This is a genomic window from Bacteroides sp. (assembly GCF_030151085.1).
Classification (GTDB): Bacteria; Bacteroidota; Bacteroidia; order Bacteroidales; family Bacteroidaceae; genus Bacteroides.
This window is the reverse complement of the sequence record NZ_JASLER010000031.1, coordinates 1-57671: the sequence shown is the minus strand read 5'-3', so window position 1 is coordinate 57671 and position 57671 is coordinate 1. Positions and strand designations below refer to the sequence as shown.

Here is a 57671-nt window from a genome sequence, read left to right as displayed (position 1 = left end):
CTCAGGGTGGCACACTCTTCGTTGAGGGGCTTACCGCCTTCTTTGATGAGGAACTGCATAATACTATGAATACAGGTTTTACTTTTGAGAAGCTCTTTGGTTGTAATATTTCCGAATTCATCCTTCAAGACAATCTCTTTACTATTACTATAGGAGAATATGTATTACCTACTCATTTGTGGCAAGGTAAGATATGCGGTGAAACGTTGCCGGTACATACGCATTCCTTTGGTAGGGGAAAAGTAGTGTGGTGTCCGTCAAATATTGCTTTAGGGGCATGGGTGTCAGATAATTATAAACCATTGTCCGATTATCTGTATGAATTGCTTCCCAAGTCAGCCGATGCCATTGCTTTCAGCAGTTATCAGTCTGATGTATTATTACGTACGTTGAAATCGGGAAATGCGACGCTGCTGGTTTGTATTAATAAGTCTACTGAAATACGCAAGATAGTATTGTCTGGTCCACAGTGTTTACTATCTGCCCGTTGTTTACCTATCTATGCTTCGGCTGGTTGCTCTGCTGAGGGAGGAGTACTTACGATGACTCCTGAAGGGGTGCTGGTGCTAAAATGGTGATATGTTTTTATCGTGCGTAAGACTATATGATGAGTATCTTTTTGAGCATCTTCGATTTATTCTAATTAAATACATACATGGATGAAACATTTTAGTATTTTATTGATTTTTCTCTCTTTTACTTTTTTATTTCGAGCCTATGGGCAACGGATAGGAGAATGGGGAAGTACATCTCAAGGACTTCCCATCTATCAATATCAGGGAGGTTTACCTTTCCAAGCTCTCGACAATGAAGGTAATGATTCTCGCTTGCCCGAAGACCCTTATTTCTTATTAGGTAATTATCGCTTGGGGCTGTTTACTCATGTCAGCGGAATTTTTCAGTTTATTACAGCACAGAGAGTATGGGCACGTATAAACTTTAGTGAGAAACAGCCTAACTATGGAAGTAATGAAGCCTATGTCTCGCTAATGCGAGAAGGGATAAGTAAACAAATAGATCTGGTAGGTGTCAGTTCTATTGCATCCGATCCGCAACGAACAAAACGCTTTTTTGGCGTGGGAGGTGCTCGCTACGAATATGACTTGGGTGATGGAGTGTCGTGTACCCGTATAATCTCCGTTAAACCATCGGAGAAGATTAATGAGGGTACTCCTTCTTTTCTTATTTCAGTAACTTTGAACAATAAAGGAAAGAAGCCGTTGGAGGCAGAGTATGCCGAGAGTATGCCTGTGAACTATGTGAGTATGAATATGCAGCTTGATTCACCTCAGCAGCGTGCTATGCACTATCCGGTACAAATTTCTACCGGACCAGATGGACGGAGTGCTGTGGCGCACATAGAGGCTTGTGCTAACCGTTTTTTGATATTACCTTCCAAATATCAGCGCTATATGTATGACATAAATCCTCCATCCGTGTTTATGCATGCTAATGGTGAAAAGGACATTGATACATTTGTAACTAAATATGAAGACAACGGATTGAAATCAGTATTCCGCTTATCGTTGGCTCCCGGTGAGAGTCGTACTTTACAAATAGTAATAGGTTTGTTTGATGAGGGAAAACATAACTCCGTATCTCATCAAGTAGAATGTTTTTTGCAGGGAGCTGATAAAGCTGCTTATATAGGCGCTTTTGCTTCCTTATGGAAAAAGCATTTACCCGACCTTTCACATGAAAGAGATGAAGTACTTCGACGTGAGATGTTATGGAATGCTCATGCGATAGAAGCTTCTGCTAAATATAGTGAATATTATGGTGAAACATTCATTCCACAAGGGTCGGTCTATTCATATCATTTTGGAGATAATATAGCCAATCGTGATCATTTGCAGGCTTCTTTGGGAGCATGTTATTACAATCCTCAACTGGCAAAATCGTGTATTCGCTATGTGATGAAACATTCTGAGAGTGATGGAGAGATTAAAAGAGGAAACTCTGGCTTCGGTTATACCCCAGCCTCTATTTATAAGGAGAGCGATGAACAACTTTATATGTTCAATGCCGTATCTGAGTACCTTCGCATAACAGGAGATTATGCTTTCCTGGATGAAGAAGTACAACTCTATCCTGCCGAATGCGGGGTGAAGGAGAAAGTGCTTTCTTTATTGCAAAAACACTTTATTTATCTTAGAGATGAAGTACGTACGGGACCTACCGGACTGGTGCGTCTGCTCAATTCAGATTGGGCGGATAGTTTCCTGCATCGTTATTCGCCTAATAAATATGAATGGTCGGCGGAGTCGCATCTTAATACTGCAATGGCTTTAGCTGTATTTCCCAAATTAACAGACTGCCTTTATAAATCAGTAAGAGAAGATGTGCTGGTATTTGCCAAAGCTGTGGAGGAATATCGCATTCAACTGGAAACTGCTTATATGCAAGATTTAGGTTCTCGTTCTTTTTCAGCACGAGCCTATCTTACTCCTGAGCTTCGCTTTGGTACGGATAATGTGTGCATAGAACCACAAGCTTATCTGCTGCAAATTCCGACTTTATCGACAGAACGCAAACAGGCCATTTATTCTTATGTGAAGCAACGTATATCAGACAGTGAAAAAATAGGGATACGTAATCGTGAACGACCGCTTTGGGATCCTAAGGGTGGCGAAGATTGCGGTATCTGGTATTCGTTGGAATATCCCTTCTTATTGGGAGTTGCTACTTTTGATAAGGCAGAGGCAAGAAAATTGCTTCATAAGTTCTCCTTTAATAACTTTGCTAAGCATTATCCTCAATATTGGATAGGGCAATGGACAGCTCCCGACGAGATAAACTCTACCACGTATCGTGAGGGACTTTATTCTTTTTGGATCTCCATTTCAAACTACCGATACGGTTTGCAAGGTTATTGTTCGCATCCACATACTTGGCCTATATACTGTTACTACAAATTGAATGAATCTTTCTGAAGTAGTTCTTTCCTCTTTTAGGGGAACTGGGGGATTCATTTCTGACGGGTTTTGAAAAAAATGATATTCTGTTTAGCTCATGTTTTTCCCGTTATGGGCTAAACGGGGATACTTTTTGCTTTATTTATCTTTACATAAAACAGAGGTAACCTCAGTCGTTATCTTTGGTACTCTCTGTCGTTATGAGAGGCTGCCTCTGTCGTTATGTGAGGCTACCTCTGTCGTTACGTGAGACTACCTCAATAAAAATCCCTGATATACAACATATTACAAATGACAATTCTTGGTTTCGGCAAAAAATATTTCCTGACAAATGGAGACTGTTACTATTTGTTGTTTAGCGCATGTCTTGACGGTTGTACCCCTCGGTCCCCTAAAGGGGAAGGGGGATACTACAAGTTGCATTATTCTAAAGATAAGTATATTAGGTCTGAAACTATTCCCCTCCCCCTAAAGGGGGAGGGGGGGGTATTTAGCTCATTTCTTATCAGTTATGAATTAATTTTTCGACGCAGATGACGCAGATTTTTTCTCTTTCATGTTATAGCGCAGCCATTAAATCTGCGTCATCTGCGTCGAAAAATAAGATATGCGTCTTTAGCTCATTTCCGACGGGGTTGAATGAATCTTTCAGGCACGGATTGTGCGGAATTTTAAGGTTTTAGAGTTATAACTATCAGAAAGAACAGTAATAAAGATGTATCCTTGAGAAAACAAATAAACACCTTCGTTGTTAGGTTTAAAAAAAAACGTCTCTCATAAACAAAGTTACAATACTGAACGCAAAGATAGTTGATGATATGGGATGTCTCATAGCCCCCAAGGGAAAAGGCATCCGCTATTATCTGTACTACTGCTTCAGAATAAAAATATAAAAGCTGCTTGTTAGCAAAGGAAGAGCACAAGACTCAGATATGTAATCGTAAAAAAGGCGAATCTCACGATCCACCTTTTCCTGATTTAACCATTAAACAATTGTACAATTCGGTTAATGCCTTTACTATTACCAAATGTTACGAACGACACACAGGACGAGGGTAACGACAACTGTTTTGAGTTGAATATCTTAGTTTTTCTTAATCTAAAATGATTTTCCTAATTAAAAAGGAGTTGTACTGAATACTATCGAAACATTACTGCCTGTACTTGGAACAGAAAAAGACACACCTCCTGAAAGGTATTTCTTTATTCCATCAATATCTATGTAAACATAACTTCCATTAGTTCCTATAGTCTTAACAGTATATGTAGCAGATTTAATATAAAAATAGTGTGCACCACCTGTATGAGCTGTATAATTGTATATAGAGTACTCCTTTCCATCTGAATCAACTAAAGTACCACTACCATTAGCTCCAATTCCATAAACTTTCATCGTAGCATAACCATTTTTTGTAGGAGGAGTATTATCATCAGTACCCGTTGCTTGAATAATACTTGGAGTTTGATCAGTATTAGTTAAGCCGACATACCCAGTACTACCAGCAACAGTAAAAATAGAACCTATTTGTAATGGTCCCCAATTAGAAGTTATGGTACTGCATTCCATCCCAACAACGCTATAGGTTCCATAAGCAACAAAATAACAATAAGGAGCACTTCCTGGCTCATGTGCTCTTAACACATATTGGATTCCTTTCTCATCACGAATGGTAATACTTCCCGTTATAGGTGTTGTTGCCTGCATAACACACACAATACGCCCATATCCCACACGAATATCAGGAGCATTGTCATCCATTATATAGGGACCTAAGACATCCGCTTTTGCCGATATTGCATTCACAAGCAAGAATATAAGCAAAGAAATTGAAAATAGATAAATTTGTTTCATAATTCCAAATTTTAAATTTGCATATAAGGTGTAAAGCCAAACGCTTTACACCTCATGCATAAATTTATTGAGCTTCAAAAACCCACCACCAACCATTTCCAGACCACTCAGCATTCGTCTTATCTTCACACCAACCTAATACTAATCGATCTTCAGTTAGTGAGACGAGTTGATATTTTGTAATCATAGTCCCAGCAGGTAGATAACAATCATTAAAAACTTTACCACACAAAACTCCGCAAGTAGAAGTAAATGTGCCATACCAACTGTTAAAGCAAGCATCCCCCGTAGTAAAATTAATTATTCCAGACTTACCATTGCTAAACTCTATCTTTTTCCCCATTAAAGAGAATTTCATAGTTGCATTGCCTCCTTCTGTTGCCATTTGTCCTTCAACATCTGCTGGAGATAATTTCCACCATTCTGGTCCTTGCTGGTCTGCACGCCATCCACCATTTCCAAGACAATCTGTTTCGGCCCATTTCCAAACCTTTTCACCGGAACCAAACAATAGACCATACGTCGGATTTATCGGATAATGTATTTTATCCACATTTATAAGAAATTCCTTTTCCACAATAGAACCGTCTGCACATAGTCCCTTCAAAGTGACCGTATTTTCTCCTGATAAAAACAAAAACATTTCACCACTTGCTCCTGCTTTCGTATCAACCCCATTAGTCCATTGGCAACTAATAGGACTTTTACATTCAAAAGAAACCTTATTTACATTCTGACCGTCTACCTGTTCCACGGTTACAGTAGCCTGAATTTGGTCTGCCGTAATGCTGCCGGTCATTTCTTCTCTGTCTTCGATAGGATCGCAAGCTGCAAATGACAAAGAAGCTACCAACAACGAGAATATCATTATCTTTTTCATTGTTCTTCAATTTTAAATATTAGAAATTCCAACCACTAAAGTTTGCACTGGCATCATCCCAACCAGGGTTCTGTTCCAGCAGTCCAGCTGACAAGTCAACCTGAGCTTTCGGTATAGGGAAGAAACCGTTAGTAGCCTGATAACGTTCTTTATATTTGCCGTTTGTCATCTTGGTTTCTACTCCCTTATTCCAGATTGTTACGCCATTCTTCTTATTCAGCATTTCTTCTGCAATGCCCCAACGACGAATATCAGCCCAACGACGACCTTCAAAACAAAGCTCATGGCGACGTTCACGTTGCAACAATTCAAGACTGTAGCCGGGGATAGGGTTCAATCCTGCACGCGCACGTACTCTATTAATACCTGCAACATCTTCTTTCAATTCGGATTGCATTAGTAAAACATCCGCAAAACGCATCGTAATCAAATCTTGGAAATGTGCTCCTTGCATCTCATCACCATTATTAGCTTTATCAAAAGTATCATAAGCCACCCAGAACAAAGATTTATTCCATGCAGCAACTTTACCGGACTCCATAGGTTCTTTAGCCAGAATCGGAAGCATCTTCTTATTCCATAAGCCACATTCTTCCATTTGCTTATCTCCACCAAACACGTAGTTAGGCAACTCATCGTTTACATTCAAGATAGAAGCACTCATACGGATATCGTTCGGTTCAGTAGTTTTCCATTCATCCCAGATAGTAGAGGCCACAGGACCTTGACCCCAACCTTGACCGAAGGGGAATGTGCTTTCACCACCATTATCAGCGCGAAGACCAAAGTATAGGATAAATTGATTAGCAAAACCCATTTGACCATCCGATTCCCAACCAGCATAGTTACAGAACTTCAAGGCAAATACAGTCTCTTCATTACCATTCTCAGCCCACTTCAATGCCTTGCCATCCTTATCCTTTGCATCTTTGGTATAGCTATAGTCATCGACTGTAAATTCATTGGTATAAGGCCACAAGTTACGGTAATCACCTAACAGGTTATGTCCCGAATTGCTCACACAGTCATCAATCCACGTTATTACTTCTGCTTTGGAAATACTTCCCGCACCTTCCGCTGTAGCCAAAGGAAGAGAATCTTTTTTATAGAAACCTGTGTAGAATAAATAGACACGTGCCATTAAAGCTTCTGCTGCCCATTTTGTTGCATGTCCGGCTTCAACATATTCATTGTACTTTTTACCGGACATCAACTCTATAGCATTTTTCAAGTCGGAAGCGATTTGTGCGTAAACTTCATCTACCGGAGTTCTAGCAATGTTTGTCTCTTGTGCAGTAGAAGTAATCAAAGGCACTGCTCCAAACATTTCAACCAATTCATTATAGAAATAAGCACGTAGATAATAAGCTTCTCCCAAAAATTGACCGTGAGCCTCTTTATCAGAGAAGGCAGCTTCCTGTGCTATCAGACCTTCGATAGCACAGTTTGCACGGAAAATTCCACTATAACGAACTTTCCAAAATGAGTCAAACTGAACGTCCGTAGCTTTCATCAAGTGACCGTCGGCCAATGATTCAAAGTCATTTTCACCACCACCACCAAACCGGTCGTCACATGCCACTTCTGACACATAGAAATAGTTGGCCGTAGGAGTAGCCATGCCCTGATTCAGAGTAGCATACACTGCTGTAAGTTGTTTCTCTGCGTCCGCTGGTGAAGCAGGGAAGTTTCCTGTATTTGATTCTGTAAAATTCTCGGTATCCAAAAGATCTTCACAACCAGTCAGAGCGACGGCTGAAAGTGCGATAGCCGCTATGTATATATATTTTTTCATATTGCTATAATATTAGAATTTAATGTTAGCACCAAACAATACCGTTCTCGGCTGAGGATAAGAGCCCAAGTCAATACCTGATACCCAAGAGTTTGCCGTACCATTCGTTTCATATCCATAACCAACTTCCGGATCCAAACCACTGTAACCAGTGAAAGTGTATAAATTCTGAACTTGCACATAAAGACGAACTTGTTGTAGAGGCATCTTTGGGAATAACTTCTTGAAATCATAACCCAAAGTAATATTTTGAATTCTCAAGTAATCAGCATCTTCAATGTAGATGTCAGATATTTCTTTAAAATTAGAGTTCGAACCGTCGGTCAAACGAGGATAGCGATTGGAGGTTCCCTCACCGTGCCAACGTGCAAATACGTCTGTAGTATAGTTATTGTATCTTGAATCGGCGAAACGACGATAAGACTTTGCTATTTGCTGACCAAACGCTCCATTAGCAGTCACAGAGAAGTCAAATCCCTTGTATGCCAAATTGAGACCAAAGCCAAGGCGGAAGTCAGGATTCGGGTCACCAATCATCGTTTTATCTTTTTCATTAATAACACCGTCATGATTGCGATCAGTAAACATCAAGTCACCCGGTTGAGGATTAGCTTGCATCGTTCCGTCACCTTTAGCCTTCCAAGCATCAATTTCAGCTTGATTCTGAAATACACCGGAAGTTTGGTAACCATAGAAGTAACCGATAGGATAACCTACTTGTGCACGATACATTTCGTTAGTACCTTGTGACAACACATTGGCTGAACCATGAATAATACCTTCAGCATTAGCAATACGAGTAACTTCGTTCTTATTATGTGAGAAGTTTACATTTACACCATAACGGAAATCCTTACCAATATTATCATTCCAGTTCAAAGCTATTTCAAAACCTTGGTTTTCAACGTCACCACCATTGATAACAGGAGCACCAGTACCGGCAGTTGCTACAATAGGTGCTTGGATCAGCCAGTCCTTTGTAGTCTTTTTGTACCAGTCGAATGCAAAGCCCAAACGGCTGTTAAGGAAACGTGCATCTAAACCGATATTCAACTGTTCGGAAGTTTCCCAGCTAACATCCGGGTTAGGCAAATTCTTAGCATAGCCACCTGTGGCTTTGGAATCAGTTGTTCCTAATGAAGTTGAACCAAAGTTATAAACATTATATTTATCGAATGCTACAGAAGAAACATACTGGAAATTACTGATAGACTGGTTACCATTCTGTCCCCAACTGGCACGGATTTTCAAAAAGTCCATCCAGCTTTTAGTAGATTCCATCCAGTTCTCATTACTTACAACCCAACCAGCAGAAACTGACGGGAAATATCCCCAACGATTACCACGAGCAAAATTAGAAGAACCATCAGCACGAATAATGGCCGTTGCCATATATTTCTCGTTATAGTTCCAGTTTACACGACCAAAAAATGAAGCCATTGCCCAGTCTCCCCAAGGTGCACCTTTAAAAGAAGAAGAGTTTACATTGGCAGTATTAGTGATCCAGGCATGATCGAACTGACCGTTCAACGTAGGTAATTGCGAACCCTCATTAACGGAATTCTTCACTTCCAAAGTTTCACCTACAGCAGTCTTCTCGAAAGACTGACCGATTAGTGCATCAATAGCATGTCCACCCAATTTAGGCAATACATAAGAAATCACATTTTCCATTGAGATGTTATGTCCCAAACTCGCATTCTGAGTAACAGAATAAGAACTATTAGCCGCTGTGGTACTTGCATTATATGGAGTAGTAAATGCACGATAGCTGCTAGAACTCATACGATAGCTGAATTGTCCACGATACTTCAGTCCCTTGATAGGCTGGATTTCTAAGTATGCAGTAGCATTCAAATTGTAATTACGATTCAAATTCTGACCACGGTTAGATATTAAGTCAATAATCGGATTACCAATAGAACCTTGCAAATTCCAGCCGTCAGCTGTTTTATCAGCTTGATCGTAAAGGTTACCTTCTGCATCATACATTGGCAGCAACGGACATGCACTCAAAGCCAAATAAACGTCATTCCAATATTGATTACCTTGCCCTACACCATTCTTGGTACTGTAAGAAAAGTTCAGATTCTCACCTATTTTAATAATATCAAAATCTTTGCCTTTCAACAATACATGGTCTGAATTGATACGTGCAGTATAGCGATCATAACTTGAAGCAAATGGTTTACCAAGAATACCATCTTGATTAGTATATGAAAATCCCATTGAAAACTTAGACATTTCATTACCACCTATTAAGTTGATAGCATGGTTCTGAGTAACGGCGTCCTTTTCACGGATAGCATCAAACCAATCAGTTCCTTTCCAGCCATCCTGTACCATACCATATACTCTTGCACCGAGAAGAGATTCCCAATTATTCATAGCCTGTCCCTCGTTGAACACGACTTCATCTTGCATAGCCATATACTCTTTTGCTGTCAGCAAATCCGGCATTTTATAAACATTCTGCCAACCCACATAACCGTCATAGGAGATTTCAAGTTTACCCATCCTTCCCTGCTTAGTAGTAACCAAGATTACACCATTAGCAGCACGAGATCCATAAATAGCGGCCGAAGCAGCATCTTTCAATACGTCCACACTCTCAATATCGGCCGGATTCAAAGAATTAATATCACCGCCTGCAACACCGTCTATAACATAAAGAGGAGCGGAATCACCAATTGTTCCTAAACCACGGATATTTACCTTAAAACCTTCACCTGGCTGACCGTTATTCGAAGTTATGCTAACACCTGGAGTCTGACTTTGTAACGCACCTAAAGCACTTGTAGTATTTAGTTTTGCGATGTCCTCGCCTTTAACCTGCACCGTCGCACCTGTTACCAATTTCTTCTTCTGAACACCATAACCTACAACTATTACTTCATCCAACATTTCAGTGTCTTCCTTCAGTTGGATATTGATAATAGATTGAGAACCGACCTTAATCTCCTGTGGTGTATAACCAATAAAGGAAACTACAATTGTAGCACCCGGCTGTACGTTCAAAGTAAAATTACCGTTAATGTCGGTAATGACACCATTCGTCGTACCTTTCTCCAATACATTAGCACCAATAACTGGTCCCATTGCATCTGTTACAGTACCTGTGATTTTTTTTGTTTGCTGCACAGCCTCAATTGCATCGACCGATGCTGCGAAAAGTTGTGGGGTATAGCCCAAGCTGAAAGCTGAACATACGCCCATAAGCAGCGCTGTTTTTCTGAAATTCAAATTCATACTTGTATTTTTCTTAGATTAATGGATGAATATTGCCAAGTAGCAATATCCGTTTTTTGCGTAAGGTTAAACTATCCTTTGGAAATAAATAGACCTTATTAAAAAGATGATTAGCACAACATAAAATCAATAACCTTTCCCATAGGCATTTCTCATTTTTATAAATGGTTAAACATTTAGTAGGTATTACCAATATTTCGACGTCAATACAAAACCTAAAAATTGTTATCTTTGCAAATGTAAGCCTTCAGTCTGAAAAGAAAAGATACTATTTTATCATATAATGATACTCGGATTAAAACTTGTAAGAAAAATATAGTAATATATAAATAAGCACAAAAAAGGGGTGCTTATTAGTAAAAAGCACCCCTTTAATCAATAAAGAAAGATTTTATTAAACGTTTATTTCAGAGAAGGTAATTGATCCCGAGTGACAACGAAATCCTGTTTCATCGCATCAATCCACCACTTATCATCTGCATGTTCATGGCCAATCAGTGTAGTCGCATTATATTGATACCATGGCATAAAGAAAGCCCAACGTGATCCTGACTCCCATTGACTAGAAATAGTAGCCACATTACCACATTCACTTAGTACAACCAACTTCTTTGAATAAACTTCAGCTATTGATTTATATTGTACAGCATTATCAAAACCTGACTTCTGATTATAAATATCACGACCTATAATGTCTACGTAAGCATCTCCGGGATAGAAATCTGCATCCTTCAATTGACTAGTCCAAACCCATATCAGATTATTAATTCCTTTCTCTTTAAAGAAGTCGAACATATAAATCCATAGTTTCTTATAGACTTCGGCACCATCATATCCCCACCAGAACCATGCTGTACCATGCCAAGGCTCATAAATATTTCCTGCAGCTTCATGTAAAGGACGCCAAATAACTGGTATATTTTTCTCTTGGAGCAATTTAAGATAACCTGCTATTTTTTCTAAATCCGCCTTAATTATTCTATTCTCCCACGTTCCTTTCAAAATTGCATTCTTAGGACGGAAAGTCGTTTTTTCCGGTTCATAAGTCACATCATCCGCAGCAGCACCATCATAAGCCGGAACCATCCAATGCCAACCGGCACCTACTAGTCCTCCTTGATTATGCCAGTCCTCAACAATTGTTGTATTACCATAATCAATCCAACTATTAGGCGCAGAAGCATATAAATGAATATAGTCAAAGAATGTAATGGCTGGATATTTTCCAGTAGTCTTATGTACCAACTCCGCTTCCGCAATATTCCAGTTTACATTGGCCATTGAACCGGATAAGGTCTTAGCTCCATAAACACTCACTAGATATTCGTATACTTTCTTGGCTTGTGGCAAAGGATTAGAGGTACAAAGTTCTGGTGCTACCGGTTTAACATCTGGTACATTTATGGTAGAAAAAGAAATTGTCACCTGAGGCGCTTCGACGTTAGTAGGCCCTAAAACAACTCCCTTGGAAACTATCAACTTATAATTTTCGCCTCTTTCCAATCCCGACAAACGGACTGTTACATTTTTCAGTTTGGCTGATACACTTTCTACCGTTGCACCTGAAACCGTAACCCCGCTGCCAGAAGGGGTTGTTACATTTTGGTCATAAGTCAATACCACATTCAAATCTCCGTCAGGAATATCCGTATCTCCATTGGCAGGTGTACTCGAAACCAATTGAGGAGCACCCAACTGCGGTTCATCAGAACCCTTTCCATTGTCGTCACCGCCACAAGCAAAAATAGATGAAACCCAAAACAAACCAGCCAGTAATCTACCTATGTTGCGGATGCCAATATTCATATTGTTATTCATACAATTCGTTTAAAGAGTTTTTAATAAGAACAAAACCTCCTTTCTATCTACATATAGCTTTTATGCTGAAAGAAAGGAGGCTTTCAAAGTGAGAATATTAAATCTATTTAATAGAGACTTTCTTCAATATATAGCCATCACCTTGCAGAATAAGACCGTTTTCACTCTTTAACCGCGAAATATCTTCAGCAGTCGGTGTGAATTCATAAGTTTGATCATTAGCACTTCCTACGATATCAACTTGACCTACAGACAAGCCCGGCCACCCGTCACCAGCTGTTTTAAAATTAATACAGCCCCATTCAAGAGTGGGCGTTGTTGAAGCAAATGTAACAACAATCTTCTGACCTTGCTCGAAAGTACTCCAATCATATTTGTCCCAGCTCAACCCTTCAAATCCGGCCCATCCAGAGCCATTGAAAGAGCCGGACCAAATGACTGTTTCAAGAACTGAAAGCGTTACCTTGGTCACTGTAAAATTGGCTCCACAGAGTACCAAACCACCATTATTAACAAGCTGGTCAATCATAGCCTCCGTAAGAGTGATACGAACGATATTCTCTCCCGCTTCAAGATCATACGGGTCACTTGTACCCGGAAGAGCGGCCCAATTGCCATTGCCGACACGAAGTTGAGCCCAGTCCACACCTCCATTCATTGTGGCATAAATAGACATCACCTGACCTGATTTTACAGTTGACCAAACGTCTTTGCCACCATCCCAAGAGAGATCTCCCATCGATCCACTCCAATTGCCAATGACCACAGACCCTTGCCAAATAGGATACTCTGCACCTTCGTGATGCATGGCAATCTTTTCCGACTCTATCTTATAGTTCGCATGCTGAATCAGCGTCACCTTACCATCACCCATATCCTTGGGTACTATAAAAGTAATTTGAGTAGCACTTTGAGTAAATCCACTTTGCTTCAAAATGACGCCACCTGGTAATTCGATTGAAGCTATACGGTCAAGATTCTTACCGGTAATAGTTACAACATCCCCTTCCTTCAATTCTTCAGTAGGAGAAATGGTGGTATATTCGGCCATAGGTAACGTATAAGCAACAGTTTCAACAACCAAACCAGAATATTGAACCAAAGAAATGACACCAGGAATAGTCATTGCAGGTACCGTAGTTGTCAATTGAGTACCTTCAGTGTTTACAGTAAAGTCGACACCTTCGGTTATCAATGGGAAATTAACTGTTTCCACTAAATCAAGATCTGTTCCTGAGATGATAATTGTACCATCAAAATCAAGTGAAACGGCAGAAAGTTTGGTAACCACAGCTTGACGAATTTCAAGAGGTTCGGGCCACGCAACTTCTTGCGGAGTCTCTGCACCATTGCTAAATACAATTTCACCACTCTGCGCTTCACGCGGCACAGCCACCTGAATTTCCGTACGTGTATTCTTCAAGAAATTTTCAGCTTCCACGATCACGTGGTCATTGAAAGTCACTGAAGCAATGTTCCACACAAACTCTCCGGAAATAGTAATCACATCACCGGCACGCAAATTCTTGATAGGAGTGACTGCTTCCACAACAGCTGTTTCTTCAAATGTAATATTCGATACAGACACTATTGTATCATTGCCAGCCACCAAACGCAACTTCCCGGGAACAGTCATATCAGGAACAACCACTTCTATCTCTTCATTGTTGATAAGACGAAATTCTGCCTCTTCAAAAGTTGTTGATTCTTCTATCAGCGAATTTCCTTGTGGAAAAAGAATTTTATCTACCCGATTCAGATGTGTACCGGTAATACGCATAGCATCCAGACGTTTAAGTGGGCACGGACCAAAACCCAACAAATTCACACCACTCTTGTTATATGGATTCGTATCTAGTTCGTCATTATCACACCCCGTCAGTACAGAAGTACCTACAAGTATTAAGCTCAACATTAAAAGAGCTGATAATTTATGATATAGTTTCATATTCATCATTTATTTTATTGTTCTTACTCATTAATTGGGAACTGCACGAATGTTATCAATCTTAATAATAGGGTCACATTCTGTACCTGCAACACCACCACCCCATACAAAAATAGTCAAACCAGTAAAGTTCTTTTCTGTAAGCGGCATTTTGGCAGCTTCTCCATTCTGGTCAAAAACAAAAGATGTAGCAATAGGCAAAGTCACAGTAACCCACTCATCAGCTGTATCATAACTGCCCGTTATACTCCAAGGGCGATAAAGTGCACGCGGATAACCAGTAGCATTATTGAAAAATGTATTATTAGCTGTCTGCATAGTAACCTGATCATCTCCTGAAAAAATAACCTGCATTGCTCCCGCCATCCACGGATTACTTGACGGAATACAAATTTCAAACTTAAGTGCCATATTCTCAAAATCAGTAAAACTAACCAAATCACTCAGATGACTATCTGTTCCAGTAAAGCCTTGTGGGGTATTCCAGTCACCGGGCCAATATTCAAACGCAAAGTTTCCATCAGCCCATCCACCATCAGCTGTCATCGTCGCACCACCTAACTCCATGTAACTGCCAACCAATGAGAATTTATCTTTCTTTATGTCACGCGCATGCCAACCATGATTAGTCAGTCCTGTTCCACCTTCTCCAGCACCCCAATCGTCAAACAACATACCACGAGAGTCCAGATAGTGGAATTTAGATTTCGCAGTACCATACACAGTTGTTACTTCCACACTACCCTCAGCCAAATTTTCCGGTACAATAAACGAAAGGGCATTTTTAGTAAGACTTTTAATGTTTATATTAGTATCTCCAATTTTGAGAACCAATGGAACATTAGGATCATCCACAAAATAATCACCACGTATCTCCGCAACCTCACCGGCTTTAGCCCATTCACACTTCATAGAATTAATAGTAGGACCGGGAACTAACACCCTAAAGTCATAGTCTACTGTATCCTTATCACCGGTCACCATGAATATTTTGTCATAAACTATACTCGGAATATTTCCTGGTACATCCACAAGAAGGGTATTCTCTGTCATATAACTTGTATTCAAGATAGCTTTTTGATCATTAAAATACAATTCCTTTATACTTTTCAGATTATTTCCAACCAAGCAAATCGAAGCATCCATGTATGCACCACTAATTAAAGAATCGGCAGCGGCAGCAGATGGCATACGTACATACTTTATAGTCGGTTTTCCACTTGCCAATTCAAACTTATCAGGTTCATCTTCACAGGAGGCCATGCTTAGTCCCCAAACAGCTAAAGCCAATAATATGAACCAATTTATATATATTTTACTCTTCATTGTTTTTTCGTATTAAGATTAGTAACTAAATTCGCTACGAACATCTACGTTTATTGCCGGTTCAAGCAAATGCGGATTAAAGACCACATCTTCTGTAGGGAATGGCAATGTAAAGCTATCAATCGTAACATTAGGAGCTTCCGTATCAGAGTTGTAACGTACTTCCTTCGGATCATATGACCATTGTCCGGATTCATAATAAGGTTTATAGAGAGCATCCAATCCATAGTATTCATTACGCCGTTGTGCTTTCAATTCGCTAATTGCACGTTCCGGATTATAATAAGATAGGCGTACATAATCATACCAACGGTCTCCTTCTAAGGCAAGCTCCAACCGGCGTTCTTTCCAAATATCATCAAAAGTAAGAGTAGTCAATGGCGATGCAGCCAACTTCCCACGGCTACGAACAGCATTAAATGCAGCCAATGCACCTACATCGGTGGTAGAAGACGCATTACCTAAAACAGCTTCCGCATAAATCAGATAGACATCTGACAAACGAAGGATATGCGTACTCACGCCACTGGCCATACGGTCGGCCGACACTCCCAATCCCGTAATATGATCGTTGGCATTGCCATATAAATGCTTCACGCAATTAGCGCCTGAATTAGACTGGTATGTTCCACCAGGGCCACCTGCACCGTAGTTATCTTTATCGTAAATAAACTTCAAATAATCGAAGCCACCCTTGTCTTTCCAAAAATATTCATATTTATCACCAACCATCATCATTGTTGCCTTACGACGAACATCCACGTCCGAACGATTCTCCGGACTAACCAATGCATCTACGCCAAAAGCTGTTTGTAAATCTACAGATGGACCAACATAGCCACCCCAGCAATCACCAAACTCATCAAAACCGACCATAGCAATATCGCTTTGAAGGGTATTCTGAGAAGTCCACTGACTTGAAACTGTCCAATGCCATGCCATTAAAGACTCTTCACTCTTATTGTTCTCCAACCGGAAAATATCTGAATAGACCTCCATTAAATGACGACCGGAATGATCAATCACATCTTTAGCTAATTCGGCTGCTTTATCCAAATCAGCTTGATTACGAGTTCCATTCTGATTCAAACCCGAACGAGTTAAATATACCTTAGCCATTAATGCTTCTGCTGCATAATAATCAATACGTCCTGGATCACTATGCATAGGAAGCAATTCTAGTGCTTTCTCCAATGTCAACAAAATATACTCATATACATTCTCACGCTTCACTTTATACTTTTCGTTATAAGTACCGGCAGTCAATTCCGCATTGTTGTCATGAATAATAGGAACTTCACCAAAAGTACGAACTAGGAAAAAGTAAGCCATAGCTTTCCATGCCAAGCATTCGCCCATACACTGATTCCTCACTGCATCAGAAGCTTTAGCAGACTTCAAATTGGTATAAACAGTATTGGCATGACCATTCACAGCCCAAAGAGAATAAGCCATGTTTATCAAATCCTGATCTGTACCATTCACAGAGAAGTTCAAATAGGGGCTGGATCCCCAATACATATTTCCGGAGAATACCTCACCTATTTTTAGGAAACCACGTTGAAAGTCATACCATGGAGAGTTATACATGTAGTTCACTCCTTGAACACACTGTTCGTCATTTTGATAAAACGTACCTACATTATAGTTATCTTCAGTAGGACGATCAAGAAAGTCTTCGCAAGAAATCAACCCCATACACAGAATGGAAGCTGCTGCCCAATATTTTATATTACTTATTTTCATATTTCTACAGTTTATAGTTTAGAATGAAATATTCAAGCCGAAAGAATATACTGTCGGAGAAGGATAGCGACCATTATCCAAGCCATAAGTATAACCTTGTGAATCCGCTGTACTAGCGCCAATTTCAGGATCATAACCATCGTAACCTGTAATGGTCAACAAATTTTGAATATTGGCATAGACACGTAAATTCTCCAAGCCCCACTTATTAATTATCTTTTTCGGTAAAGTATAGCCCAAAGTTATATTTTTTAAACGTACATACGATCCATCTTCAATATAACGATCACTGATACGATCATTATCATTCGGATCATTCAATGTCACACGTGGTAAAGCAGCGTTAGGATTAGCCACTTGAGAATTGGCAATATCATAATACCACCCTGTTCCAGCAGCGGCAGCAATATCTGCATTTATCGGTGTAATCACAGCATGGTCATTCACTTTTGCCAGTTGATTAGTCCAAGCTGAATTCATGTGCGTAAGATTGATACTCATATAGTTCATTACTTTATTGCCAACCGATCCATTAATAAAGACACTTAAATCAAAGTTTTTATAACGGAACGTATTAGTCCAACCAAATGTAAATTTCGGCATTGGCGAACCAATATTTGTGCGGTCATTTTCGTCAATAATGCCGTCACCATTGAGGTCTTTATACTTCAAGTCACCTACCCAAACCGTATTACCACGATTGAATTTGCTGGCATCAGCTTGCAATACATTACCATCCGCATCACGCATAATTTTACCGTCACTATCTTTAAGGAATGGATAAGCAGCGGTCTTCGGTGAGTTTTGAATATCCTCAAGATTTTGATATACACCGTCAGTCACATAACCATAGAAATTATAAAGAGAGGATCCAACTTCTGAAAGACTCACTACATCACTCCACTGACCGTAACCAATGATAGCTGCACTTGTAGTCCCGGAAAGTGCTTTCAGCTTATTCTTATTGAAAGATATCTGTAAGTCACTATCCCATTCAAATCTGCCCACAATAGGATGTGTATTCAAAGTCACTTCAATACCGGTATTTTCAATACTTCCATAGTTACCCTTCGGAGCAGCCAAGGCTGACGAACCATTACCCTGTGTTCCCATGTAAGAAGGCAATTGAAGCGGCATCAACATATCATTTGAAGTCTTCTTATACCAATCTAAAGTCAAATTGATACGATCCTGAATAAAGCCCAAGTCTATACCAACATTCCACTGTTCTTGAGATTCCCACTTGATAGATGTATTGGCAATATTAGCAGGACGATAACCTATGCCCAAACCTGAAGGCATACGAGTGATAGCAGAACCCCACGCATAGCCACCGATATTAGAGTTACCTGTTTGTCCCCAACCGATACGCAATTTACCATTGCTGATAACACTTCGCAATGACTCAAAGAATTTTTCATTAGAGAAACGCCAGGATACAGCTGCGGAGTGGAAGCCTGCCCAACGATTATCAGGACCGAAATTGGAAGAGCCATCATAACGATAAGTATAAGTAGCCAAATAACGGTCGCCATAATTATAGTTTAAACGAGTGAAGAAAGAGGCCATAGATCCACTACCAAAACCAGCATTAATCTGCGGAGTACCGGTACCTAATGCAGGATTATGCACTACATTTGAAGGTAGTGCCGTGTTATACACACTATTGTAATCGTAGCTATTTTCCCAACACTCCTGACCAATCATACCTGTAAATGAATGCTGTCCAATGCTACCTGAATAAGTTACATAATTCTTCAACTGCCAAAACAAAGAACTATTTTTTTGAATACGACTATCATTAGAGGTACGCTTCCAACCTCCAAGATCAACAGTAGGACGCCAAGTCTCACCTCTGGAAGCACTGATGTCATAACCTAACTCTGCATGCCAAACCAAATTTTTAATCGGAGTGACTTCAAAGAATATATTACCAGTCAATTTTTGACGCTTCAACAAGATTTCATCCAACATAGCCATAGCTACAGGATTCGGATTTGTCCAACCTTCACGTACTACTGTGGCATAACTTCCATCTACATTATAAATGGGTATGTCAGGAAGAGTAGTCAATGAATAATTAATAATACCCTCAGAACTATCAGCTAGTTTCAAATTTTCATTCGTTGAAGAATAAGTAGCACTCAAGCCTAACTTCAACCATTTCTTCAACTGTGCATCCAAATTGGCACGGAAACTGTAACGATCAAAGTTCGATCCAATGATTGTACCATCCTGATCCATATAAGATCCTGAAACATAGTATTGAATTTTCTCCGTACCACCTTGAGCCGAAATCTGATGTTGATGTTGAAGAGCCGTTTGGAAAACAGCATCTTGCCAATTCGTACCAGCACCCAATATAGAAGGATCAGAGTAATTTGTGTTTTCTTTTACATAACCTTGATTTACTATGTCATTATAATAATTCGCAAAATCACGTAAATTCAACAAATCAAGACGTTTGGTTTGCCTCTGGGCAGCCACCATACCATCGTATGAGAATTTAGCCTCACCCGCTTTACCACGTTTAGTCGTGATCAATACAACACCATTTGCACCTTGAGCACCATAGATAGCAGTTGCGGAAGCATCCTTCAAAATTTCCATGCTGACAATATCTGCAGGATTGATGGTAGATAACGGAGATATTGTAGAAACTTTACCGTTGCCTAAACGATCGCCTAGACCAAAATCGGCACCACTGTTACCTTGTCCTTGCACTATGACACCATCGACAACATACAGTGGTTCGGCATTAGCATTGATAGTAGCCTGCCCACGTACACGAATAGAAGAAGAAGAGCCCGGGGCACCGGAAGTTGTAACTGCCGTTACACCTGCAGCACGTCCCTGCAATGATTGGTCAAGATTGGTAATAATAGAACCTTTTATTTTATCTTCGCCCATGGAAACCGAAGCACCTGAAAGGTCACTCTTTTTCATCGTACCGTAACCCACTACCACCACTTCATCCAACATCTCGGCATCTTCCTTCAATGTTATATCCAGTTTAGTTTGGTTAGTAATTTTCATTTCCTGGCTTACATAACCTATAAAAGAAACAATAATAGTAGCACCAGGCTTTACGTTTAGCGTAAAATTACCATTTACATCGGTAATTATACCATTAGTTGTACCCTTTTCTAGCACATTAGCACCAATAATAGGGCCTAAAGCATCATTTACAGTACCTGTGATTTTTCTTGTCTGCTGCACAGATTCAATTGCATCGACCGATGCAGCCAAAAGTTGCGGAGTATATCCCAAGCTAAAAGCCGAACATACGCCCACAAGCAGCGCTGTTTTTCTGAAATTCAAATTCATACTTGTATTTTTCTTAGATTAATGGATTGGCATTACCAAGTGGCAACTACCGTTTTACTCATAAGGTTAAACTATCTTTCGGAAGCAAATAGACCTTATTAAAAAAGGAGGATAGTACTTTGAGAATAGGTTTTTTCTTTCTCATAGGCATTTTTCATTTCATTTAATGGTTAAACATTTATAGTATTCTTACAATCTAAATTCCCTTGGAATACACAAAAATAGGATAATAAAATAGCTTATATAGACACTATTTTATCATATAATGATACTTGCTTAAAACTTAAGCAAAAGCTCATTAAAATTTAGCTATATTCAATAATTATTTAAATATAAGACAGAGGAAGGCTTATTTTTTCATCAATTCTTCCTGTACTATTTGTCCCCATTCTTTTAAATCCTCAGCCTTCCAATTACCTTCGGAAGAACCGGATGGTTTAATCATAGAACAGGTTTCATTTTTGTCTGATATAGACCAAGCTACCCAACTAATAGAATTTTGTTGCATCCAATCCAACCAGGCATTCCATTCTTCGTTATTCACAGCTCCATCTCCAGAAGCTTCCATACCGGCACATTCTGAAACAAACAAAGGTAATCCCTTGCTTAGAGCATAATCACCCCGGTCACGCAAAAATTGTTTGTGAGTATTGGCATAGAAATGCAGAGTATACATTATATTATTATAGCCGGTAATAGGAGAATCGGCAGCCAAATGTATATCTTGATCCCAATGAGGAGTACCCACTAGGATAATGGCATTCGGTTCTATAGCTCGTATCGTTTTGATGATTTCTATCGAATAGTCTTTTACAGCATCCCAGCTATCATCTACGGGCTCATTGAAAATCTCATAAATCACATTGGGCACATTTTTATAACGAGTTGCCATTTGAGTAAAGAATTGTTTTGCCTCTTCCAAACGGATATGATGGCTATGCCAGTCGATAATTACATAAATATCATTAGCAATGGCAGCGTCGGCTACAGACTGTACACAAGCCAAAGCTTTCTCGGGATTCTGAATGTAACCATCATCAGGGTCCACTCCTATGGCAGCACGCACCACAGAAGCGCCCCATGAGTTAGCAAAGTAATCTACAGTAGAGGCATTATAGAAACGAGGCCACCAATTATGCCAGCCATAACTAATACCTTTCAATACTACCGTCTCTCCCTGTTCGTTCACCAAGGTAGTACCCTTTACTGACAAATTTCCATTTTTCTTCGCAGAGATTGTTGATGCTTCACAACATAACGTAATACAAAACAAAATAAGCAAGCCGATCATTTTTGTGGTTCTCATAATATACCTCCTATTATTTTAGTTTTTCATTTTCTGCTTTAATGATTTCTATAGTAGAGTCAGTAGCAAAGACTGAATTCAAGCCTTGTTGTTCCTGTGCTGGGTCTCCGGTGTAATCATCTCCTTTTTCCCAGAACACGTGTCCGGGAGTCTGCTTGGCAAAGCCACCCCATGCCCAGAAGTTGCATCCGGCAAATAGGCCACCCTGCTCACGGCCCTGACGGATTAAGTCGAACACATAACTATAGTATGCATCACGTGCGGTGGTCGATGTTTCTTTAGCAAACTGAAAACCATCGCGTGGGAAACCGAATTCTTCCAACACAATCGGTTTATGATATTTCTTGGCTATCACCATGTGGTCGTCAATATACTTCTTTGTTTTTTCTTTGGCTTGCGGCAGAAGTTCCGTCAAGCTATCAGCTTTCACCCATCCCCAGTTATAGGGCCAGATATGGATATTCAGATAATCGTAATTAGGGTCGGCATGTATCTTTTCATAGAGGGCGATATCTCCTTCGCATCCTGCCATACCTTCACTGCCGGAAGACACCAGATGATTGGAATCTAGCGACTTGATAAGGGCAGCTACATCTGCCATCCACCGAGCAAAAGGTTCTTTATTTTCATTGGAGAAAGCGCGGGGTTCATTGCCTACTTGCCAAGACATAATAGTGGGATCTTCCACATACTTTATCTGATTATACCTATTTGTTCTTGTAACAATATTCTTGACATGATTGGCAAACAATGCCTTCGCGCTGTCCGATTGTTGATACTGCTGTACATATTCCATATAGGCAGGCCATCCATCTATGGCAGGTACCTTTGCATCGCCATGTCCCGACCACTGCAAATAGACAGAATAGCCACCGCTCCATTCCCATGAATTATTCAAGTAGAGCACAGCTGTCATATCGCGTTTGTGCAATTCGTTCATGAAATAATCTAATCCTGCTAAAATAGTATCATTATAAACACCGGCAGCCGTTTGCAAAGAAGGCTCTACCCGGCTTTTTACCCCGTTTTTGCCATCTGCGCCCACTAATACACGCAGATTGCTGACGCCAATACTTTTCAAGAAATCCAATTCCTTGTGCAACCGTTCACGATTACCGCCTTCGCCTTCCGAACCAAGGATGGCACCGTACCAAAAATTGGTACCTACATAATAATAAGGTTTTCCGTCGCGAATGAATTGACCATCGGCATTGACCTCAATAAACGAGTGTTCTATCAGCTTCGGAGTACATGCTCCTAAAATGAAAGACAAGAGAATTATCAAAAAGAAAAGTTGTTTCTTCATACTATTTATTTTAAGCGATAATGCAAAGATACGGAGCTATTTGCGAAACAAATGATACTATCTTATCAAGAGATAATGAAGGACGTGCTTATTCCTTAATTTACTATAGCTCACGTATCCAAATATTGCGAAAGCTGATTGGTTCACTAGGATCTCCATGACTTTGCAGAATAATCGGGCCATCTCCATGCGCTCTTTCTTGCGGAAAGCCAATCCATTCTGTTGTACCAAGGATTACCGTATTGTTTTGCAGAACAATGCCATTCTGAATGACTGTTACAGTAGGTTTTGTGCGATAGCTGCCATCTTTTTTGAAAGTTGGAGCGGTATAAATGATGTCATAAACGTTCCACTCACCTGGTTTGCGCATAACATTCGCCAAAGGGCGACTTTGTTTATAGATACTTCCCGCCATACCATTGGTATAGGTAGAATTATTATAGCTATCCAATATTTGCAACTCATACATGCCTTGCAGGAAAATACCACTGTTACCACGCGCTTGTCCTGCACCTGTTATATTAGTTGGCACCTGCCATTCAATATGTAACTGAAAGTCATTAAACTTCTGCTTGGTCCGAATATCACCTTCTTCCTTATTAACGGTAAAGACACCATTGTGTACGTTCCATTTTGCCGTTTCGCCTTTCATGTTTTCCCAAGCGGAGAGATCTTTGCCATCGAATAGTACAATAGCATCAGAAGGTGCGGTAAAGCCACCATCCATCAAAATGACACCCGGAGTAACTACAGGCGGAACAGGTTCATAGAATTCAGACATTTCAGGTGTAATACCAGCATACCCTGAGGGGCCTTGATGCTTTTGTACCTCATTGCTTTTATTCGATGAGGACAGATTAGCATCCTGCCCCTGCATATAACCAAAACAAAATAATGTCAAGACTGTAATACCTAGTTTTTTCATGATTATTCTTATCTATTTTATAATTCAACACATTATTCATTAATGCCCAATTGTTTCTTCAACCATTCTAGCCATTCATCCCATTGCTCCTGATACCAATAGTGCCCTGTTTCCAGATAAGGATACAATTCTTTCGGAGCACTAATTGCATTATATGTCGCATACATGGATGTAGGCGGACAAACTTCATCGTTATACCCCCAACTGAACCAACCGGGTACAGTCAGACAACGAGCAAAGTTCGCCGTATCATAGTAGCGAACTGTTTCAAGTTCTTTCTCATTGGGAGCACCATAATAATAGAAATAATGAGGCCAACCACAAGCACGTTTCTTGAAATATGCTTCATGATCGCACAAAGCCGGATGAACAGCTGCAAAAAAAGTGACGCGCGGATCGAGAGCCGCCGTTATTACAGAAAGCGCCCCTCCTTGGCTGGAGCCTGTAACACCTAATGCTTTACCATTATATTGAGGCAACGAACAGATAAAGTCTACCGCACGCAACGCACCTACAATAACACGATTATAATAGAACGCATCCTTATTATCACGGCAGAAGGTCCAATAATTGCCCAACGCTCCGCTCGCCAGAGCATCGTAAACAGATTGTTGCATAGTAACAGGAATACCATGAATGCCGACTTCCAGCGTAATCACCTTTCCCGGAGCCGTATAAGTATCTCCCGAATAAGGGCGAACACCCGCACCGGGCACCCGAAGCAATGCCGGATATTTGCCTTCAGCCTTTGGTACACTAAGAATGCCATAGAAACGACCGCCCCAACCTTTTGTCTGGAAGCTAACTTGATATACATTATCCTTATCTGTACAACATTCGGGAAGCAACGTCATTATAGGATTTAGCGGAGTAGTTCGTGCATTCTCCAATGTTTTAGCCCAATACTCACGAAAATCAGTAGGAAGTTCTGTAACCGGTTGTAATTGTTCGGGAGCATAAGCAGTAGTTGCCAAACCTTCGTAAGTACGTCCATCTACCTGTGCTTTAACTTTACAACGCAAAAAGCCGGGTGTCTTCATCACACCTTGCACCTTCAGGCTACCATCTTTTAAGACGATTCCTTTCTTTATATCAACAGGATACATTTCCGGCCCTAACTCATAATCAATAGTTACACCCGGCAGCAGATTCTGCGCCTTCCACACCTGAATAGTAAACGTAGATTTTTCATTCAGGCCATATACCCAATCGGCATGATCGGGAGATACTACTACGCGGATTTCATTACCACGTACCTGTGCTGATGCAGTGAGTACATACAGCAAAACAACCAATAGAAGGGTTACATTTTTCATAGTACAAAAACAGATTATTTATCATTTGCAAATGTAAGAGGCTTGTGCGAAGAAAACCGATACTATATTATCATATCACAATCTTCTTCTTTCTATAATTCTCACGGAATTCTTTAGGAGAACATTCCTTCTTGCGCTTGAACATCCGGTTGAAATTAGATAGATTATTAAATCCACAATCGTAGCATATTTCGGCAATGGTACGAGTAGAATCTACCAAGAGACGAGTGGCAAATCCCAAACGGATATCAATAATGTAATCAGAAAGCGTCTTCCCCGTTCGTAAGCGGAAGAATCTGCTGAAAGACACAGGCGTCATACCCACCATATCCGCTAAAGCTGTCAGACGGATATCTTCCTGATAATGCTCTGCAATATATTTTTGCACTTTCTGCACACGGCGACTATCTGAGAAAGTTTCTATCTTCGCAAAAGACGAAGTAGACAACACACGAACGTCATCGTACAAAGAAAGCTCATAGAGAATACGCATGAAATTCATCACCGCATAGAAACCCTCCTTCTCAGAAGCAAGCTTATCCAGCCAATTATATACTTTCATAATAGCTTGCATCGGAAAACAAAGCCCACACTGAGCACGTTCCAGCATTTGGCGAATGCTATCGAATTGGTTTTTGTTGACTAAACTTCCTAAGAATAAGTCAGGCGAAAATTGGATAGTGATCTCCCGGATATCTTTAGACGTACATTCATGTTGTTCCCATACGTGTTCCAGTTCCTTACCCGTTATCAATACCAGATCATAATTACCGATTATTTCAGAAGAATCACCCACTACACGCCGTACTCCGGAAGAATGTTCAGTAAAGTTCAACTCATATTCTGAATGGCAGTGAATAGGATAAGTAAACTCAGTCTTGTGCCGATCGGCAATATAGAAACAATCACGATCGGATAAAGGGGTAATCTCCCTCATTATGTATTTGTTGTTCTCCATGGTATTGGGTTAAGATAGTATCATATTGCAAATATAGTCATTCTTTTTAATCCCGATACGGCACCATTTGTTTCTTTTAAGGGTAACGATTGTCATTTATATCATTCTTCAACAGAAAAGAAGTTATTCCCTAAAGAATAGATCACTTCTTCCCACCGGCAGAAGCACTTCTTGATAATATGCACAAGATGGCATCTCATGTTACACAAGATGGTATCTTGTGCAGCATAGGATGCCATCTTGTGCATGCTTACTTACCAACCTTCAGATAATAGGTAGTAGCAGGCAGGTTGTCAGCCTCTATTGTTAGAGTTGCTTCACCCACTTGTCCATTGCTTTGCAACAAGACTTGGGCTAGACCATTGAAAGCTTTCACCTGATAAGTACGAGCATTGGCATCCGTAGGACGTTCCGTAGCTTGATAAGCCGGATCACCATTGCCTACACCAAGAATACGAACAGGGCCAGAAACGGTTAGCGTTAAATCATTGCAAGCGGTAGGCACAAAACGTTTCTTCTTATCTTGCAGTTCTACACGCACAACAGCTACATCACGATTATCCGCCAGAATGCTTGAACGATCTCCGGTAAGGGAAATACGGGCAGGGGCACCAGTGGTTTCTACGATCTGTGTAAGAGTGCGCTTTCCATTCTTATAGCCAACAGCTTTCACTACGCCGGGTTGATAAACGGTTTCCCAGGCGAGATGCCCGTTACGAGACATCGGTTTACGTCCCAAGTTCTTGCCATTGACGGTGAGTTCCACTTCATCACAATTACTATATACCCAAAGACTGATGCTATCTCTTTCGTGCCCTTGCAGGTTCCAATGAGGAAGGATGTGAAGAACAGGTTCGTTCGTCCACCAAGACTTCAGGTAGTAAGCCTCATCTTTAGGAAAACCACAATAATCCAGAATACCGAACTGTGAACCTGTAGCGGGGAACTTCATCGGATTGGGTTCACCACGATAATCGAAACCTGTCCAATAGAAAATCCCGGCAAGGTAAGGACGTTCGTCGTAGAATTTCCATCCACGTTCTATACAGTTCAGCAAGCTATCCGCACCATTCGGTTTACGGTTATGGGCTACCATGTGGCCTTGGTTAATAGCATCAAAATAAACGCCACGAGTTCCACAACCGGTAGTTTCTTCCGAACCCAGGGCACAGCGTTGCGGATAATCTTTGCGATGTTGCTCTACGGGATTTTGAACAATGTAATTATAACCTGCCACATCTGCCGGAATCAAAATAGCTGGTCCGCTGCTCGAAGCGACTGTCATCAGGCGGGTAGGGTCATTACGGTGGCAATATTCGCGCATGGTAGCGGCAATACGAGTACCACTTTCTTTCCATTCTATCCCCCATTCTTCGTTGCCAACGCTCCAAAGAATAATGGAAGGATGATTGCGATCACGCTTTATCATGCGATTCAGCAAGTCGATGTGTTCACGATTAACTCCTGTGAGACGATTCTCTTCGATGACAAGAATGCCAAGACTATCGCAAGCGTCCAGCATTTCGGGAGTCATGGGATTATGTGAGGAACGGTAGGCATTGCAACCGAATGATTTCAACTGCTTCAGGCGATATACTTGTAAGGCATCAGGGATACCTGCACCTACTCCGGGATGATCTTGATGCATATTGACACCTTTCAGTTTCAAAGGTTGCCCATTCAGGATGAAGCCTTTGTCGGCATCAAAACGGATGTGACGAATTCCAATCGGAGTTGCCACAACATCCACCTGCTTACCGTTCTGCCAAACACTAGTCTCCATTTTATAAAGGTAAGGGGCTTCCGGACTCCAAAGATGCGGATTGAGCACCTTGGTATAGACCTTTACGGTACGCGATTCCTGAGGGAGCAGGTCTACAGGCTCTGCCTTATCCTCCATTTGCACTTGTCCGGAGGCATCCATCAAACGGCACCAGACTTCACTGGAAACAGGTTCATTCCCTGAGTTTTTCATCTCGACTTCGGTTACCAGCAACACCTTCTCAAAAGGTTCTTCCAAACGAGAAGAGACAAAGACGCCGAACGGCGCCACATGCAACGGCGCAGTCTTGTTCAGCCAAACGTGACGGTAAATACCGGCTCCTTCGTAGAACCAGCCTTCTTCAAGAGTAGCGTCCGCACGTACGGTTATCAGGTTCTCGCCACCATAGTTCAGATATTCGGAGATGTCATAGACTTGTGTAGCATAACCGCTAGGCTCATGCCCCAAGTAGAAGCCATTCACCCAAATACGGGCATCGCGAAAGATTCCGTCGAACTGAAGAGACAAGTGTTTGCCTAAATCTTCACTGGGAACGGTGAAAGTCTTTCGATACCATCCTACGCTGGTTTCAGGATACTGATAGCCTACGGTCTTATAACCATGACTATGACTTGCCTTGCCTTCGAAAGGTAAATCCACTACCCAATCGTGGGGCAGATTCACTTTTTTCCAATCAGAAGCATCAAACTTCATGGAGTAAGGTCCGGCATTATGGATAGAGGCGGCTTTAGTCAGATAATTGAAGTATTCCGTCCCACAACCAAAGTCTTTTTCAGGTGAAGAAGCATTGCCAAAGGCAAACTGCCAGTCTTCATCAAACAAGATACGTTCCCGAACAGATTGTCCTTGAGAAGGAAGCAGCACTACTAAAAGTGCTGCACAGATTAGGATTAATCTTTTCATTTTACTGCAAAAGTTTCTTTCAGCAAATCCTTGTCATCCGAGGAGGCACCTACCATGACGATGAATTCACCCGGTTCCACAATCTTCTTCATCTTAATATCGTAGAAGGCCAGCTTGTCAGGTGTAATCTTAAAGTTTACAACCTTGCTTTCACCTGCTTTTAAAGCTACGCGTGCAAAGTCTTTCAACTCCTTTACCGGTCGGGTAACGCAACTGAACTTATCACGGATATAAAGCTGTACAATCTCCACACCGTCACGTTCGCCTGTATTCGTCACCTTTACACTGACGTCTACCGTTCCATCTTTATTAATTTCTTTCTGAGCCAGCTTCAAGTCTTCATACTTATAAGTCGTATAAGACAGACCATATCCGAACGGATAAAGCGGTGTACTAGGCTTGCCCGCTACATACGGATGGAAGTATTGTGAAGGTTTGTGGTTATAAATCATCTGGAGCTGACCTACACTATGAGGAATGGTAATAGCAAGTTTTGCTGACGGATTTACTTTACCATATAATATCTCCGCTACTGCTTGCCCACCTTGCATGCCCGGTGCCCATGCTTCTACAATTGCCGGTAAATTCTCGGCAGCCCAACGTACACTTAACGGACGACCATTAACAAGCACCAGAATAGTCGGTTTGCCACTGGCAGCTACTTTCTCAATCAATTCTTGTTGCAAACCTACAAGGTCAAGGTCGCTACGGTCTGTATCTTCACCGTCAGTACGATCGTCCCAACGGAAACGCATCATATATTCACCGGCTACCACAATATTCAAATCCGCATTCTTGGCACGAGCGGCAGCTTCAGCTACCTGCTTGGGGTCCATATTACGCGGGTCCCAACCTTGGTCTACAAAATCAAATTGAGTATCGGGAGCCACCATCTTCAAGCCTTCGAGTATAGTGGTTACGTTCTCTTCTTTTTCGGGAGCGCTCCAGTCACCGAGGATATTCTGGTCGTCGGCATTGATACCGGTTACCATTACCTTTTTATATTTAGAAGCATCCAACGGCAGTACACCTGTATTCTTAAGCAGAACAATACCATTGCGTGCAGCTTCGAGAGCCGTTGCACGATGTTCGTCACAAAGACGTATCTTCATGGTTTCAGCCTCATCAGCGTATGGTTTCTCAAACAAGCCAAGACGGAACTTAATATCCAAAATGCGACGTACGGATTCATCAATACGTGATTCCGGAATACGGCCTTCTTTCACCAGCTCCACTACCATCTCGTTCCAATGAATACCGTGCATGTGCATATCCATACCGGACATGATGGATTGATAATAGGCTTCCTTCAAGTTCTCCGCCGTAGCGTGCAGGTCATGAATATGTTCAATATCCATCCAGTCGCTTACTACGAAACCGGGGAAATTCCATTCTCCACGAAGAATGTCCGTCATCAACCATTCGTTGCTATGGCAGGGGATTCCGTTCAGTTCGTTGTGTGCAGTCATCAAGGACATGGCACCCGCTTTCACACCAGCTTCAAAAGGTGGGAAGAAAACTTCACGCAAAGTTCGTTCCGATAAATCTGTTGGAGAACCATTTGTTCCGTTGATTGGTTCGCTACCACCTACAAAGTGCTTGATACACGCTAACACATCTTCACCGCTATTCAAGTTGCCTTGATAACCTTTAACGGATTGCACACCTAGCAATGTTACCAAATAGGGGTCTTCACCGTATGTTTCGCCTACACGTCCCCAACGGGCGTCGCGGGCAACTTCCACATTCGGATTAAATGTCCAATGCATGTTCATAGCACGCATTTCTTTGGCTGTTTCGCGAGCTATTCTATAAGCCATCAAGGTATCGAAAGAGCAAGCAAGATTGATATTAGTAGGATACACCGTATTGTCCGGTGCATTGGCATTGCCATGAATGGCGTCAATACCGAAGATGATAGGAATTTGCAGACGACTCTTCATTGCGAGAGATTGCAGTTCGTTTGCTTCTTTAAGAGTAAGCACATGCAGGAAAGAACCGATCAGACCTTGTTCGGTCCATGCTGCCACATCTTTCTCCGTAACTCCGGGATAGAAGGCATTCGCCGTATTATTCTTCAGCTGGTCGGCAGTCATCACGGCACTGTTTGCCTTGATATGTTCCAAACCGACAAATTGATTCATCTGACCGACTTTTTCTTCCAAAGTCATTCTTCCGAGGAGGTCTTCCACCCTACTTTCTACGGGAGCTGTAGGATCTTTATACACTTCTTTCTGGCTTCCGCCACAAGATGATAAGCAGGTTGCTAATGCCATAACGATTAGTTTGTTTTTCATTGAATTGCAATATATTTAGATACATTCTTCGAGAATTCTTCATTCTTCGTTTTTCATTTATAAGATTCTCTTTTGCAAAGATAGTGGCTTCGGCATAGATTCGGTAGTACTATCTTATCCAATTGTAGCATCATTTGTTTCCAGCTATGGCATTGGTTGTTATCTATCAGTTTTGGATAAATAAAAAGAAGTCATTTCTAAAGAATTTGCGTATTTTTGTATCGTATGAAAAATCCTATTTATTCTCCCGTGCCCGATCGATATGATAGTGGCATGAAGTATCGCCGATGCGGAAAAAGTGGTATACTGCTACCCGAAGTGTCTTTAGGCTTATGGCACAACTTCGGTGACGTAAACACCTTCGCCAATTCTCAGGCAATGGCGCACTATGCATTCGACAGAGGCATCACGCATTTTGATCTTGCCAACAATTACGGTCCTTCCTACGGTTCAGCCGAAGAAACTTTCGGTGAGATTATGAAGAAATCCTTTATGCCTTACCGTGACGAGTTATTCATCTCCACCAAAGCAGGACACGACATGTGGCCCGGACCTTACGGTGAATGGGGCTCTCGCAAATACCTGATGAACAGTCTTAATCAAAGTCTGAAACGGATGAACCTGGATTATGTGGATATCTTCTACTCCCACCGTTATGATCCTGACACTCCGCTTGAAGAGACTCTTCAAACTTTGGTCGACATTGTGCGCCAAGGAAAGGCGCTCTATGTAGGTATTTCCAAGTATCCCAAAGAAGCAGCAGAATTTGCTTATAAATATCTGGAAGAAAGAGATGTGCATTGCCTTCTTTACCAAGGCAGATACAACATCTTCAACCGCGAACCGGAAGAAGAAGGTATCTTGCAACAGGCAAAAGAAAACGGAACGGGATTTATCGCTTTCTCTCCCCTCGCCCAAGGATTGCTGACCAACCGTTATCTGAATGGCATCCCCGAAGACTCGCGTATGGCTAAAGGAGTGTTTTTAAAGAAAGAAGTTCTGACCGAAGACGTTTTAAAGAGAATCAAGGTTCTCAATGAGATAGCAGTTCAACGCAGACAAACGCTCGCCGAAATGGCACTGGCTTGGTTATTAAAAGATGATTTAGTAACGTCAGTCATTATCGGAGCCAGTTCTGTAGCACAATTGGAAGATAATCTGAAAGCGATTAAGAATACAACATTCTCTACTGAAGAAATAGAAAAGATTAAATAGTATACAATGAAAAACATTATTATTCAAACAATTTGTTTATTATTTGTGTGTTTGGGCTCAGTCCGCGCACAGCAGTATCAACTAGCCTCTCCGGATGGCAAACTAATTATTACTGTAGATGCAGGAGCAACACTTAGTTGGCAGATACAACAGGATGGCACGACAGTTCTGCAACCTTCTACCATAGCTATGTACGGGGTAGATGTGAAAAACACAAAGAAAGAGATAACTTTCGGTGAAAATGTAAAGGTTACAAAGGCTGAACGTAAGTCCGTTGAATCTTCCTTCCCCACTCCTATTTATAAGAAAGCAAGTGTAAAAGATGTCTATAATCAACTTACATTGAAATGCCGTGGCGGCTATAACGTGCAGTTCCGTGCTTACGATGATGGTGCCGCTTACCGCTTCGTTTCTGAGCAAAGTAAACCATTCATTGTAAAAAATGAAAAGGCGGATTTCAACTTTGATAGCGATTATCGGACATTGGTTCCCTATGTAAACGACAACCGTAACGGTGAACGTTATTGCTACTCATTTGAGTCATACTATGACGATGCACCCTTATCAAAAATGTATTCGGACTCGCTCGCTATCACTCCGCTTATGATAGATTTAGGAAAAGGCAAGAAGGCAGTCATTATGGAAGCAGGTGTGGAAGATTATCCCGGAATGTTCCTCACTATCAATTCACAAACCCGTCAAGGCTTACAAGCAGCTTTTGCGCCCTATCCATTGGAAGAAGTCATTGGGGGGCACAATCGTCTGAATTTGGTTCCAACCAAACGCGCTGACTATATAGCTCGCATACCGAACCAGCTCAACGGTGATTTAGGTAAAACCCAACTTCTTGCAAGCGGTGAACTTCAAACTACATCCGAAATAAATAGCGCCCGTCGTTCCTTCCCTTGGCGCATTGTCCTCGTTACTACCAACGATACACAACTTGCCGACAATGACATGACACAGCGCCTCGCCCCTGCCTGCCGCATCAAAGACACTTCCTGGATAAAACCGGGAAAGGTAGCTTGGGACTGGTGGAACACCTGCAACATAACAGGAGTAGACTTCAAGGCAGGCATGAACACGCCGACTTATAAAGCATATATCGACTTTGCCGCTGCAAACGGATTGGAATATATCATTATAGACGAAGGTTGGAGTGGTAAAGAATCAATGTTGGAAGAATTGAATCCGGACATCAACCTGGAAGAAATAGTAGCTTATGGTAAGCAAAAAGGAGTTGGGGTCATCCTTTGGGCAAGCTGGCGTAACTCGGCAAAAGACACGGAAGCTGTGTTCAATCATTATGCAACCATGGGTATCAAAGGCTTTAAGATAGACTTCTTTGACCGCGACGACCAACCTCTGGCCACTTCCGTAGAGCAGATTGCCGCCTGTGCCGCCAAACACCAATTGTTACTCGACTTACATGGGCTGAAACCGTATGGTATCCAACGTGCCTATCCCAACATTCTGAATTTTGAAGGTGTGAAAGGATTGGAGAACGCCAAATGGGAACCTATTGTAAACGGTGTCCCTCTTCACGATTTTCCGCGTTATGATGTTACCGCCCCCTACCTACGTATGCTTGCAGGTCCGATGGACTATACTCCGGGAGCCATGATGAACGCAACCCGGGAAACGTTCCGTGGAATCAACGATCATCCCATGAGTCAAGGTACAAGAGTACATCAGATGGCTATGTACACCGTCTTCGAAGCTCCTTTGCAAATGCTCGCAGACAGCCCCAGCAAGTACATGAAAGAACAGGAATGCACTGATTTCATTGCTAAAGTACCCACTACTTTCGATGAAACCATAGCCCTGAATGGTGAGATCGGTGAATACATCACATTGGCACGCCGCAAAGGTGACACCTGGCACATCGCCTCCATGACCAACTGGACTCCACGCAATTGTACCATCGACCTTTCTTTCCTCGGAGAGGGCGATTATACTGCCGAAATCTTCTCCGACGGCATCAATGCCAACCGGGATGCAATGGATTATAAGAAAGAAATGCGAACAGTTAGTTCAAGCAATAAATTAAACGTTCAAATGTCACCGGGCGGTGGCTGGACGGCTCGAATTAACAAAAAAAATAAATAAATATCAATGAAGAGCCATTAGTGATTTGTTTGTAGCCGAATATGCCGTCAGACCGCATGGAAACTCAAACAAATCACTAATCACTCATAACTAATCACTTCCCTCCTTCCTCTTACTTCTGTTTTTTAACATACTTCTTTGTGAACCTTTTATATCCTATCTTGTTTTTTCTCACAAAAGCCTAAGGTACCATAGGGCAGGAATTATATTTTAACCTAAACAATTATAGAAGTATGAAGAAATTTATTCCCCTATTATTAGCGGTCTTCGCCTTCGCAGCTTGCGAAAAAGACCCTGACACGGATAAGCTGGACAATAATTATCTGGTTTATACCAACTATGACAAGAAGGCGGATTTCAAAGCCTTCGAGACTTACTACTTGCCGGATAGCATTCTCGTGATTGGCGATAGCAAAGACGCCGAATATTGGAAAGACGAAAGCGCTCAGGAAATTCTGAAAGCATACGTGACTAATATGAATAACCGCGGCTTTGTACGCACTGAAAATCGCGAAGAGGCTGACCTCGGTCTGCAAGTAAGCTACGTTAGAAGTACTTATTATTTCACCGACTACGGTCGTCCCGAATGGTGGTGGAATTATCCAGGTTACTGGGATGCTCCTTACTGGGGTAACTGGGGTGGATGGTACTATCCATACGCTGTGAACTACTCTTACAGCACAGGTTCATTCATTACCGAATTGCTAAATTTGGAAGCACCACAAGGTCAAAGTCAAAAACTACCTGTTCTGTGGACCAGCTACATGAGCGGATTATTGAGCGGTTCGACTGCTGTTAACACCAAACTTGCCGTGCAAGGTGTCAACCAGTCTTTCACCCAATCAACTTATCTGACTAGCAAGTAAAAGCGGTAATATAGTATTAGTTAAAGGCAATTTCTCTTCCGGACTGAGAAACTGTCACTAAACCTAAAAACAAGAACAAAGTATGAAAACAATAAAATACCTTTCACTGAGAGTAGTAGCGGTTGTCGCTCTTGCTCTCGTCTTTGCCCTACCGGCAAAGGCACAGATGACCGATAATGGTTATGCCAATATCGACTGGCAATACAATTTCCCCCTTAGCAATAACTTCGCCGATAAATCAAGCGGTTGGGGTATGAACTTCGAAGGTGGATATTTCCTATCAGATAACTTTGCACTGGGAGCTTTCTTAGCATACCACAGCAATCATGAATATTTCGGACGCCAGACTCTCCCCGTAGGTGAGGGTGGTAGTTTGAATACTGACCAGCAGCATACTGTATTCCAGTTGCCTTTCGGTTTAGCTTCACGCTACGTTTGGAATCGTGGTAGTTCATTCCAACCGTATTTCGGTGTTAAAGTCGGTGCACAATATGCACAGTTGAAATCTACTTTCAACGTATTTGAAGCACATGACAATACTTGGGGCTTCTATGTATCTCCTGAATTAGGTTTCAATGTGTATCCTTGGGCTTATGGACCGGGCTTGCATTTTGCAGCATACTATAGCTACGGTACAAATAAAGGCAGTGTCTTCACATACAGTGCAGATGGCTTAAGCAATTTCGGCCTTCGTGTTGGTATTGCATTCTAAAAGACTATCCTAAAGCTTAACAGATAGAATTTAATTGTTTCAAAGCATGAAAGAAGGGAGCTTCTCTGCGTGAGCAGAGGGCTCCTTTTAGTGATTAGTGATTAGTGATTTATACATCGTCTCTTGAATCTTCGAACGAATATCCAAACGCAGAAGTTTATTGTTCCATACATCCGGATAGATACGGTTGCTCAGGAAGACATAAACCAAGCCATTCTCCGGATCCACCCACGCACAAGTTCCGGTGAAGCCGGTATGCCCATAAACAGAAGCAGGGGCAGATGCAGCACAGGGACTATTATGTGGATTGCGGGTATCCGGTTTATCAAATCCCAAGCCACGACGACTGATTTTGGAAACGGTTGTAGTAAATAGTCTGCATGTTTCTTTACTCAGATAGCGTTTTCCGTCCAGTTCACCACCATTCAATAGCATCTGATAGATACGCGCTACTTCCCCGGCAGTAGAGAATAAACCGGCATTACCGGAAACACCTCCCTGAAAAGCAGCCGATTCATCGTGAACAAAACCTTGCAGAACTGTCTTACGTAAAAAGAGATCGATAGACGAAGGCACTATTTCTTCTTTTTTCAAGAAACGCAACGGCAAATATCCCGTACGCTCCAATCCCATAGGAGTGTAATATTCTTTAGCAAGAAACTCATCCATCGGCATTCCGGCACGTGCTTCGACCAATTGCTGTAGCAGGATAAAGCCCACACAACTATATCGATAACGCTTATCTTTCAGCGGTGCATCTGCAATCTTTTGCAAATATTCTTTTTTGAATGAGTTGTTTAGCCATAAGCTATCTGTTACCTGCAATGTATATTCTGCCGAACGTTTTTTGGACGTCAATCCTTTACGGAAGTGGAAATTCGGGTTAGCCCACGTCTGAGTACCAATACGCACCGGATGAGTTTTATCGTACTTTCCTTTAAATAAAGGTCCCGCATAACTCTTATTATCAATAGCATCCTGATAAAACAATAGAGTCGAAGGTAATCCGGACTCATGCATCAGTAATTCACGCACCGTTATATTCTTCTTGTCCGTATTTTGCAGGAACGGTAAATAATCCGATACACGGTCGGTAAGGTTGAGACGTCCTTTATCATATAGTTTCATTACAGCCAGTAAGGTTGCGGTTGTTTTGGTCAATGAAGCCAAGTCATATACGGATTTAGCAGTTACATCACCAAATGATTTATTATACATTTCCATGCCATCCTTCAATACTACGACCTGACAACTGGGATAGGCACCTTCACGAATACCATTTTCGGCTATCGTATCAATTTTGGCCAGTATACGGGAGTTCATTCCATGCTCTTCCGGTACAAAATGAGGTATAGTCTGTGTGCCCAAGGTCATTCCGGTACCTGTAGCAAACAAACCGCCGATGCTGGCAGAAAGGCGTCCGTCTACCTCAGCTTCACCATATAACATATCAGCAACTTGTTTCTGCACATCATCATCGGAAGAATGTGCCAAGATCATAGCCCCGGCAGCCGAAATGCCTCTATGTATTTGCAACGTATGTTTTCCGGCAATAAAGCACAAATATACCACGGGTACGTCCGGAGCAAACTTTGCAAAAAAAGCTTGATACGAAGCAAGTCGCTGTTCGGTAACACATACTAAGATACGTTTGTAATGTGCCAAAGTATCCCGCAACTGTTCACATTGTGATTCAGGCAGATTTGCACCTAAATTAAACTCCACAGGACGAGTATACTGAGACAGTTCTTTCAAAAAGGGTTGAATTTCTTTTGAGTCGCCCACATTCAGTACTGCCACCTCTTTAATAGCGGGATCTAAAGGGAGCACTTTGGATTCATTTCCTAATACGGTAATGGCAGCCAAATTCAAACGCCGTATCAAATTACGGGTTTCAGGCGTATTAATGCGGGTACCCAAACCGGAAAGGCGTATAGTAGGCTTCTTTTTCAAGCCAAGTGCATATTTATAAGTTAATACCTTCCGGCACTTCTCATTAATATCTTCTTCGCTCAACTCACCACGTTTCACGGCATCCATAACGGCTTCGACTTCTTCCTTTATACGACGGGGAACAAGCAATAAATCATTTCCGGCCTTTAATGCCTGCAAGCAAACCGAAGAATTATTTGCTACTCCCTTCATGGCAAGTGCATCGGTAAAAATAAGTCCTTCGAATTTCAGCTCACGCGTCAGCAGGTCATAAACTACATTTCGGGATAGAGAAGAAGGTAATCCGCCATGTTCTTCAAAAACCGGAACCTCGAGATGCCCTACCATAATACCTCCCAGTCCTGCATGAATCGCTTTCCTGAAAGGATATAGCTCCACACTATCCAAACGTTCGCGAGAGAAAGGTAAAGTAGGCAATGCTTTATGCGAATCCACATCCGTATCACCATGTCCGGGGAAGTGTTTGCTGACCGAAAGTACTCCTCCATCTTCCAAGCCCTTGGCATAGGCTATCACTTTATTTGCCACATTCACAGGACTCTCACCAAACGAACGGGTATTGATAACTGGATTCTGAGGATTGATATTCACATCGGCAACCGGTGCAAAGTTTACCTGTACTCCTAACTCACGACATTGACGAGCCACTTCCCGTCCATATTCATAAATTAAACTATCATTCTGAATACAGCCAAGTACCATGTTACGAGGAAAGACCGGTGTTCCACGCAACCGCATGGACAGCCCCCATTCGCCATCAAAAGTGATCATCAAAGGTACTTCTGCCATTCGTTGGGCATCATTGGTCAATGTAGCCTGATTCTGCATCAAACCACCGGAAAAGAGCAGCCCACCTACTTTATAGTCTTGTACAACCTTACGCAGCAATTCCTTATTAGCTTTAGTTATTTGAGGAGCAATGGTATAGATAAAGAGTTGCCCGATACGTTCTTTCATTGACAATCGCTGCATAACAGAATCCACCCATTGCCGGCACCGGATATCATCTTGCAATCCGCTCACCAACGACGGCTCAACTGCCGGAGCAGGAGCAGGCGGAACAAGAGCATGCTTTGCATCTAAAGCCAGATGACCACTACAAACTACAAAAATCAACACAAGCAGGAACAATCGTCTCATCTTTCTCTTCATTTCATCCATTTAAAATAACCAGACTATTTCAGACTCTTAAAAATCAGTTCTTGTATATCCGTCCGTATCTTCATGTCTCCCAGCTTTGTATTCCAGACATTCGGATTCAGGGCGTTACTCAAGAATACATATACTGTTTTACTTGTCGGATCTACCCAAGCACAAGTTCCGGTAAATCCGCTATGCCCATATACACTTTCTGGAGCGGAAGCCGAACAAGGACTACGGAGTATAATTGATACATCCGGTTTATCAAAGCCTAAACCACGACGACTGATAACAGACTTCTCCGTTGTAAACAAACGGCAAGTGGCTTCGCTGAGATAACGTTTGCCATTCCATATACCACCGTTCAGCAACATTTGATAAATCCTGGCCACCTCTTCAGCAGTAGAGAACAATCCGGCATTACCGGAAAGACCGCCCATACAGGAAGCAGTCTCGTCGTGCACATATCCACAGAGGTCCTGGCGGCGCAGATAGTCATTCTCTGCCGTCGGCATAATCTCAGCTTTCGTAAACTTACGTAAAGGCAAAAACATCGTTCTTTGCAGCCCCATCGGTGCATAAAATTCCTTGGCAAGATACAAGTCCATCGGAAGCTTCACAATGGATTCCACGATCTGTTGCAAAAGTACAAAGCCGAGGTCGCTATAGACATAACGCTTGCTATCAAGCTCCGATTTAGCGATGGATTGGAGAAGCGTATTCTTGAAACTCTTGTTCAGCCATAAGCCGTCAGCCATTTGCAGGGTATATACCGAAGATTGTTTTTCGGAAGTCAGCCCTTTCTTGAATTTGAAGTCGGAGCAGAAATAACTATGCTCGCTTACTTGCGTATGGTGCCACTTATCCACCCAGCTTTGCGAATAGGGTCCTTGTACGGAGTTCGGATCAATAATATCCAGATAAACACGCATATAAGGTTGCAAACCCGATTCATGAAGTAGCAAATCACGAATAGAAATATTCTTCTTATTGCCTGCACGCAATAAAGGAAGATATTTGGAAGCCTTGTCATCCAGCTTCAACTTTCCTTCATCATACAGTTTCATGACAGCCAGCAAAGTCGCAGTAGTCGTAGTCAATGAAGATAAATCAAACATATCGGTGGAACGTACCGCCGTAGTATCTTTTGCAGAATGGGTTCCAAAACCTTTGTCATATACCGTCTGCCCATCTTTCAGAACCAATATACGGCAGCCCGGATATGCACCGGCAGCCAATCCTTTTTGAGCTACAGCATCCACACTTTGCAAGATATATGATTTCATGCCATAATCTTCCGGTATAGCCGCTCCCGACTTCATGCCCGGTTCTATCGTGCAACCGGTTCCGGCAGGAAAGAGTTTACCTATGCTCATGGAAATCTTTCCATGAGCGGGTGCTTTCGCAAAAAGAACGTCGGCCACATATTGTTGCAAGTCAACCTCATTAGAATGGGCTAACACAACTGCACTCGACTTTGCCAATGCCGGCGTCAATGGTTGTAAAGTCCGATAGGAAGTAAAGAAGGTATAAACCAAGGGAGCTTGCAAATCAAGATTAGCCAAGAATGCAACGTCTCTATCACTTACATAATTGGAACCGGTAATGCTGATAATTACACGACGGTAAGTAGCGAGTTTACGTTTCACATCTTCCCGCGTAGCGTCATCGGCATTCCAAGGCAGATAGAAACAACTGACATCCGCTTGCTTTTTCACTGCCTCCACAAAGGCAGCATCCTGGTCTTTCTCGCCTACACTAAGCAATGCAATACCGCCATCTACAGGAGCCAAAGGAAGAATGCCAAAATAATTATTCAACACCGTGACTGCCGAGCGACGCAATTTTGCAGCTAAATCCTGTGCTTCATCCGTATTAATACGGAAGCTCATACCGCTTACTTGTAGTTTAGGCTGAGGAGTTCTTAACCCCAACATATATTTATATGTCAACACTCTGCGGCATCTGGCATCCAGTTCATCTTTACTTATTGCGCCGGAATGTATAGCATTGATCAATTCTGCCACGGCATTCTTTGTGTTGAACTGTACCAATAACATATCATTTCCCGCCAAGAAAGCTTTAGTCGTAACTTGAGGTACTTCCGACACACCTTTCATATCCAAAGCATCGGTAAATATCAGTCCTTTAAAACCAAGTTCCTCTTTCAGCAAATCGGTTACCACCTTTTTTGAAAGAGAAGAAGCCGTAACGCCATCCGGTTCCAATACCGGCACCTGCAAATGTCCTACCATCACCCCACCAAGTCCGGCACGTACCATCTCTTTAAAAGGATATAGTTCAATACTATCCAAACGGGCACGATTGTAATACAATGAAGGTAACTCTTTATGTGAGTCTGAATCCGTATCTCCGTGTCCGGGGAAATGTTTGCAAACGGATAAAACGCCTCCGCTTTCCAATCCATTGCTGTATGCTATTACTTTTTCCGCCACCTTCTTAGGATCTTCACCAAAAGAGCGTACATGAATAACCGGATTCAATGGATTCGTATTTACGTCCGCATCCGGTGCAAAATTAACATGTACCCCCAGTTCACGAAATTGGCGTGCCACTTCCCGTCCATATTCTTCAATCAAAGTATTGTCCTGAATACATCCTAAAGCTGCATTGCGAGGATAATTCGGGGCATCTTTCAAGCGCATGGCAAGTCCCCATTCACCATCGAAAGTAATCATGAGGGGAGTTTTAGCGCTCTTTTGTGCTAGATTTGTCAGAATAGCCTGTTCTTCTGCCGTTCCTTCTGAAAACAGCAAACCACCCACTTTATATTTTTTCACCAACTCACGAATCTGCTTTTTATTCTTTCCATCTGCTTTCGCCGGAATGGTAGCCACAATCAACTGCCCCACCTTATCCTGAAGGCTTAACTTGGAGAAAACAGAATCTACCCATTGCCGGCAACGTGTATCCGACGCAGAAGGTATAAACGGAGAAGTCTGTGCTTGAAGCGGAGCTATTCCTAAAAGAATTCCCACTATCCACAGCAGGAGAACATATTTTTTCATGTACATATCTGATGATTGAATAATTACTGTTTCTTTGTTAACGTCAAGACTTGTTCCCCTACAAATATTCCACTCTTACCTGTATGGAAAACAGGAACGTTTTTACCGTCAGCATTCAAATAATTAGCAGGTTTCTCCATAAACGTATGGGAGTGTCCGCCCAGAATGACATCTATATTATTCGTTTTGCTAACCAAATCTTCATCGGAATCACCATTGGAACTACGGATTCCCAAATGCGACAGACAAATAACAACGTCACATCCTTTTTCTATCTTCAGAATATCCGCCATTTCCTGAGCAACCTTGATCGGATCATTATAAACAATTCCCTCACATTTATCCGCTTGAACCAAACCTTCCATCTTCGGACTTAATCCGAATACTCCGATCTTTACTCCCGCACGTTCCAAGATAATGTATGGCTTCACCAAACCTTCGAGTACCGTTCCCGTTACATCATAATTGGCACAAACCACAGGGAAGTTAGCCATACGGAACAAACGAGCCATATTATCCAATCCAAAGTCGAACTCATGATTACCTATCGTCATTGCATCATATTTCATGAGGTTCATCATTTTGACTTCAACCTCTCCTTTAGAAAAGTTATAATAAGGTGTACCTTGTGAGATATCTCCACAATCGAAAAGTAACATATCGGTATGCTCACTACGATACTGTTTGATGAAAGATGTCCGGCGTACCGTACCACCCATTCCGGCATACGTATCAGCGACTTCCTTACCTATTGGTTCTATGCGGCTGTGAGTATCACTCGTCTGTAATATAAACAACTGTTTATCTTGTTGTGCTGATGCAGAAAATATGAAAAGCAGTAAAACTGCCAAAAAGTATATACGTTTCATTTTTATTCCGGATTATCAATTTTCAACTGTTACTCGTCCCTCAATGCGGGATGTAATCTTTTTGCCTGCTGCCGTCTGCTGTTCCACATACTTCATGAACAAACCACGTAAGACAAGTGCATCAGGACATTCTCTCTTTTCGGCTTGTGGAAAAGCAGTCATTCCATCGTTACCATCCGCCAGATAATCAATCGTTGCGACCGTATAGAGTTGATCGTCTACTACCGGTTTGCCACCAATAGTACCTTCCAGCAACTTTCCATCTTTGTTTATCTTCAGTTGGATGCCACTTACTCCTTCACCCAGTCTAGCTGCAACATTCTCGAATAAAATTTTCAATACAGAGCCTTTCATCGTGAGCACACATAGCGAATTTTCAAATGGCAATATCTCATAAATCTGTTCTACCGTAATAGGCCCTTCCGTCAACATACTACGAATACCACCGACATTCATCAATCCCACATCAGCCGGTTTACCTATCACCTCAACTGCCGACTCACGCAATACGTCCGCCACCAAATTAGCCAACGGGCTCTCTGGCCTGAACCGATCCATTGACATCTCAGCCGTCCCCACCACATGATACATTATACTATCCATTTGTGCTTTATAAGGTGCAAGCAAGGTAACTGCCTCTGCATCCGGTTTTGCATCCCAAGTGGAGTCTATTGGTATCCTCTCACCCGTAACATTCGTTACTTCATAAACAGAATGACAAGATGTCAACAAAAGCAGTAGTGTAAGTGCTGCCGACGAGAAGAGTTTTAAATAAGGTCTATTCATGTTTTATTGTTTTTTATTGCTACAAATATACTTTTTCTTTTTTGCTCTCAAAAGAAGGGGAGTACTTTTCTTTTGCCTTGATGCAAAAGAAAAGATACCAAAAGAAAACATCAAGGCTGCACTTTCGGAGCTACTCCGGTAGTATCAGAAGAGGACGGGGCGAAAACTTGCGCTTCGCGCTTCGGACAAACGCCCCTTAAACCTCTTCTGATACTACCTGCGCTTGACGCTCCTACAGTGAGGCCGGGAAACCATGCGGCGGGGAAGTGCTATATACTTGATTAAATGAAGAACTAAAAATGAAAGTAATACTATTAGTCAGAGTATCTACAAAGACACCAGATTTTGACGAACAAGAAAGAGTAATCTTTGAAATAGCGATAAAGGGATTCTATTTGTAATTGTGTAATCTGACACAGATAAGTGCATCACGTGACGCACTTATCTGCGTTGCCCTTCGCACTTATCTGCGTCAGTTCTTTCAGTCTCCACGGTATATCTAGTACCTTGAATGACACCTTTGGCATGTATTTTCCCAACTTTCTTATATGTAGTATTATATAGTATATATATATTAAATATATACTTTTCGCATACGTATAAAAAGTTATAAAAGAAGGTGACAAAGGTGTCATTCGAATGAATTAATTCAACTACTGATTCGCATATGTAATGAGGCATCAACCCCTGTATTTATGAACCAAAACATCCACCTCCATCTCAACGCAAAACAAAAAGATACCATAAAGCAAATCAATCCTGCGCCTCCACCGCGCAGCTTCGGGCATAGGCGTAGGTGCGTCAGCGGAGGCACTGTCAGGCGCAGGTAAGGGGCGTTTGTCTGAGCGAAGCGAGTTTTCGCCCCGTCTGCGAATGGCAGTGTCGGAGTAGCACCGTAACCGAAGCCCTTGATCTTTTCTTTTTGGTATCTTTTGCTTTTGCATCAAGGCAAAAGAAAAAGTACTCATGCATCAAGGCAAAAGAAAAAGTACACAATCTCTTGTAGATGTGGCAAATAATTCGTTACTTTGCACCGCTTTCGCGCAATCGCTGTCAGGAGACACAGAGAGAAGCCTGGTATGTTGCGTTGTAACGATCAAACAATTTAAGTAATAAAACAATGGATTTAATTAAAATTGCAGAAGAAGCATTTGCTACCGGTAAACAACACCCGAGCTTCAAAGCAGGTGACACTGTTACTGTAGCATATCGTATCATCGAAGGTAACAAAGAACGTGTACAGTTGTACCGTGGTGTTGTTATCAAGATTGCCGGACATGGTGAAAAGAAACGTTTTACAGTTCGTAAGATGTCTGGTACTGTTGGTGTTGAACGTATTTTCCCGATTGAATCACCGGCTATCGATAGCATCGAAGTGAACAAAGTGGGTAAAGTTCGTCGCGCTAAATTGTACTACCTGCGTAAACTTACCGGTAAGAAAGCTAGAATTAAAGAAAAAAGAGTTAACGGTTAATCTGTTAGATTCTGATTTCGAAATAAAAAAGGGAAACTTCATGGAAGTTTCCCTTTTTTATTTCTTTCAGTAATCAGCTTACTTAATCTCTTTCAACTCCCATCCCAATGCGCTGGCTCCCAATACAGCAGCGTCAGAGTCTTTCAATTCAGATACCAACAATTTGCATTTGCCTTTGTATATCTGTAGGATATTGTCATCAATAGCTTTCTGAATAGGCTTCATGATATAGTCACCTGATTTAGCCAAACCGCCAAACAGTACTATAGCTTCTGGACTTGAGAAAGCGATGAAGTCAGTCAAAGCTTCGCCCAGGATGGTACCTGTAAATTCGAAGATATCTTGTGCCAACTTGTCACCTTTAACGGCTGCATCATATACATCTTTAGAAGTTATGTTTTCAGCAGGAATAGAACGTAGCAAACTAGGTTCTGTACGTGCAGCGAGGAATTCGCGTGCAGAGCGTGCCACACCTGTAGCCGAGCAATAAGTCTCCAAGCATCCGTGACGTCCACATCCGCAGAGGCGACCATTTTCACGACGAATGATAGTATGACCTAACTCACCGGCAAAGCCATCATGTCCGTATACCATCTGACCGTTGATAACGATACCACTACCTACACCTGTACCAAGAGTAATCATGATAAAGTCTTTCATACCACGGGCAGCGCCATATGTCATCTCACCGATAGCAGCAGCATTCGCATCATTGGTCAATGCAGTAGGAATGCCTAAGCGTTCTTCAAACATGGCAGCCAATGGAATAACGCCTTTCCAGGGAAGATTCGGAGCAAATTCAATAGTACCGCTATAATAGTTTCCGTTAGGAGCACCAATACCGATACCTTTTATCTTATCGACACCACCGTTAGCTATAATCAATGGAAGAAGGTTCTTGCAAACTTCATTCACATAATCATCAGCCTTTTCGTATGCTCCGGTCTTGATAGAACTGCTTGCTACAATAGTTCCGCGTGCGTCTACGATACCAAAGACGGTATTTGTACCGCCTATGTCAATGCCCACTACATAGGGCTTTTCCATGTTTGAATTCATGATATTACGTTTGTTTAAAGGGTTAGTTAATAACATTAATGGTTACAAATTACACAAAGAAAAACGACACTGCAAAATCTTTTTTTAAAAAACTTTGCTTCATTTGCAACTTTTCGTAACATTGCTGCGTCTAATAAGGAAAAATAATAAGAGAAAAGCAATAAACAGGGAGAAATCGTGATACAGCTAAAAGACATTAACAAGACCTACAACAACGGAGCACCGCTACATGTGCTCAAAGGCATCAATTTAGATATCCAGAAGGGAGAGTTTGTTTCCATTATGGGTGCATCCGGTTCGGGCAAGTCCACTTTACTTAATATATTAGGTATTCTGGATAATTATGATACCGGCGAGTATTATCTGAACGGTACACTCATTAAGAACCTGAGTGAAACAAAAGCAGCCGAATATCGTAACCGTATGATCGGTTTCATATTCCAGTCCTTCAACTTGATTTCATTCAAGAATGCAGTGGAGAATGTAGCCCTTCCTCTCTTCTACCAAGGAGTAAGTCGCCGCAAGCGTAATGCCCTGGCATTGGAATACCTCGACAAGTTGGGATTGAAAGAATGGGCACATCACATGCCGAACGAAATGTCCGGTGGTCAGAAACAACGTGTAGCTATTGCCCGCGCACTTATTACCCAACCTCAAATTATCCTTGCCGATGAGCCTACCGGTGCACTTGACAGTAAGACTTCGGTAGAAGTGATGCAGATATTAAAAGACCTGCACAAGACGGGAATGACCATCATCGTCGTGACCCACGAAAGTGGTGTCGCCAACCAGACGGACAAAATTATCCACATCAAGGATGGTATTATTGAAAACATCGAAGAGAACCTGAGTCACGATGCATCGCCATTCGGAGTAGACGGATTCATGAAATAAAGAATACACTATGTTTGATCTTTTTCAAGAAATAATAGCCACCATCAAGCGTAACAAGTTGCGTACTGCCCTAACGGGCTTTGCTGTGGCATGGGGCATCTTCATCCTCATCGTGCTACTGGGAGCAGGCAACGGATTGATGAATGCACAGAATGACCAGATGGCTTCGCTAGCCATGAACTCCATCCAAGTAGGTGCTGGCTGGACCAGCAAACCTCATGACGGACTGAAGCAAGGCCGTCGCATTCAGCTCAACAACAAAGATCTGGTAATAAGTAGCAGCATGGATAAATATGTGGAAAATGCCGGCGGTGTATTACGCCAGAATAGCGTGAACATCAGCTACGGACAGGAATACGTCAACGAACGACTGATGGGTGTATATCCCAGCTATCTAGATATCCAGCGCCCCACCATTGTAAGCGGACGATTCATCAACCAATTGGATATAGACGATAAGCGGAAAATAGCTGTCATTAACGAGCGTTCGGTAGACGTTCTCTTCAAACACGGAGTCAAGCCACTAGGCAAGATGCTGAATATGGGAGGGGTCATGTTTCAAGTAGTAGGTATATATAAGGATAAGGGTAACGCAGGTGGACAGGATATTTTCATCCCCTTCAGTACCTTGCAAATTGTATTCAATAAGGGAGACAAATTAGACCAGATACTCTTCGCCATCAAGAACCTCAACACGAAGGAAGAGAACGAAGCCTTCGAAGCCGATTACCGTGCGGCTATCGGTGCGCATCAACGATTTGACAAGACCGATGAGGGAGCCATCTGGATGTGGAACCGCTTCACACAAATGCTCCAGATGAACCAAGGAAGCGGATATATGCGTACAGCTATCTGGATCATCGGCCTCTTCACACTACTGAGCGGCATCGTTGGCGTATCGAACATTATGCTGATCACCGTAAAGGAACGCACCCGCGAGTTCGGCATACGAAAGGCATTGGGTGCGCGTCCCTTCTCAATACTTAAACTGGTGATTGTAGAGAGTGTAGTAATCACTGCCTTCTTTGGATACCTGGGCATGGTGCTGGGTGTAGGCGCTACCGAATATATGAATTACGTAGCAGGAAAACAGGTCGTGGACATTGGCGTAGAGCAGGCAACCATGTTTCTCAATCCTACAGTGGACCTAGGAGTAGCCATCCGTTCTACAATGACACTCATCATAGCAGGTACGCTTGCCGGATTGTTCCCGGCACTAAAAGCGGTGAGAACACGTCCGATAGAAGCACTACGGGCGGACTGATAGCAGATATTGATAACTACAGAATTAGAGAAGATTATGAAATTCGATTTAGATACATTCAGCGAGATCCTCGTTACCATCACACGCAACAAGACACGCAGTGCCCTGACAGCATTCGGCGTATTTTGGGGTATCTTCATGTTGGTCACTCTTTTGGGAGGTGGCAACGGATTCAAGGGGTTGATGAGTAGCAATTTCGCCGGATTCGCACAAAATTCAGCATTCGTATGGCCTCAAAAGACCAGCGAGGCTTACAAAGGTTTCCGCAAAGGACGTTGGTGGAGCCTGGACCAGAACGATATGGTACGTATTCGCCAGATAGAAGGTATTGACGTGGTAACCTGTGTACAAAACCGTTGGGGAGTAAGTGCCGTATATCAAGACAAGAAGAGTGACGGCGCCATTATCAAGGGGCTTTATCCCGAATACACCCAAATTGAAGAACAGCGTGCGAAATACGGGCGCTTCATCAACGACATTGACATTCTGGAACAGCGTAAAGTGTGTTTCCTAGGCAAGAAAGTAAGCGAAGAACTCTTTGGCAAAGATGTAAATTCATGCGGAAAGCTGATAAAGGCAGACGGCATCTACTACCAAGTAGTAGGCGTATCGGACGATTCGAACAGCAATATGCAAATTAACGGACGCTCCGAAGAAAGCATCAGTATTCCTTTCACCACCTTTGCCGCAGCCTATAATATTGGTAATGACATCGGTCTGATGTGCCTCACCATGAAGCCGGGCTATAAAGTGACTACCCAGCAACCGCTCATCGAGAAAGTAATTAAACAACACCATTTGATACACCCCGATGACAAACAAGCAGTCACAATGCTGAATGCCGAAGCCATGTTCTCAATGGTCGACTCGCTTTTTGCAGGTATAAACGTACTGATATGGATGATTGGCCTAGGCACATTAATAAGCGGTGTAATTGGTGTATCGAACATCATGATGGTGACAGTAAAAGAACGTACCACCGAGATAGGTATCCGCCGCGCCATTGGTGCTACTCCACGCGTCATTATGGAGCAGATACTCACCGAAAGCATGGTTCTGACTCTGATTGCAGGTATGGCAGGCATATCATTCTCCGTACTTGTATTACAACTAGCAGACATGGGAATACAAATCGAACATCCCAACGTAAACTTCCAGGTTAACTTCGGATTGGCAGTGGGTGCCGCCATCATGGTAGTGATACTAGGCATAACGGCAGGAATAGCACCTGCCTATCGGGCTATGAGCATCAAGCCGATTGAAGCAATAAGGGATGAGTGATGAGTGCTGAGTGATTAATAATTAGTCAATGATAAAATAAAAATAATAATATAGACATGAAAACAAAAAAGTATCTGAAAATCGCATTGCTGGTAGTAGTAGCTGCCTTGTTTATCTGGACATTCGTGTTCCTGTACCAGAAGTCTCAACCTAAAGTGACCGTGTACGAAACTTTAGTCCCGGAAGTAACCGACTTGGAAAAAACCACAGTGGCCACTGGCAAGGTGGAACCAAGAGACGAAGTTCTCATCAAACCACAAATCTCAGGTATTGTTTCCGAAGTGTACAAAGAAGCCGGAGAAACGATTAAGAAGAATGAAGTGATTGCCAAAGTGAAAGTTATTCCGGAATTGGGACAACTGAATTCAGCAGAAAGCCGCGTACGCTTGGCAGAAATTAGTGCAACTCAGGCAGAAACGGATTTTGAACGTGTACAAAAACTTTATAAAGACAAGCTTATCAGTGCCGAAGAGTACGAAAAAGGCGAAGTAGCCGTAAAGAAGGCACGTGAAGAGGTTCAGGCAGCCAAAGATAATCTGGAGATTATCAAAGAAGGTATCACCAAGAATAGTGCCTCTTTCAGTAGTACGCTGATCCGTTCAACCATCGATGGTTTGATTCTGGATGTACCTATCAAGGTGGGTAACTCGGTAATCATGAGTAATACGTTCAACGACGGAACCACTATTGCTACCGTAGCCAATATGAACGACCTGATTTTCCGTGGCAAGATCGACGAAACCGAAGTAGGACGTGTACACGAAGGCATGCCGGTGAAACTTACCATCGGTGCTTTGCAAAACCTCTCTTTCAATGCAGTGTTGGAATATATTTCTCCGAAAGGTGTCGAAGAGAATGGCGCTAACCAATTCGAAATAAAAGCTGCCGTTGCCGCACCGGATAGCGTACAAATCCGTTCCGGCTACTCTGCCAACGCAGAAATCGTATTAGATCGTGAAACGAAAACACTTGCTTTGCCCGAAAGTGTAGTTGAATTTAGCGGTGACAGTACTTTCGTTTATGTAATGACTGACAGCGTACCTGTACAGAAGTTTGAACGCAAACCCATCAAAGTCGGCATGAGCGACGGCATCAAGATCGCCATCAAGAGTGGAATAACCGCCAAAGATAAAGTCCGCGGCGCTGAGAAACAAAGTAATTGATCCTAAACTGATTGAAAGAGAAGTATTATGAATAAAAAGATATTTGTATATCTCGCTATATTGGGCTGTGTATCGGCACAAGCGCAAGAACGCTGGTCTTTGCGCCAATGTATCGACTATGCCATCGAGCATAACATCAACATTCGCAAGAGTGCCAATACCTCTGAACAAAATGCTGTTAATGTGAATACAGCCAAATGGGCGCGACTGCCAAACCTGAATGCGAGCGCCGGTCAGAGTTGGAACTGGGGACGTACCCAAACAGCTATTAAAGACCAGAACACAGGTGACTATTCAACTGTATACGTCAACACCGCCAGCCACGGTACAAATATGAGTCTGAATACTAGTATTCCTATTTTTACCGGATTCGAAATACCCAATCAGTATGCACTTTCCAAACTGAATCTGAAAGCGGCTATTGCTGACCTCGAAAAGGCCAAAGAGGATATTTCCATCAATATAGCCTCAGCCTACCTGAAAGTGTTATTCTGCGAAGAACTTCACCAAGTAGCTTTGGGACAGGTAGGTTTGAGCAAGGAGCAATATGCCCGCATCAACCGCTTGGCAGAATTGGGCAAGGCCTCACCTGCCGAAGTAGCCGAAGCAAAATCGCGTGTAGCGCAAGATGAGATGAAAGCCGTGCAAACGTCCAACGATTACAACTTGTCCCTGCTCGATCTCAGCCAGCTTATTGAACTTGAGACGCCGGAAGGTCTTAAATTGGAATCTCCGGCTATCACCCTAAACTTAGTTCCTCTGACTCCACCGGATGAAATACTTCAGACAGCCTTAGTTAGCAAACCTGTTATTCAAGCTGCACAGTTCCGCTTGGAAGGTAGTAAACACAGCATCCGTATTGCTCAAAGTGGATATTACCCGCAATTGAGTCTGAATGGTAGTCTTGGTACTAATTATTATTCAACGATCGACCGTAATTTCAGTCAGCAAATGAATGATAACTTCAGCAAATACGTAGGTTTAAATCTTAGTGTGCCCATCTTTAATCGTCTTGCCACCCGCAACAGCGTGCGCACTGCTCGTTTAAAAAGCCAATTTATTGGATTAGAGTTGGATAATGCCAAAAAGACTCTTTATAAAGAAATTCAACAAGCCTGGTATACCGCAACTGCTGCTGAGAGTAAATATACCAGCAGCCATGCCGCCGCCATTGCCAGCGAAGAGTCCTTTAAGCTAATGAGCGAGAAGTACAATAATGGTAAAGCTAATGCGGTAGAGTACAATGAAGCCAAACAAAATCTAATGAAAGCCCAGTCCGACGAGTTGCAGGCAAAATATGAATACCTGTTCGACACCAAGATTTTGGACTTCTACAAAGGTATACCTATAGAATGAGTTTTAAGATGATATAAATTAGTTGTTGTATTTGTTTGCTCCCCTCTTTCACTTCTCCCGAAGAAAAAAGAGGGGAGTTTTATTTTCAATCTGCTTATTTACTTACCTTTGCAGCGCAAAACATGCCGGATAAAAGTTATAAGTCATAAGTTATTAGAACAAAGGAAAATGACTAAAAGGAAAATCAATAAAGTTATTATCGGAAGCTGCTTCCTACTCTTTCTCATAGTATCGATAATCTACATCTGCCGTGGCAATATCCTACGTCATATAGCCAACCAACGCATTGTGCATCTTGAACAACGCTTTGGATTGGACATCGTTTATACCGATTTGAATTTGAAAGGTATAAACACCATCTCCTTACAAGGATTGATTATCGTTCCGGAGAATCGTGATACTCTTCTTACTCTTCAATCATTGGATGTCCGCATTAGTTTGTGGAAAATACTTTGGGGAAATGTCAGAGTGAAGAATGTAAAAATGGATGGCTTAGTAATGAACTTTATCAAACAAGACTCCATAGCTAATTATGATTTCCTGTTTTTGCCAGCGCACAACCCGGACGCCACCACACCTCAGGAAGAAAACACCTCTTCCGATTACACTCACCGTACCAATACCTTGCTGAATTTGTTATTCGGTTTATTGCCCGGCAACGGAGAGCTCACCAACCTTAGTATCAGTGAACGGAAAGATCATAATTTCGTAACCTTCCGCATTCCCAAATTCCGTATTGACGACCATCGTTTCCAATCCGAAATATCCATCATAGAAGATACCCTGACCCAACGATGGAGTACCAAAGGCGAAATAAATCCCTCCGAGCGGCGACTGAATGCCAGCATTTATGCTCCCAATTTAACTGTACCCTATATCCACCGCCGGTTTGGTGCCGAAGTCCATTTTGATAGTCTTACATGCAGCCTTTCACAAGAATCATCGAATGGAGCAAATACTCGCCTTGTAGGGCAGTCCGAAGTGCATGGACTACAACTCTATCACAAACGCATTTCTCCTGAAGTTATCAACTTAAATCACGGGAAGCTGGATTTCCATTTAAACATTGCGCCGCAAGCGGTTGAGTTAGACAGTACCAGTCTCATTCAATTCAACGCATTGGCTTTTCATCCGTATCTGAAAGCTGAATGGCAACAAAACAAGGAGAAAAAAAAGACATGGCATTTTACAGCTTCCGTTCACAAACCTTGGTTTGAGTCGGAAGAACTGTTCAGTTCTTTACCCAAAGGTCTGTTTGAGAATTTAGAGGGTATCAGGACCTCTGGACAATTAGCTTACCATTTTCTACTGGACGTAGACTTTGCCCGTTTAGACAGCATGAAACTGGAGTCGGAATTGAGAGAAAAAGATTTTCGCATCCTTAGTTACGGGAAAACAGATTTACGTAAGATGTCCGGTGAGTTTGAATACACTGCTTATGAAAACGGGCAACCGGTACGCATTTTCCCCATTGGTCCGTCATGGGAACATTTTACCCCGCTGGATAGTATTTCCCCTCTGTTGCAGATGTCAGTAATGCAAAGTGAAGATGGTGCTTTCTTCTATCATCAAGGGTTCTTGCCCGATGCTATGCGTGAAGCACTGATCTACGATCTTCAGGTACGCCGTTTTGCCCGTGGCGGAAGTACCATTTCCATGCAATTAGTGAAGAATGTATTTCTGAACCGGAACAAGAATATTGCCCGCAAACTGGAAGAAGCACTTATCGTTTGGTTGATAGAAACCGAACGCCTCACTTCCAAAGCCAGAATGTATGAAGTTTATCTGAACATAGTGGAATGGGGACCAATGATTTATGGTATACAAGAAGCGGCTGATTTCTATTTTGACAAGCGTCCGTCACAGCTGAACATTGAAGAATGTATATTTCTCGCTTCCATCATCCCGAAGCCTAAGCACTTTAAAAGTTCGTTCACAGAAGATGGCAAGTTGAAAGAAAATCAGGATGGCTATTTCCGTCTGCTCACTGAAAGACTGGTTAAGAAAGAAATGATCAGCGAAGCGGAAGCCGTCCAGGTTAAGATAGAAAACCTGCACTTAAAAGGAAAAGCCAAAGATTACTTCAATCCCATAATTGAAGAAGAATAACTTGATACAAGAAACGCGCCAAGCGGTTCATCACTTGGCGCGTTTACTAGCATCTATCTTTCCCGCTTATTCTCAGAAGAACGAGAAGAACTGTTACCTGAAGTTCGTGAACCGGTCGCCGAACTTCTGCGACTTTTGCTGCTCTCCGAGCTTACTCTACTGCTACGTGAGCTACTATTATTATCTCTAGTTTTTGTGTTTTCTACATTCGTTTCACGTGAGCTTCTACTTCCTGAACTACGACGAGTATTACTGCTTTCACTGGAACGTAGGGAAGAAGATTTCACACTTTCTCTAGTACTACTGCCTCTTCTAGTTGAGACACTACCCGTAGGACGAGTGCTTGAATTGGGGCGTATATTCACTGATCCGAAGTCAGAACGGCGGGTAGTGGTATATGCTCTATCGTCACGAAGTCTATAAGATCCTGTATATACAGAATGGTTATGACGTCCCCTATAATAGCTTGCATTATTATAATGAGTACGGTAATGACCTCCACAATATGTGCGGTAATGGTACGGACGCGGGAAATAGAAATGATTATGGTTAGTATAGTTTATATAGACACGGAATGTCCAACGCCCTCCGGTTACATAGATCGGACGGTAGAAATAATCAGCTTGCATAAACCTGCCATATTGACGACTGCTCAAAACCCAACGCAAATCATCGTTGCGTACATCCAGGTAATCGTAATAACGGTTCAACGCCCATTCCTCACCACGAAGGACATCGTCCATCAGATATCTTACGCTAGCTATGAAGTCATAATTTATTTCATACACATCGTTATATTGTTCTGTATTCAAGCCCATTTCATAAGCCATCTTATCCGTAAGAAAAAGAGTTTCTTTACGTATTTTGCTGTTACTCATTGCCGCACTACAGATAGTAGTACTCATCGTTACGGCAAGAAATATAAATAGTATCCGTTTCATAATAGCGTCTTTTAGAAGTTCATACTCTGTCTATTCATCTCTTTTGTAGAAGCAAAAATAGGGGAATGTTTTCCCCTATCCGCTTGTTTATCTCTAATCTTAAATAGGGAAATCCCTATTTAGTGATTAATTTTATTCCTTCTTCTTCCAGCAGTATCAGGTGTTTCTTATACAAATCTCCCACCGCCTTCTTAAAAGTTTTCTTGCTGACACCGAAGATTTCATAAATCTCTTCTGCCGGACTTTTGTCGTTCAATGTCGTTTTACCACCATGCGCACGGATATGATCCAGCAAAGTTTCTGCAAAGTCCTTCACTCTATTTTGTCCCGTTTTTTGAAGCATCAGGTCTATCTTACCATCTTCACGAACCTGCTTTATATAAGCTTTCAGTTCCATACCTGTATGTAAAGGCTGGAAGATTTCACTATCATACAGTAATCCACTATACTCATTCTCAATGATAGCCTTGAAACCTAAATCCGTTTTCTGCCAAATAAGGATGTTTACTTCCTGCCCTGGTTCGTAGGCAGCTTTCTCTTTAGATAAGTAACGGTCTACCTTTGCCGAAGCTACAATACGGTAGCTTTCATCATCCAAATGGGCGTGAATAACATACTTCTTTCCCACCTGCATCTTCATTTTCTGTTCACTGAAAGGAACGAAGATATCTTTCATCAGCCCCCAATCCAGGAAAGCGCCATACTGGTTGATCCAGGCAACTTCCAGACATGCAAATTGCCCCACCTGCACCAATGGCGTCAGTGTGGTAGCCACCAGACGTTCTTCATTATCCAGATAGATAAACACTTTCAACTCATCTCCCGGCTCGCAATTCTCGGGAACATAACGAGAAGGAAGCAAGATTTCTCCCTCTTCCCCACCATCCAAATACATGCCGAAATCGACTTCCTTTACGACCTTCAACGTATTGAACTTTCCTAACTCAATGCTCATAATCTTTCGTTTTGCTACAAAGATAATGTAAACCGGGAGTAGAATAAAATGAACCCGTTCATTTTTTATACCGAGGCGCCACTTATCTTCGCATTTTAGACAAAGATACGATTAAGGAATAACTTTTTGCTTTGAGAGATAACTTTTTTCTATGAACAACTCCTTGGGAAATCGGTTATCTTTGTAACGTAGAAAACAACAGTATAGTAAGTTATTCACTTTTTAAATAATAGAATTATGGAATTTCTGACAAATGACAAATTAACCATTGTAGGCGCAGCCGGTATGATTGGTTCTAACATGGCGCAAACCGCAATTATGATGCATCTCACTCCGAACATCTGCTTGTACGATCCATACGCTCCCGGATTGGAAGGTGTTGCAGAGGAATTGTTTCACTGCGGGTTCGAAGGTTTGAACCTCACTTTCACTTCCGATATAAAGGAAGCGTTGACCGATGCCAAGTATGTAGTATCTTCTGGTGGTGCCGCCCGTAAAGCAGGCATGACACGCGAAGACTTGCTGAAAGGTAATGCCGCCATCGCCGAAGAATTCGGTAAGAACGTAAAAGCTTACTGCCCGAATGTAAAGCACGTCGTTGTCATCTTCAACCCTGCTGACATCACCGGTTTGATTACTTTGTTATATTCCGGTCTGAAACCTTCTCAAGTAACAACTCTTGCCGCACTTGACAGTACCCGTCTACGTAGCGAACTTTCCAAGCACTTCGGTATCGCTCCCGACAAAATAGAAAATTGCCGCACTTATGGCGGTCATGGCGAACAAATGGCTGTGTACGCCTCCACTGCGAAAGTTGACGGCAAGCCGTTGCTCGATATCATCGGC

Annotated in this window: 36 protein-coding genes and 1 pseudogene (1 of these 37 running past the window's edge); 14 read left to right on the top strand and 23 right to left on the bottom strand. The window is 42.1% G+C overall.

What is annotated here, in order from left to right; all coding sequences use genetic code 11:
* Positions 1–578, top strand: partial view of a hypothetical protein gene (locus Q1W14_RS05500; protein ID WP_300699786.1) — the end only. Its footprint begins 1417 nt before the window's first position; only the last 578 of its 1995 coding nucleotides appear in the window; its start codon lies beyond the left edge, outside the window; it ends in the stop codon at positions 576–578.
* A gap of 81 nt (positions 579–659) precedes the next feature.
* A complete protein-coding gene (locus Q1W14_RS05495; RefSeq protein ID WP_300699785.1) occupies positions 660–2933 on the top strand; it encodes a hypothetical protein in 2274 nt (757 codons plus the stop codon).
* A 1099-nt stretch (positions 2934–4032) separates the two neighbouring features.
* Here the strand turns inward: Q1W14_RS05495 and Q1W14_RS05490 are convergent.
* From Q1W14_RS05490 to Q1W14_RS05415, 16 genes are all read right to left on the bottom strand, one after another.
* Positions 4033–4767 (bottom strand): hypothetical protein, encoded by a 735-nt coding sequence (locus Q1W14_RS05490; protein ID WP_300699784.1) that lies wholly within the window; start codon positions 4765–4767, stop codon positions 4033–4035.
* A gap of 64 nt (positions 4768–4831) precedes the next feature.
* Positions 4832–5647, bottom strand: coding sequence for a hypothetical protein (locus Q1W14_RS05485; RefSeq protein WP_300699783.1), 816 nt, complete (start codon positions 5645–5647; stop codon positions 4832–4834).
* A 19-nt stretch (positions 5648–5666) separates the two neighbouring features.
* Positions 5667–7442 (bottom strand): RagB/SusD family nutrient uptake outer membrane protein, encoded by a 1776-nt coding sequence (locus tag Q1W14_RS05480; RefSeq protein WP_300699782.1) that lies wholly within the window; start codon positions 7440–7442, stop codon positions 5667–5669.
* Positions 7443–7454: 12 nt separating this feature from the next.
* The gene (locus tag Q1W14_RS05475) at positions 7455–10691 is read right to left on the bottom strand and encodes a TonB-dependent receptor (RefSeq protein WP_300699781.1); all 3237 of its coding nucleotides are present in this window, start codon (positions 10689–10691) and stop codon (positions 7455–7457) included.
* A gap of 402 nt (positions 10692–11093) precedes the next feature.
* Positions 11094–12509, bottom strand: coding sequence for a glycosyl hydrolase (locus Q1W14_RS05470; RefSeq protein ID WP_300699780.1), 1416 nt, complete (start codon positions 12507–12509; stop codon positions 11094–11096).
* Positions 12510–12612: 103 nt separating this feature from the next.
* The gene (locus Q1W14_RS05465) at positions 12613–14457 is read right to left on the bottom strand and encodes a hypothetical protein (protein ID WP_300699779.1); all 1845 of its coding nucleotides are present in this window, start codon (positions 14455–14457) and stop codon (positions 12613–12615) included.
* 30 nt (positions 14458–14487) lie between these two features.
* On the bottom strand, positions 14488–15783 hold the full coding sequence (locus tag Q1W14_RS05460) for a glycan-binding surface protein (RefSeq protein ID WP_300699778.1): 1296 nt from the start codon (positions 15781–15783) through the stop codon (positions 14488–14490).
* An 18-nt stretch (positions 15784–15801) separates the two neighbouring features.
* Entirely contained in the window at positions 15802–17529 is a 1728-nt protein-coding gene (locus Q1W14_RS05455) for a RagB/SusD family nutrient uptake outer membrane protein (RefSeq protein WP_300699777.1), read from the bottom strand.
* A gap of 18 nt (positions 17530–17547) precedes the next feature.
* Positions 17548–20856, bottom strand: coding sequence for a TonB-dependent receptor (locus Q1W14_RS05450; protein WP_300699776.1), 3309 nt, complete (start codon positions 20854–20856; stop codon positions 17548–17550).
* Positions 20857–21205: 349 nt separating this feature from the next.
* Entirely contained in the window at positions 21206–22162 is a 957-nt protein-coding gene (locus tag Q1W14_RS05445; protein ID WP_300699775.1) for a glycoside hydrolase family 5 protein, read from the bottom strand.
* 13 nt (positions 22163–22175) lie between these two features.
* Positions 22176–23468, bottom strand: a complete 1293-nt coding sequence (locus tag Q1W14_RS05440; protein ID WP_300699774.1) for a beta-mannosidase — start codon at positions 23466–23468, stop codon at positions 22176–22178.
* Between the two features lie 103 nt (positions 23469–23571).
* A complete protein-coding gene (locus tag Q1W14_RS05435; protein WP_300699773.1) occupies positions 23572–24393 on the bottom strand; it encodes a DUF1080 domain-containing protein in 822 nt (273 codons plus the stop codon).
* 32 nt (positions 24394–24425) lie between these two features.
* Positions 24426–25709 (bottom strand): acetylxylan esterase, encoded by a 1284-nt coding sequence (locus Q1W14_RS05430; RefSeq protein WP_300699772.1) that lies wholly within the window; start codon positions 25707–25709, stop codon positions 24426–24428.
* A gap of 70 nt (positions 25710–25779) precedes the next feature.
* The gene (locus Q1W14_RS05425; protein ID WP_300699771.1) at positions 25780–26667 is read right to left on the bottom strand and encodes an AraC family transcriptional regulator; all 888 of its coding nucleotides are present in this window, start codon (positions 26665–26667) and stop codon (positions 25780–25782) included.
* A 250-nt stretch (positions 26668–26917) separates the two neighbouring features.
* A complete protein-coding gene (galA, locus tag Q1W14_RS05420) occupies positions 26918–29353 on the bottom strand; it encodes a beta-galactosidase GalA (RefSeq protein WP_300699770.1) in 2436 nt (811 codons plus the stop codon).
* Complete coding sequence (locus Q1W14_RS05415; RefSeq protein ID WP_300699769.1) at positions 29350–31650, bottom strand: glycoside hydrolase family 3 N-terminal domain-containing protein; 2301 nt, start codon at positions 31648–31650, stop codon at positions 29350–29352. The genes galA and Q1W14_RS05415 overlap by 4 nt, the downstream gene beginning before the upstream one ends.
* Positions 31651–31875: 225 nt before the next feature.
* Here Q1W14_RS05415 and Q1W14_RS05410 point away from each other — a divergent pair, with 225 nt between their 5' ends.
* The 4 genes from Q1W14_RS05410 (at position 31876) to Q1W14_RS05395 (ending at position 36552) form a co-directional block, all read left to right on the top strand.
* Positions 31876–32865 (top strand): aldo/keto reductase, encoded by a 990-nt coding sequence (locus Q1W14_RS05410; RefSeq protein ID WP_300699768.1) that lies wholly within the window; start codon positions 31876–31878, stop codon positions 32863–32865.
* Between the two features lie 6 nt (positions 32866–32871).
* Complete coding sequence (locus tag Q1W14_RS05405) at positions 32872–34974, top strand: glycoside hydrolase family 97 protein (RefSeq protein ID WP_300699767.1); 2103 nt, start codon at positions 32872–32874, stop codon at positions 34972–34974.
* A 233-nt stretch (positions 34975–35207) separates the two neighbouring features.
* The gene (locus tag Q1W14_RS05400; protein ID WP_300699766.1) at positions 35208–35840 is read left to right on the top strand and encodes a DUF4136 domain-containing protein; all 633 of its coding nucleotides are present in this window, start codon (positions 35208–35210) and stop codon (positions 35838–35840) included.
* An 82-nt stretch (positions 35841–35922) separates the two neighbouring features.
* Positions 35923–36552, top strand: coding sequence for an outer membrane beta-barrel protein (locus tag Q1W14_RS05395; protein ID WP_300699765.1), 630 nt, complete (start codon positions 35923–35925; stop codon positions 36550–36552).
* Positions 36553–36639: 87 nt separating this feature from the next.
* Here the strand turns inward: Q1W14_RS05395 and Q1W14_RS05390 are convergent, their stop codons facing one another.
* Genes Q1W14_RS05390 through Q1W14_RS05375 form a run of 4 tightly spaced genes read right to left on the bottom strand, consistent with a single transcriptional unit; the run spans position 36640 to position 44329 of the window.
* On the bottom strand, positions 36640–39645 hold the full coding sequence (locus tag Q1W14_RS05390) for a glycoside hydrolase family 3 N-terminal domain-containing protein (RefSeq protein ID WP_300699764.1): 3006 nt from the start codon (positions 39643–39645) through the stop codon (positions 36640–36642).
* A 35-nt stretch (positions 39646–39680) separates the two neighbouring features.
* Positions 39681–42674, bottom strand: coding sequence for a glycoside hydrolase family 3 N-terminal domain-containing protein (locus tag Q1W14_RS05385; protein WP_300699763.1), 2994 nt, complete (start codon positions 42672–42674; stop codon positions 39681–39683).
* A 23-nt stretch (positions 42675–42697) separates the two neighbouring features.
* Positions 42698–43543, bottom strand: a complete 846-nt coding sequence (locus tag Q1W14_RS05380; protein WP_300699762.1) for a bifunctional UDP-sugar hydrolase/5'-nucleotidase — start codon at positions 43541–43543, stop codon at positions 42698–42700.
* Positions 43544–43558: 15 nt separating this feature from the next.
* Positions 43559–44329, bottom strand: coding sequence for a 5'-nucleotidase (locus tag Q1W14_RS05375; protein ID WP_300699761.1), 771 nt, complete (start codon positions 44327–44329; stop codon positions 43559–43561).
* Between the two features lie 1120 nt (positions 44330–45449).
* Here Q1W14_RS05375 and rplS point away from each other — a divergent pair.
* A complete protein-coding gene (gene rplS, locus Q1W14_RS05370) occupies positions 45450–45803 on the top strand; it encodes a 50S ribosomal protein L19 (protein ID WP_300699760.1) in 354 nt (117 codons plus the stop codon).
* 78 nt (positions 45804–45881) lie between these two features.
* Here the strand turns inward: rplS and Q1W14_RS05365 are convergent, their stop codons facing one another.
* Positions 45882–46862, bottom strand: a complete 981-nt coding sequence (locus Q1W14_RS05365) for an ROK family protein (protein WP_300699759.1) — start codon at positions 46860–46862, stop codon at positions 45882–45884.
* Positions 46863–47039: 177 nt separating this feature from the next.
* Here Q1W14_RS05365 and Q1W14_RS05360 point away from each other — a divergent pair, with 177 nt between their 5' ends.
* The 6 genes from Q1W14_RS05360 to Q1W14_RS05335 all read left to right on the top strand — a co-directional run bounded on the left by Q1W14_RS05360 (position 47040) and on the right by Q1W14_RS05335 (position 54929).
* Positions 47040–47756 (top strand): ABC transporter ATP-binding protein, encoded by a 717-nt coding sequence (locus Q1W14_RS05360; protein ID WP_300699758.1) that lies wholly within the window; start codon positions 47040–47042, stop codon positions 47754–47756.
* 10 nt (positions 47757–47766) lie between these two features.
* The gene (locus Q1W14_RS05355; RefSeq protein ID WP_300699757.1) at positions 47767–49020 is read left to right on the top strand and encodes an ABC transporter permease; all 1254 of its coding nucleotides are present in this window, start codon (positions 47767–47769) and stop codon (positions 49018–49020) included.
* A 36-nt stretch (positions 49021–49056) separates the two neighbouring features.
* Positions 49057–50301, top strand: coding sequence for an ABC transporter permease (locus Q1W14_RS05350; RefSeq protein ID WP_300699756.1), 1245 nt, complete (start codon positions 49057–49059; stop codon positions 50299–50301).
* Positions 50302–50357: 56 nt separating this feature from the next.
* Positions 50358–51464 (top strand): efflux RND transporter periplasmic adaptor subunit, encoded by a 1107-nt coding sequence (locus Q1W14_RS05345; protein WP_300699755.1) that lies wholly within the window; start codon positions 50358–50360, stop codon positions 51462–51464.
* A 27-nt stretch (positions 51465–51491) separates the two neighbouring features.
* Positions 51492–52820: a TolC family protein gene (locus tag Q1W14_RS05340; RefSeq protein ID WP_300699754.1), complete on the top strand. Its 1329-nt coding sequence runs from the start codon at positions 51492–51494 to the stop codon at positions 52818–52820.
* Between the two features lie 168 nt (positions 52821–52988).
* A complete protein-coding gene (locus tag Q1W14_RS05335) occupies positions 52989–54929 on the top strand; it encodes a biosynthetic peptidoglycan transglycosylase (protein WP_300699753.1) in 1941 nt (646 codons plus the stop codon).
* A 53-nt stretch (positions 54930–54982) separates the two neighbouring features.
* Here Q1W14_RS05335 and Q1W14_RS05330 read toward each other — a convergent pair whose 3' ends face one another.
* Both Q1W14_RS05330 and Q1W14_RS05325 read right to left on the bottom strand, forming a co-directional pair.
* Positions 54983–55870: a hypothetical protein gene (locus Q1W14_RS05330; protein ID WP_300699752.1), complete on the bottom strand. Its 888-nt coding sequence runs from the start codon at positions 55868–55870 to the stop codon at positions 54983–54985.
* 115 nt (positions 55871–55985) lie between these two features.
* Positions 55986–56825, bottom strand: coding sequence for a S1-like domain-containing RNA-binding protein (locus tag Q1W14_RS05325; RefSeq protein ID WP_300699751.1), 840 nt, complete (start codon positions 56823–56825; stop codon positions 55986–55988).
* 237 nt (positions 56826–57062) lie between these two features.
* On the opposite strand from Q1W14_RS05325, the pseudogene Q1W14_RS05320 reads away from it, so the two are divergent.
* Positions 57063–57671, top strand: a pseudogene (locus Q1W14_RS05320) (malate dehydrogenase); the annotation flags it as partial.

What these genes read in the sequence shown, in the direction of transcription:
- Q1W14_RS05465 (WP_300699779.1), bottom strand. Translation starts at nt 14,457, where the DNA reads ATGAAACTATATCATAAATTATCAGCTCTTTTAATGTTGAGCTTAATA.
- Q1W14_RS05325 (WP_300699751.1), bottom strand. Translation starts at nt 56,825, where the DNA reads ATGAGCATTGAGTTAGGAAAGTTCAATACGTTGAAGGTCGTAAAGGAA.
- Q1W14_RS05475 (WP_300699781.1), bottom strand. Translation starts at nt 10,691, where the DNA reads ATGAATTTGAATTTCAGAAAAACAGCGCTGCTTATGGGCGTATGTTCA.
- Q1W14_RS05485 (WP_300699783.1), bottom strand. Translation starts at nt 5,647, where the DNA reads ATGAAAAAGATAATGATATTCTCGTTGTTGGTAGCTTCTTTGTCATTT.
- Q1W14_RS05495 (WP_300699785.1), top strand. Translation starts at nt 660, where the DNA reads ATGAAACATTTTAGTATTTTATTGATTTTTCTCTCTTTTACTTTTTTA.
- Q1W14_RS05380 (WP_300699762.1), bottom strand. Translation starts at nt 43,543, where the DNA reads ATGAAACGTATATACTTTTTGGCAGTTTTACTGCTTTTCATATTTTCT.
- Q1W14_RS05365 (WP_300699759.1), bottom strand. Translation starts at nt 46,862, where the DNA reads ATGAATTCAAACATGGAAAAGCCCTATGTAGTGGGCATTGACATAGGC.
- Q1W14_RS05400 (WP_300699766.1), top strand. Translation starts at nt 35,208, where the DNA reads ATGAAGAAATTTATTCCCCTATTATTAGCGGTCTTCGCCTTCGCAGCT.
- Q1W14_RS05375 (WP_300699761.1), bottom strand. Translation starts at nt 44,329, where the DNA reads ATGAATAGACCTTATTTAAAACTCTTCTCGTCGGCAGCACTTACACTA.
- Q1W14_RS05340 (WP_300699754.1), top strand. Translation starts at nt 51,492, where the DNA reads ATGAATAAAAAGATATTTGTATATCTCGCTATATTGGGCTGTGTATCG.
- Q1W14_RS05455 (WP_300699777.1), bottom strand. Translation starts at nt 17,529, where the DNA reads ATGAAAATAAGTAATATAAAATATTGGGCAGCAGCTTCCATTCTGTGT.
- Q1W14_RS05425 (WP_300699771.1), bottom strand. Translation starts at nt 26,667, where the DNA reads ATGGAGAACAACAAATACATAATGAGGGAGATTACCCCTTTATCCGAT.
- Q1W14_RS05410 (WP_300699768.1), top strand. Translation starts at nt 31,876, where the DNA reads ATGAAAAATCCTATTTATTCTCCCGTGCCCGATCGATATGATAGTGGC.
- Q1W14_RS05445 (WP_300699775.1), bottom strand. Translation starts at nt 22,162, where the DNA reads ATGAGAACCACAAAAATGATCGGCTTGCTTATTTTGTTTTGTATTACG.
- rplS (WP_300699760.1), top strand. Translation starts at nt 45,450, where the DNA reads ATGGATTTAATTAAAATTGCAGAAGAAGCATTTGCTACCGGTAAACAA.
- Q1W14_RS05395 (WP_300699765.1), top strand. Translation starts at nt 35,923, where the DNA reads ATGAAAACAATAAAATACCTTTCACTGAGAGTAGTAGCGGTTGTCGCT.
- Q1W14_RS05345 (WP_300699755.1), top strand. Translation starts at nt 50,358, where the DNA reads ATGAAAACAAAAAAGTATCTGAAAATCGCATTGCTGGTAGTAGTAGCT.
- Q1W14_RS05335 (WP_300699753.1), top strand. Translation starts at nt 52,989, where the DNA reads ATGACTAAAAGGAAAATCAATAAAGTTATTATCGGAAGCTGCTTCCTA.
- Q1W14_RS05450 (WP_300699776.1), bottom strand. Translation starts at nt 20,856, where the DNA reads ATGAATTTGAATTTCAGAAAAACAGCGCTGCTTGTGGGCGTATGTTCG.
- Q1W14_RS05355 (WP_300699757.1), top strand. Translation starts at nt 47,767, where the DNA reads ATGTTTGATCTTTTTCAAGAAATAATAGCCACCATCAAGCGTAACAAG.
- Q1W14_RS05440 (WP_300699774.1), bottom strand. Translation starts at nt 23,468, where the DNA reads ATGAAGAAACAACTTTTCTTTTTGATAATTCTCTTGTCTTTCATTTTA.
- Q1W14_RS05430 (WP_300699772.1), bottom strand. Translation starts at nt 25,709, where the DNA reads ATGAAAAATGTAACCCTTCTATTGGTTGTTTTGCTGTATGTACTCACT.
- Q1W14_RS05460 (WP_300699778.1), bottom strand. Translation starts at nt 15,783, where the DNA reads ATGAAGAGTAAAATATATATAAATTGGTTCATATTATTGGCTTTAGCT.
- Q1W14_RS05415 (WP_300699769.1), bottom strand. Translation starts at nt 31,650, where the DNA reads ATGAAAAACAAACTAATCGTTATGGCATTAGCAACCTGCTTATCATCT.
- Q1W14_RS05470 (WP_300699780.1), bottom strand. Translation starts at nt 12,509, where the DNA reads ATGAATAACAATATGAATATTGGCATCCGCAACATAGGTAGATTACTG.
- galA (WP_300699770.1), bottom strand. Translation starts at nt 29,353, where the DNA reads ATGAAAAGATTAATCCTAATCTGTGCAGCACTTTTAGTAGTGCTGCTT.
- Q1W14_RS05480 (WP_300699782.1), bottom strand. Translation starts at nt 7,442, where the DNA reads ATGAAAAAATATATATACATAGCGGCTATCGCACTTTCAGCCGTCGCT.
- Q1W14_RS05330 (WP_300699752.1), bottom strand. Translation starts at nt 55,870, where the DNA reads ATGAAACGGATACTATTTATATTTCTTGCCGTAACGATGAGTACTACT.
- Q1W14_RS05385 (WP_300699763.1), bottom strand. Translation starts at nt 42,674, where the DNA reads ATGAAAAAATATGTTCTCCTGCTGTGGATAGTGGGAATTCTTTTAGGA.
- Q1W14_RS05350 (WP_300699756.1), top strand. Translation starts at nt 49,057, where the DNA reads ATGAAATTCGATTTAGATACATTCAGCGAGATCCTCGTTACCATCACA.
- Q1W14_RS05390 (WP_300699764.1), bottom strand. Translation starts at nt 39,645, where the DNA reads ATGAGACGATTGTTCCTGCTTGTGTTGATTTTTGTAGTTTGTAGTGGT.
- Q1W14_RS05435 (WP_300699773.1), bottom strand. Translation starts at nt 24,393, where the DNA reads ATGAAAAAACTAGGTATTACAGTCTTGACATTATTTTGTTTTGGTTAT.
- Q1W14_RS05405 (WP_300699767.1), top strand. Translation starts at nt 32,872, where the DNA reads ATGAAAAACATTATTATTCAAACAATTTGTTTATTATTTGTGTGTTTG.
- Q1W14_RS05490 (WP_300699784.1), bottom strand. Translation starts at nt 4,767, where the DNA reads ATGAAACAAATTTATCTATTTTCAATTTCTTTGCTTATATTCTTGCTT.